Annotated in this window: 63 protein-coding genes and 4 tRNA genes (2 of these 67 cut by a window edge); 39 read left to right on the top strand and 28 right to left on the bottom strand. The window is 67.8% G+C overall.

What is annotated here, in order from left to right:
• Window positions 1–273, top strand: the 3' portion of a protein-coding gene (locus ACW172_RS19775; RefSeq protein ID WP_492033091.1) for a hypothetical protein. Its footprint begins 132 nt before the window's first position; only the last 273 of its 405 coding nucleotides appear in the window; its start codon lies beyond the left edge, outside the window; the stop codon is at window positions 271–273.
• Between the two features lie 166 nt (window positions 274–439).
• A complete protein-coding gene (locus ACW172_RS19770) occupies window positions 440–916 on the top strand; it encodes a DUF6789 family protein (protein ID WP_492033090.1) in 477 nt (158 codons plus the stop codon).
• 62 nt (window positions 917–978) lie between these two features.
• Here the strand turns inward: ACW172_RS19770 and ACW172_RS19765 are convergent, their stop codons facing one another.
• The 5 genes from ACW172_RS19765 to ACW172_RS19745 form a co-directional block, all read right to left on the bottom strand.
• The gene (locus ACW172_RS19765; protein ID WP_492033089.1) at window positions 979–1,494 is read right to left on the bottom strand and encodes a F0F1 ATP synthase subunit B; all 516 of its coding nucleotides are present in this window, start codon (window positions 1,492–1,494) and stop codon (window positions 979–981) included.
• A gap of 1 nt (window position 1,495) precedes the next feature.
• Window positions 1,496–2,095 carry a F0F1 ATP synthase subunit B family protein gene (locus ACW172_RS19760; protein WP_492033088.1) on the bottom strand — a complete coding sequence of 200 codons (600 nt, stop codon included), beginning with the start codon at window positions 2,093–2,095 and terminating at the stop codon, window positions 1,496–1,498.
• Between the two features lie 80 nt (window positions 2,096–2,175).
• On the bottom strand, window positions 2,176–2,400 hold the full coding sequence (locus tag ACW172_RS19755) for a F0F1 ATP synthase subunit C (protein WP_492033087.1): 225 nt from the start codon (window positions 2,398–2,400) through the stop codon (window positions 2,176–2,178).
• Between the two features lie 56 nt (window positions 2,401–2,456).
• A complete protein-coding gene (locus tag ACW172_RS19750) occupies window positions 2,457–3,230 on the bottom strand; it encodes a F0F1 ATP synthase subunit A (protein ID WP_492033086.1) in 774 nt (257 codons plus the stop codon).
• 7 nt (window positions 3,231–3,237) lie between these two features.
• A complete protein-coding gene (locus ACW172_RS19745) occupies window positions 3,238–3,597 on the bottom strand; it encodes an AtpZ/AtpI family protein (protein WP_492033085.1) in 360 nt (119 codons plus the stop codon).
• Window positions 3,598–3,844: 247 nt separating this feature from the next.
• Between ACW172_RS19745 and ACW172_RS19740 the strand changes: the two genes are divergently transcribed.
• Entirely contained in the window at window positions 3,845–5,746 is a 1,902-nt protein-coding gene (locus tag ACW172_RS19740; protein ID WP_492033084.1) for an ABCB family ABC transporter ATP-binding protein/permease, read from the top strand.
• Here ACW172_RS19740 and ACW172_RS19735 read toward each other — a convergent pair.
• The 4 genes from ACW172_RS19735 to ACW172_RS19720 form a co-directional block, all read right to left on the bottom strand.
• A complete protein-coding gene (locus ACW172_RS19735) occupies window positions 5,743–6,261 on the bottom strand; it encodes a chemotaxis protein CheE (protein ID WP_492033083.1) in 519 nt (172 codons plus the stop codon). The two genes, ACW172_RS19740 and ACW172_RS19735, sit on opposite strands and share 4 nt — an antisense overlap.
• A complete protein-coding gene (locus ACW172_RS19730; RefSeq protein ID WP_492033082.1) occupies window positions 6,261–6,848 on the bottom strand; it encodes a response regulator in 588 nt (195 codons plus the stop codon). The genes ACW172_RS19735 and ACW172_RS19730 overlap by 1 nt, the downstream gene beginning before the upstream one ends.
• 93 nt (window positions 6,849–6,941) lie before the next feature.
• Complete coding sequence (locus tag ACW172_RS19725; RefSeq protein ID WP_492033081.1) at window positions 6,942–7,895, bottom strand: acetyl-CoA carboxylase carboxyltransferase subunit alpha; 954 nt, start codon at window positions 7,893–7,895, stop codon at window positions 6,942–6,944.
• 133 nt (window positions 7,896–8,028) lie between these two features.
• Entirely contained in the window at window positions 8,029–8,943 is a 915-nt protein-coding gene (locus ACW172_RS19720) for a site-specific tyrosine recombinase XerD (RefSeq protein ID WP_492033080.1), read from the bottom strand.
• A 71-nt stretch (window positions 8,944–9,014) separates the two neighbouring features.
• Here ACW172_RS19720 and ACW172_RS19715 point away from each other — a divergent pair, with 71 nt between their 5' ends.
• From ACW172_RS19715 to ACW172_RS19705, 3 genes are read left to right on the top strand one after another with little or no spacing between them, the layout of a single operon-like run.
• A complete protein-coding gene (locus tag ACW172_RS19715) occupies window positions 9,015–9,602 on the top strand; it encodes a shikimate kinase (RefSeq protein ID WP_492033079.1) in 588 nt (195 codons plus the stop codon).
• A complete protein-coding gene (aroB, locus tag ACW172_RS19710) occupies window positions 9,599–10,717 on the top strand; it encodes a 3-dehydroquinate synthase (RefSeq protein ID WP_492033078.1) in 1,119 nt (372 codons plus the stop codon). Before ACW172_RS19715 ends, aroB begins: the two co-directional genes overlap by 4 nt.
• Window positions 10,714–11,301: a GNAT family N-acetyltransferase gene (locus tag ACW172_RS19705; RefSeq protein WP_492033077.1), complete on the top strand. Its 588-nt coding sequence runs from the start codon at window positions 10,714–10,716 to the stop codon at window positions 11,299–11,301. The genes aroB and ACW172_RS19705 overlap by 4 nt, the downstream gene beginning before the upstream one ends.
• Here the strand turns inward: ACW172_RS19705 and ACW172_RS19700 are convergent.
• Together ACW172_RS19700 and tadA are read right to left on the bottom strand one after the other, a co-directional pair.
• The gene (locus ACW172_RS19700) at window positions 11,298–11,723 is read right to left on the bottom strand and encodes an MliC family protein (protein WP_492033076.1); all 426 of its coding nucleotides are present in this window, start codon (window positions 11,721–11,723) and stop codon (window positions 11,298–11,300) included. The two genes, ACW172_RS19705 and ACW172_RS19700, sit on opposite strands and share 4 nt — an antisense overlap.
• Before the next feature lie 44 nt (window positions 11,724–11,767).
• A complete protein-coding gene (gene tadA / locus ACW172_RS19695) occupies window positions 11,768–12,217 on the bottom strand; it encodes a tRNA adenosine(34) deaminase TadA (protein ID WP_492033075.1) in 450 nt (149 codons plus the stop codon).
• A 12-nt stretch (window positions 12,218–12,229) separates the two neighbouring features.
• Here tadA and ACW172_RS19690 point away from each other — a divergent pair, with 12 nt between their 5' ends.
• The 9 genes from ACW172_RS19690 to msrB all read left to right on the top strand — a co-directional run bounded on the left by ACW172_RS19690 (window position 12,230) and on the right by msrB (window position 19,552).
• Window positions 12,230–13,807: a pseudouridine synthase gene (locus tag ACW172_RS19690; protein WP_492033074.1), complete on the top strand. Its 1,578-nt coding sequence runs from the start codon at window positions 12,230–12,232 to the stop codon at window positions 13,805–13,807.
• Between the two features lie 67 nt (window positions 13,808–13,874).
• Window positions 13,875–14,510, top strand: a complete 636-nt coding sequence (locus tag ACW172_RS19685; protein ID WP_492033073.1) for a TMEM175 family protein — start codon at window positions 13,875–13,877, stop codon at window positions 14,508–14,510.
• Between the two features lie 10 nt (window positions 14,511–14,520).
• A complete protein-coding gene (rsmD, locus tag ACW172_RS19680) occupies window positions 14,521–15,087 on the top strand; it encodes a 16S rRNA (guanine(966)-N(2))-methyltransferase RsmD (protein WP_492033072.1) in 567 nt (188 codons plus the stop codon).
• Between the two features lie 47 nt (window positions 15,088–15,134).
• On the top strand, window positions 15,135–15,929 hold the full coding sequence (locus tag ACW172_RS19675) for a MerR family transcriptional regulator (RefSeq protein ID WP_492033071.1): 795 nt from the start codon (window positions 15,135–15,137) through the stop codon (window positions 15,927–15,929).
• 243 nt (window positions 15,930–16,172) lie between these two features.
• Window positions 16,173–16,649, top strand: a complete 477-nt coding sequence (gene rplM / locus ACW172_RS19670; protein WP_492033070.1) for a 50S ribosomal protein L13 — start codon at window positions 16,173–16,175, stop codon at window positions 16,647–16,649.
• Window positions 16,650–16,651: 2 nt separating this feature from the next.
• On the top strand, window positions 16,652–17,140 hold the full coding sequence (rpsI, locus tag ACW172_RS19665) for a 30S ribosomal protein S9 (protein WP_492033069.1): 489 nt from the start codon (window positions 16,652–16,654) through the stop codon (window positions 17,138–17,140).
• A gap of 73 nt (window positions 17,141–17,213) precedes the next feature.
• A complete protein-coding gene (locus tag ACW172_RS19660; RefSeq protein WP_492033068.1) occupies window positions 17,214–18,038 on the top strand; it encodes a hypothetical protein in 825 nt (274 codons plus the stop codon).
• Window positions 18,035–18,976 carry an N-acetyl-gamma-glutamyl-phosphate reductase gene (gene argC, locus ACW172_RS19655; protein ID WP_492033067.1) on the top strand — a complete coding sequence of 314 codons (942 nt, stop codon included), beginning with the start codon at window positions 18,035–18,037 and terminating at the stop codon, window positions 18,974–18,976. Before ACW172_RS19660 ends, argC begins: the two co-directional genes overlap by 4 nt.
• 72 nt (window positions 18,977–19,048) lie before the next feature.
• Window positions 19,049–19,552 carry a peptide-methionine (R)-S-oxide reductase MsrB gene (msrB, locus tag ACW172_RS19650; RefSeq protein ID WP_492033066.1) on the top strand — a complete coding sequence of 168 codons (504 nt, stop codon included), beginning with the start codon at window positions 19,049–19,051 and terminating at the stop codon, window positions 19,550–19,552.
• A 30-nt stretch (window positions 19,553–19,582) separates the two neighbouring features.
• Here the strand turns inward: msrB and ACW172_RS19645 are convergent, their stop codons facing one another.
• A complete protein-coding gene (locus tag ACW172_RS19645) occupies window positions 19,583–19,966 on the bottom strand; it encodes a hypothetical protein (RefSeq protein WP_492033065.1) in 384 nt (127 codons plus the stop codon).
• The gene (phaC, locus tag ACW172_RS19640) at window positions 19,963–21,969 is read right to left on the bottom strand and encodes a class I poly(R)-hydroxyalkanoic acid synthase (RefSeq protein ID WP_492033064.1); all 2,007 of its coding nucleotides are present in this window, start codon (window positions 21,967–21,969) and stop codon (window positions 19,963–19,965) included. Before phaC ends, ACW172_RS19645 begins: the two co-directional genes overlap by 4 nt.
• Before the next feature lie 121 nt (window positions 21,970–22,090).
• Between phaC and ACW172_RS19635 the strand changes: the two genes are divergently transcribed.
• The 8 genes from ACW172_RS19635 (at window position 22,091) to ACW172_RS19600 (ending at window position 27,124) form a co-directional block, all read left to right on the top strand.
• A complete protein-coding gene (locus tag ACW172_RS19635) occupies window positions 22,091–22,540 on the top strand; it encodes a hypothetical protein (protein ID WP_492033063.1) in 450 nt (149 codons plus the stop codon).
• A gap of 72 nt (window positions 22,541–22,612) precedes the next feature.
• Window positions 22,613–23,620, top strand: coding sequence for a class II fructose-bisphosphatase (gene glpX, locus ACW172_RS19630; protein WP_492033062.1), 1,008 nt, complete (start codon window positions 22,613–22,615; stop codon window positions 23,618–23,620).
• Window positions 23,620–25,437 carry a single-stranded-DNA-specific exonuclease RecJ gene (gene recJ, locus ACW172_RS19625; RefSeq protein WP_492033061.1) on the top strand — a complete coding sequence of 606 codons (1,818 nt, stop codon included), beginning with the start codon at window positions 23,620–23,622 and terminating at the stop codon, window positions 25,435–25,437. The genes glpX and recJ overlap by 1 nt, the downstream gene beginning before the upstream one ends.
• A 78-nt stretch (window positions 25,438–25,515) precedes the next feature.
• Window positions 25,516–25,590: transfer RNA gene (locus tag ACW172_RS19620), tRNA-Glu, on the top strand.
• A 48-nt stretch (window positions 25,591–25,638) separates the two neighbouring features.
• Window positions 25,639–25,713, top strand: a tRNA-Glu gene (locus ACW172_RS19615).
• Window positions 25,714–25,905: 192 nt separating this feature from the next.
• The gene (locus ACW172_RS19610; protein WP_492033060.1) at window positions 25,906–26,478 is read left to right on the top strand and encodes a cold-shock protein; all 573 of its coding nucleotides are present in this window, start codon (window positions 25,906–25,908) and stop codon (window positions 26,476–26,478) included.
• A 26-nt stretch (window positions 26,479–26,504) separates the two neighbouring features.
• Entirely contained in the window at window positions 26,505–26,978 is a 474-nt protein-coding gene (locus ACW172_RS19605) for a DUF192 domain-containing protein (RefSeq protein ID WP_492033059.1), read from the top strand.
• A gap of 69 nt (window positions 26,979–27,047) precedes the next feature.
• Window positions 27,048–27,124 (top strand) — tRNA-Pro (locus tag ACW172_RS19600).
• Window positions 27,125–27,299: 175 nt separating this feature from the next.
• On the opposite strand, the gene ACW172_RS19595 is transcribed toward ACW172_RS19600, so the two are convergent.
• Genes ACW172_RS19595 through ACW172_RS19585 form a run of 3 tightly spaced genes read right to left on the bottom strand, consistent with a single transcriptional unit; the run spans window position 27,300 to window position 28,473 of the window.
• On the bottom strand, window positions 27,300–27,815 hold the full coding sequence (locus ACW172_RS19595) for a hypothetical protein (RefSeq protein WP_492033058.1): 516 nt from the start codon (window positions 27,813–27,815) through the stop codon (window positions 27,300–27,302).
• Window positions 27,816–27,850: 35 nt separating this feature from the next.
• Window positions 27,851–28,213 carry a hypothetical protein gene (locus tag ACW172_RS19590; RefSeq protein ID WP_492033057.1) on the bottom strand — a complete coding sequence of 121 codons (363 nt, stop codon included), beginning with the start codon at window positions 28,211–28,213 and terminating at the stop codon, window positions 27,851–27,853.
• A gap of 29 nt (window positions 28,214–28,242) precedes the next feature.
• The gene (locus tag ACW172_RS19585; RefSeq protein WP_492033056.1) at window positions 28,243–28,473 is read right to left on the bottom strand and encodes a hypothetical protein; all 231 of its coding nucleotides are present in this window, start codon (window positions 28,471–28,473) and stop codon (window positions 28,243–28,245) included.
• 232 nt (window positions 28,474–28,705) lie between these two features.
• Between ACW172_RS19585 and ACW172_RS19580 the strand changes: the two genes are divergently transcribed.
• From ACW172_RS19580 to ACW172_RS19565, 4 genes are all read left to right on the top strand, one after another.
• On the top strand, window positions 28,706–28,927 hold the full coding sequence (locus ACW172_RS19580; protein ID WP_492033055.1) for a hypothetical protein: 222 nt from the start codon (window positions 28,706–28,708) through the stop codon (window positions 28,925–28,927).
• 135 nt (window positions 28,928–29,062) lie between these two features.
• Window positions 29,063–29,368, top strand: coding sequence for an ETC complex I subunit (locus tag ACW172_RS19575; protein WP_492033054.1), 306 nt, complete (start codon window positions 29,063–29,065; stop codon window positions 29,366–29,368).
• A gap of 12 nt (window positions 29,369–29,380) precedes the next feature.
• Window positions 29,381–29,457, top strand: a tRNA-Arg gene (locus tag ACW172_RS19570).
• Between the two features lie 42 nt (window positions 29,458–29,499).
• Window positions 29,500–29,763 carry a hypothetical protein gene (locus ACW172_RS19565; RefSeq protein ID WP_492033053.1) on the top strand — a complete coding sequence of 88 codons (264 nt, stop codon included), beginning with the start codon at window positions 29,500–29,502 and terminating at the stop codon, window positions 29,761–29,763.
• Here the strand turns inward: ACW172_RS19565 and metC are convergent.
• Entirely contained in the window at window positions 29,760–30,935 is a 1,176-nt protein-coding gene (metC, locus tag ACW172_RS19560) for a cystathionine beta-lyase (protein ID WP_492033052.1), read from the bottom strand. The genes ACW172_RS19565 and metC overlap by 4 nt on opposite strands.
• A gap of 80 nt (window positions 30,936–31,015) precedes the next feature.
• On the opposite strand from metC, the gene ACW172_RS19555 reads away from it, so the two are divergent.
• Together ACW172_RS19555 and ACW172_RS19550 are read left to right on the top strand one after the other, a co-directional pair.
• A complete protein-coding gene (locus ACW172_RS19555; protein WP_492033051.1) occupies window positions 31,016–32,140 on the top strand; it encodes an amino acid ABC transporter substrate-binding protein in 1,125 nt (374 codons plus the stop codon).
• 51 nt (window positions 32,141–32,191) lie between these two features.
• Window positions 32,192–33,511, top strand: coding sequence for a dicarboxylate/amino acid:cation symporter (locus ACW172_RS19550; RefSeq protein WP_492033050.1), 1,320 nt, complete (start codon window positions 32,192–32,194; stop codon window positions 33,509–33,511).
• On the opposite strand, the gene ACW172_RS19545 is transcribed toward ACW172_RS19550, so the two are convergent.
• The gene (locus tag ACW172_RS19545; protein ID WP_492033049.1) at window positions 33,508–34,089 is read right to left on the bottom strand and encodes a YcxB family protein; all 582 of its coding nucleotides are present in this window, start codon (window positions 34,087–34,089) and stop codon (window positions 33,508–33,510) included. The two genes, ACW172_RS19550 and ACW172_RS19545, sit on opposite strands and share 4 nt — an antisense overlap.
• Window positions 34,090–34,113: 24 nt before the next feature.
• Window positions 34,114–34,950, bottom strand: coding sequence for a 3-mercaptopyruvate sulfurtransferase (gene sseA, locus ACW172_RS19540; protein ID WP_492033048.1), 837 nt, complete (start codon window positions 34,948–34,950; stop codon window positions 34,114–34,116).
• 89 nt (window positions 34,951–35,039) lie between these two features.
• Between sseA and ACW172_RS19535 the strand changes: the two genes are divergently transcribed.
• Window positions 35,040–35,609, top strand: coding sequence for a LemA family protein (locus ACW172_RS19535; RefSeq protein WP_492033047.1), 570 nt, complete (start codon window positions 35,040–35,042; stop codon window positions 35,607–35,609).
• An 11-nt stretch (window positions 35,610–35,620) separates the two neighbouring features.
• Window positions 35,621–36,676, top strand: coding sequence for a M48 family metallopeptidase (locus tag ACW172_RS19530; RefSeq protein WP_492033046.1), 1,056 nt, complete (start codon window positions 35,621–35,623; stop codon window positions 36,674–36,676).
• A gap of 9 nt (window positions 36,677–36,685) precedes the next feature.
• On the opposite strand, the gene ACW172_RS19525 is transcribed toward ACW172_RS19530, so the two are convergent.
• From ACW172_RS19525 to ACW172_RS19515, 3 genes are all read right to left on the bottom strand, one after another.
• Entirely contained in the window at window positions 36,686–36,925 is a 240-nt protein-coding gene (locus ACW172_RS19525) for a hypothetical protein (protein WP_492033045.1), read from the bottom strand.
• Window positions 36,926–36,935: 10 nt separating this feature from the next.
• The gene (locus ACW172_RS19520; protein ID WP_492033044.1) at window positions 36,936–37,673 is read right to left on the bottom strand and encodes an arginyltransferase; all 738 of its coding nucleotides are present in this window, start codon (window positions 37,671–37,673) and stop codon (window positions 36,936–36,938) included.
• 132 nt (window positions 37,674–37,805) lie between these two features.
• Complete coding sequence (locus ACW172_RS19515) at window positions 37,806–38,708, bottom strand: flagellar motor protein MotB (protein WP_492033043.1); 903 nt, start codon at window positions 38,706–38,708, stop codon at window positions 37,806–37,808.
• Window positions 38,709–38,864: 156 nt separating this feature from the next.
• Here ACW172_RS19515 and ACW172_RS19510 point away from each other — a divergent pair, with 156 nt between their 5' ends.
• The 5 genes from ACW172_RS19510 to ACW172_RS19490 all read left to right on the top strand — a co-directional run bounded on the left by ACW172_RS19510 (window position 38,865) and on the right by ACW172_RS19490 (window position 44,333).
• Window positions 38,865–39,518, top strand: a complete 654-nt coding sequence (locus tag ACW172_RS19510; protein WP_492033042.1) for a DUF922 domain-containing protein — start codon at window positions 38,865–38,867, stop codon at window positions 39,516–39,518.
• 41 nt (window positions 39,519–39,559) lie between these two features.
• On the top strand, window positions 39,560–40,069 hold the full coding sequence (locus tag ACW172_RS19505) for a flavin reductase family protein (RefSeq protein WP_492033041.1): 510 nt from the start codon (window positions 39,560–39,562) through the stop codon (window positions 40,067–40,069).
• Window positions 40,066–40,920: an NAD(P)-dependent oxidoreductase gene (locus ACW172_RS19500; RefSeq protein ID WP_492033040.1), complete on the top strand. Its 855-nt coding sequence runs from the start codon at window positions 40,066–40,068 to the stop codon at window positions 40,918–40,920. The genes ACW172_RS19505 and ACW172_RS19500 overlap by 4 nt, the downstream gene beginning before the upstream one ends.
• A 438-nt stretch (window positions 40,921–41,358) precedes the next feature.
• Window positions 41,359–42,858, top strand: coding sequence for an arylsulfatase (locus ACW172_RS19495; protein WP_492033039.1), 1,500 nt, complete (start codon window positions 41,359–41,361; stop codon window positions 42,856–42,858).
• Window positions 42,859–43,253: 395 nt separating this feature from the next.
• Window positions 43,254–44,333, top strand: a complete 1,080-nt coding sequence (locus ACW172_RS19490) for an alpha/beta fold hydrolase (protein ID WP_492033038.1) — start codon at window positions 43,254–43,256, stop codon at window positions 44,331–44,333.
• An 8-nt stretch (window positions 44,334–44,341) separates the two neighbouring features.
• On the opposite strand, the gene ACW172_RS19485 is transcribed toward ACW172_RS19490, so the two are convergent.
• The 3 genes from ACW172_RS19485 to hemB form a co-directional block, all read right to left on the bottom strand.
• Window positions 44,342–45,559 (bottom strand): hypothetical protein, encoded by a 1,218-nt coding sequence (locus ACW172_RS19485; protein WP_492033037.1) that lies wholly within the window; start codon window positions 45,557–45,559, stop codon window positions 44,342–44,344.
• 76 nt (window positions 45,560–45,635) lie between these two features.
• A complete protein-coding gene (locus ACW172_RS19480) occupies window positions 45,636–46,403 on the bottom strand; it encodes a carbonic anhydrase (RefSeq protein ID WP_492033036.1) in 768 nt (255 codons plus the stop codon).
• 71 nt (window positions 46,404–46,474) lie between these two features.
• A complete protein-coding gene (gene hemB / locus ACW172_RS19475; protein ID WP_492033035.1) occupies window positions 46,475–47,479 on the bottom strand; it encodes a porphobilinogen synthase in 1,005 nt (334 codons plus the stop codon).
• Window positions 47,480–47,600: 121 nt separating this feature from the next.
• Here hemB and ACW172_RS19470 point away from each other — a divergent pair, with 121 nt between their 5' ends.
• Both ACW172_RS19470 and ACW172_RS19465 read left to right on the top strand, forming a co-directional pair.
• Window positions 47,601–48,647, top strand: a complete 1,047-nt coding sequence (locus tag ACW172_RS19470; protein ID WP_492033034.1) for an enoyl-CoA hydratase/isomerase family protein — start codon at window positions 47,601–47,603, stop codon at window positions 48,645–48,647.
• 150 nt (window positions 48,648–48,797) lie between these two features.
• Window positions 48,798–49,025 (top strand): hypothetical protein, encoded by a 228-nt coding sequence (locus ACW172_RS19465; RefSeq protein ID WP_492033033.1) that lies wholly within the window; start codon window positions 48,798–48,800, stop codon window positions 49,023–49,025.
• Between the two features lie 10 nt (window positions 49,026–49,035).
• On the opposite strand, the gene ACW172_RS19460 is transcribed toward ACW172_RS19465, so the two are convergent.
• The 3 genes from ACW172_RS19460 to ACW172_RS19450 all read right to left on the bottom strand — a co-directional run bounded on the left by ACW172_RS19460 (window position 49,036) and on the right by ACW172_RS19450 (window position 50,956).
• Window positions 49,036–49,839, bottom strand: a complete 804-nt coding sequence (locus ACW172_RS19460; protein WP_492033032.1) for a transglutaminase-like cysteine peptidase — start codon at window positions 49,837–49,839, stop codon at window positions 49,036–49,038.
• Between the two features lie 175 nt (window positions 49,840–50,014).
• Entirely contained in the window at window positions 50,015–50,428 is a 414-nt protein-coding gene (locus ACW172_RS19455) for a hypothetical protein (RefSeq protein ID WP_492033031.1), read from the bottom strand.
• Window positions 50,429–50,437: 9 nt separating this feature from the next.
• Window positions 50,438–50,956 carry an FKBP-type peptidyl-prolyl cis-trans isomerase gene (locus ACW172_RS19450; RefSeq protein WP_492033030.1) on the bottom strand — a complete coding sequence of 173 codons (519 nt, stop codon included), beginning with the start codon at window positions 50,954–50,956 and terminating at the stop codon, window positions 50,438–50,440.
• A gap of 406 nt (window positions 50,957–51,362) precedes the next feature.
• Here ACW172_RS19450 and rpoB point away from each other — a divergent pair, with 406 nt between their 5' ends.
• Window positions 51,363–53,008 carry the 5' portion of a DNA-directed RNA polymerase subunit beta gene (rpoB, locus tag ACW172_RS19445; RefSeq protein ID WP_492033029.1) on the top strand. The gene runs 2,473 nt beyond the window's last position, so the window shows 1,646 of its 4,119 coding nt (coding positions 1–1,646); it begins with the start codon at window positions 51,363–51,365; the stop codon falls past the right edge of the window.

Here is a 53,008-nt window from a genome sequence, read left to right as displayed (position 1 = left end):
GGTCCCGGCGGCATCCCGGTGGTCACCCTGGGTCTGGTCCTGATCCTGCGTGGGTCGTGGAAGGCCAAGCGGCTGTTCATCCGCGCCCAGTACGCCCGGCCCAAGTGGGTCTATCCCTTCCGCCGCCTGATGCGGAAGCGTCCGGAGTTCGCTCCGGTCTTCTGGCAGCAGGCGCTGCGGGCCGAGAAGCTGGTGCTGCGCCGCAGCAACCGGCCGCTGAAAGGCTGGCGCAAGCGCCTGCGCCGCACCCCGCGCAAGCCCGCGTTCGCCTGATCTGAACGCCTGAAACGGTCTGTTTTCGCGCTTGCGTTGTCGCAGACGCGAAGCACGCGTTTGTGAATGTGCCCGAAGTGTGGCGCATGGCGTCCTGACGAGACAGGCGTAGACTCCTCCCTGCGTTATCGGAACGGAAAAGGCGTTGGGAGGCGCTATCGTTATGATGTCACGCGTTAAAAAGGGACTGGTCGCGGGCTTCGCGGCCACATTGGTGGTCTTCGCTCTCGAAGGTATCAATCAGGTGGCGGGACCGTGGTTCACCCCGTCGTTTCCATCCATCGTCGCCAGCATGATCGGTATGGACGGCAATGTCGCCGTCGGCTGGATCGCCCACTTCCTCATGGGCACGGTGGTTCTCGGGCCGCTGTTCGGCATTCTTTGCCCCCGGCTGCCCACCGACACCCAGGCCACCAAGGGCATCGCCTTCTCGGTGGGGGCCTTCGTCATCATGATGACGGGGGTCTTCCTGTTCGGCGGGCCGCGTACCTTCGCGGGCGACGCCGGCTTCGGCGTGGTCGCCTGGCTGCTGATCACCAATGTGGTGTTCGGGATTGTGCTGGGTCTGGTCTACGGCGATCTGGTCACCCGCGAGAAGCGGGCCGCCAAGCTGATGTCCGCCGGCGGTATCCCCGCCCACTGAGTACGAAAAAGGCCCCGCCGTCGCCGGCGGGGCCTGATGTCGTCTGCCGAAGCGGCCGCTGACTAGTTCAGGCGGCCGCTGATCTGGGCGATGGCGGCGTCGAGCAGGGGATCGCTCTTCTGACCCGAAACGCGGGCGGTCAGGATCTGCTCGGCGGCGCGCGACGCCAGGTCGGCGGCGGCGGCCTTCACCTCGGCCGACGCCTGGGCCTCGGCCTGGGCGATGCGGCGTTCGGCCAGAGCCTGACGGCGGGCCAGGGTTTCTTCCAGCTTGGCCTTGGCCTCGGTCTCCATGACGCGGGCGTCAGCCTCGGCGGCGCGGAGCATTTCGGCGGCCTGGGCTTCAGCCTCGGCCTTTTCGGCGCGGATCTGGGCCAGCAGGGCCTCGGCTTCCGAACGCAGGCGGGCGGCCTCGTCCAGTTCCGACTGGATCTTGGCGGCCTTGGCGTCCAGCTGGGCGGCGACCATCTTCGGCACGCCGACGAAGATCACGATGCCGATGAAGATCAGCAGGCCGATGGCGACCCACAGTTCGGGCTCGGCGATGTTGTAGAAGTGGGGTTCGAGGAAGGCGGGCATATCAGGCGGCTCCCTTGACCGCGGCGGCGGCTTCAGCGGCCGTGGGGGCCTTGCCGGTCAGGTGCTCGACGATGGCCGAGGCGGTGTCGGTCGCGATCGAGGCGACATTGGTCATGGCGGCGTCGCGGGTCTTGCCGATGGCGGTTTCGGCCTCGGCGATGCGGGCGCTGACCACGGCTTCTTCTTCGGCGGCGCGCTTGTTGGCTTCGTCGGTGACGCGGGCCTTGGCGGCAGCGGCCGTGGCGCGGGACTGGGCGCGGGCTTCGGCGACTTCAGCCTTGGCCTGCTCGGCCTGGCCGGCGGCCTCGGCCTGGACCTGACGCGCGGTGGCGACGGCGGTGGAAATGGTGTCGGCGCGCTCATCCAGGACCTTGCGCATACGCGGCGCGAAGACCTTGGCGATCAGCCAGTAGAGAATGGCGAACAGGAAGACCAGATAGACGATCTGGCCGAACCAGTGCTGGAACTCGAATTGGGGCAGGCCGCCGCCTTCGCCATGCGCGGCCTCGGTCGAGGCGTGCGTGGTGTTCACCGTGCCGACCTGGGCCGAATGAGCGGCGTCGGGAGCGGTGGGAACGAGGTCGGGTGTATGTGTGGCCATGCTTCGTCTGTCTTGCAAATCAATCGAAAAGGCGCGGCGACCGGGATCGCCCGGACGCCGCGCCTGTTCGGGAGCAGCCCTTAGGCCGAGAAGATGATGATGCCCAGAACGAAGGCCAGAATGCCCAGGGCTTCAGCCAGGGCGGCGCCGACGAACAGGTTGCCGATTTGCGAGCCGGCGGCCGACGGGTTGCGCAGGGCGCCCGTCAGGAACGAGCCGAAGATGTTGCCGACGCCGATACCGGCGCCGATCATGCCGAGGGTAGCGAGGCCTGCACCGATGAGCTTGGCGGCTTCTGCGTCCATAATCTTGATCCTAGTCTTTAGAGGTTTGGTGGGTGGAAACGAACTGGGTGTGGGCTTTAGTGCCCGTGACCCAGGTTGACCACATCGTTGAGGTAGATGCAGGTCAGAACGGCGAAAACGAAGGCCTGGAGGAAGGCCACCAGGAACTCGAGGGCGGTCAGGCCGACGGTCATGCCCATCGACAGCATGGCGATCGGGATGCCGAACCAGCCCAAGGCGCCCGTCACACCGATGACGACGAAGCCGGCGAAGACCTTCAGGGCGACGTGGCCGCCCATCATGTTGCCGAACAGACGAAGCGTCAGGGTGATGGGGCGCAGCAGGAAGGATATGAACTCGATCGGGACGATGAAGAACAGCATCACGAACGGCACGCCCGACGGCACGAACAGCTTGAAGAAGCCCAGGCCGTGCTTGGCGAAACCGATGGCCAGCACAAGCAGGATGGTCATGACGCCGAAGGTGGCGGTCACGGCGATCTGCGAGGTGGCGGTGAAGGTCAGGAACAGGCCGATGAAGTTCATGGCCAGGATGAAGGTGAAGACCGTGAACACGAACGGGAAGAGCTTGCGGCCCTCGTGACCGATGATGGAATCGACGATGCCGTCGATCATGCCGAACATCGTCTCGCCGACCGCCTGCATCCGGCCCGGAACGACCGTGGCCTTGGCGGTGAACAGCTGAAGCATCAGCACCACCAGACCGAAGGCGATGGTCATCGCCAGGTGCGAGTTGGTGAAGGCGATATGCTGCGTGCCCACGACAGGCAGGGTCACATCCCCGAAGTCGATCAGGGGTTCGATCTTAAACTGGTGAAGCGGATCAGCCATGGGCCCCTTAGTCTTCTTCGTCTTCGTCGAAGGGAACCGACTTCGGCTCCACTCCACTTGCCTTGGCCTGGGCCATCAGGCGTTGCGCCGTCTGCCAGGCCATCCATACCGATACGGCGAAGCCCAGAAGGACGCCGCCGATCAAACCCCAGGGTCCGGTGTGCGCGAACCGGTCCACGATGAACCCGAGCGCCAGCCCCACGAACACCCCGCCGAACAGGTCGGCGATGATCCGCCACGCCTGTCCCGCCGCCGCCTGTCCCGCCGCTTCATGCGACACGGGAGGAGCCGTCCGCGCCTCCAGTGAGGAAGCGCTGTCATTGAGGCGTTTGATCGCCTCTTCGCGCGATTCCGTCGGTTGGGACATGGGTTGTATCGGCTCGACGTCCCGGCAAGCCCGGACGGGGTCTGAATTCGGCGCGGAACCTATAGGCGAGGGGCTCTTTGGTCAAGGCGTGTTACAGCTGCTCTAACTTGCTGATTGGGCTGGGGATTTTTTATCCCCATGGCGGTGTGACGAAGCGTCGCCGCGGGGGGAGGGGTTCGTCGCCGGGGACGGTTCGCCTCGCGCCCTTTCCTCCGGGGGCGGCGCCATCCATATGCAGGCGATGACGATGAGAGGCAGTGAGCGCGGGACGGGTCGGGGACGCAGCAAGGGGCCGGAGGCCCGGGCGGGGGCTCCGACCGACAAGGCCGAGGATCCCAATACCTTCGCGGCCCTGGCCGATCTGACGCGGCTGGTCGGGCGGTCGGGCGCGCCGCAGCTGCGCCTCAGGCTGATCGCCGCGATTCTCCTGACCCTGGCGGGCAAGGGGCTGGGCGTGCTGGCGCCGCTGGTGCTGGGCGCGGCGGTCAATCATCTGTCGCGCGGGCAGGGGGCGGGCGTTTCCGTCGGCCTGGGCTTCGCGGCCTTCGCCGTGGGCTGGGCCTTGGTGCGCCTGCTGTCGGCGGCCACGCCCCAGATTTCCGACGTCGTCTTCGCGCCCGTCCGCGCGGCGGCCCAGCGGCGCACGGCGGCCGAGACCTTCGCCCATGCCCTGAACCTGTCGCTGGACTTCCACCAGACCAAACGGTCGGGCTCGCTGTCGCGCACGGTGGACCGGGGCTCGCGGGCGGTGGACTTCCTGCTGCGTATCCTGGCCTTCAACCTGGTTCCGACCGTGGTCGAGCTGGCGCTGGCGGCCAGTGTGCTGGGCGGCAAGTACGACTGGCGATTCGCCGTCGTCGCCGTCGTGGTGGTGGTGGTCTACACCGGCCTGACCTTCGGCGTGTCCAACTGGCGGATCGAGCACCGGCGGGTGATGAACGCCGCCGATTCGGAAGCGGCGGGTTTGGCCGTCGACGCCCTTCTCAACTACGAGACGGTCAAGTCGTTCGGTGCCGAGGCGCGCGCCGCCGAGGGCTACGATCGGGCGCTCGGCGCCTATAATGTCGCGGCGCTGAAGGCGAACACCTCTCTCGCCCTGCTGAACGGGGTCCAGGCCCTGATCATGAACGTCGGGCTCGGCGTCATGGCGGTCATGGCCGGGTTCGAGGCCGCCGCCGGCCGGATGGGGCCCGGCGACGTCACCGCCGCCGTCCTGATCATGATCTCGCTGTACGCCCCGCTGAACATCCTCGGCTTCGCCTATCGGGAAATCCGGCAGTCCTTCATCGACATGGAGGAGATGCTGAAGATCACGCGCCAGACGCCTCAGGTCGCCGATGCGCCGGGGGCGCCGGACCTGCCAAAACCTGAGGACGCGCGGGGCGGCTCGATCGCCTTCGAGAGCGTGTCCTTCCGCCACGACGCCCGCGCCAACGGGCTGGAGGACGTCGATTTCTTCGCCCCGCCAGGCACGACGACGGCGCTTGTCGGCCCCTCGGGGTCGGGCAAGTCGACCATCGTCAAACTGGCGCTAAGGCTGCTGGACCCGCAGTCCGGCCGGGTGCTGATTGACGGTCGCGACCTGCGCGACGTGACCCAGTCCTCCTTGCGTCAGGCGGTGGCCCTGGTGCCGCAGGACGTGGCCCTGTTCAACGACAGTCTGAGGGTCAACATCGCCTTCGCCCGCCCCGATGCGGACGAGGCGGCGATCTGGGCGGCGGCGGAGGCGGCGGAGCTGGCGGACTTCATCCGCAATCTGCCGGACGGCATGGACACCAAGGTCGGTGAGCGCGGTCTGAAGCTCTCGGGCGGCGAGCGTCAGCGGGTCGGCATCGCCCGCGCCCTGTTGGCCGATCCCTCGATCCTGATTCTGGACGAGGCGACCAGCGCGCTCGACAGCCGCACCGAGGCCGCGATCCAGAAGACGCTTCGGAAGGCCCAGGCCGGCCGCACGACCCTGGTGGTCGCCCACCGGCTGTCGACCATCGCCGACGCCGACCAGATCCTGGTGCTCAAGGCCGGGCGGATCGTCGAGCGCGGCGCCCACCACGAACTGGTGGCCCGGGTCGGCGGGGAATATGCGGCGCTGTGGAAAAAACAGACGCGCGGCGCGCGGGCGGCGCGGGCCGAGGTCCTGCCGGTCGACTAGACGGGATCGGCTTCGGGCGTTTCGCCGTCGGTTTCGCCTTCGGCGCCCGGGATCTTCTTGGCGATGACCTGTTTGAGGCTGTCCAGCACCTGAGCGCGTTCCGCGACGGCCTCGGGCGCCAGGCTCATGATCAGCTGCATCGACTGGGCGTGGACGGTGACGATTCGCCAGTCGAACCGTTCGGGATCCTGGGCGGCGTCGATCAGGTCGCACAGGCCGGCGGCGACGGTGCACAGGTCGAACAGTTCGAAGGGCCCGGCCGCGTCGATGACGGCGCTGGCGATCTCATAGGCGTTTTCCATCCCGGCGCGGACGGCGTTGGCGACCGCGCGATCCGGTTCGGGCAGGGCGGCCAGCGCGGCGACGCGTTCGGCGACGATGGTCTGGCTCTGCGCCTGAAGGGTCTCGAGGTTGGCGCGCGCCTGGGCCAGGGCCACGCCGACGCTGATCCCGCCAGCCTGGTCGATCATCGCCGAGAGGCGCGACTTCCGCTCTTTTCTGAGGACGACGACCATCAGATGGGCTCCGCGGTTTCGATGGCCTCGGCGAGGGAACGGGCCTTCTTGTTGTTGAGCGCGATCATGTCGGAGCGTCGTTCGTTTCGGTCGCGCGGGCGGCCTTCGCGGGTGCGGCGATCAGGACCCTTGTAGTCTCCGACTTCAAGGAAGGGACGGGTGTCGCGAGCGACCCAGATGAGCCGTTCCAGCAGGCTGGAGGGGCTGAAGGGTTTGGTGACCAGATAGTTGGCCCCGCAGTCGCGCACGTCGCCGACCTTGGACTTGCGCACGTGGGCGGCGGTCATGATGATCGGGATATAGGCGTTGGGCTCCAGGCCCGAGTTGCGCACCCAGCGGACCAGCTCGTGGCCGTCCATGCCGGGCATTTCGCAGTCCACCAGCATGAGATCGACCTGGTGATCCCCGAGGACCTTGATCGCGTCGGCGGCGCTGAAGCAGGAATAGCGGACCTGAATACCGAAACCCCGCAGCGCGAGGGTCGTCAAATCCAGCCCGAAGGGCGAATCGTCGACCACCATGGTCACGGCATTGCTGAGATTGAACACAGCGCTTTCGCGCAGGTTCTCATTGAAGCTGCTGCTCATGGCCGGGGGGCTGCCTGTTTCACTACCGCAAGGTGTCAGGCGGCGGTGGACAAGCGGTTAACGGAAGGTGTCGCGAACCCCGTAAGCTTGGCTTTAGACGCCGGCGCGGCCGATGGCGTAGAAGCGGTCGGCGCGTTGCTTGCGCAGTTGGTCGGGAGACAGACCTTCGAGGGTTTTGAGCTCGTCCGCCAAGGCCGCGCCGACGGCCTTGATGGCCGCTTCCCGGTCCGCGTGTGCGCCGCCCAGGGGTTCGTCGATCAGGCGGTCGACGATCTTCAGCGTGATCAGGTCGGGGCCAGTGATCTTCATGGCCATGGCCGCGTCCTTGGCCCGGGCGCCGTCGCGCCAAAGGATGCCGGCCGCGCCCTCGGGCGAGATCACCGAATAGATGGAGTGCTCCAGCATCAGCACCCGGTTGGCGGCGGCGAGGGCGATGGCGCCGCCCGATCCGCCTTCGCCCGTCACCGTGGTGATGAAGGGCACGCCCAGGATCAGGCCGCGCTCGGTCGAGCGGGCGATGGCCTCGGCCTGACCGCGTTCCTCGGCGCCCAGGCCTGGATAGGCGCCGGCGGTGTCGACGAACGACAAGACGGGCAGACCGAAGCGGTCGGCCAGATCCATCAGGCGCACGGCCTTGCGATAGCCCTCGGGCCGCGCCATGCCGAAATTGTGGGTCAGGCGAGTGGCGGTGTCGTGGCCCTTCTCATGGCCCATGACCACCACGGCCTGGCCGTTGAAGCGGGCGAGGCCGCCGAGGATGGCCTGGTCGTCGCCGAACTGGCGGTCGCCGCGGAGCTCGACATAGTCGGTGAACAAGCCGTCCAGATAGTCGACGAAGTGGGGACGCTCGGGGTGGCGGGCCACCTGGGTCTTCATCCACGGGTCGAGACCGGCATAGGTCTTCTTGCGCAGCTGCTCGGCCTTCTTGCGCAGGCCGGCGATCTCGGTGTCGAACGAGCCGGAGGTGGAGGCCAGCAGCCCCAGTTCCTCGATCTTCTCCTCGAGTTCGGCGATGGGCTTTTCGAAATCGAGGTAATGCGTGGCCATGTGGCGTCCGGATGGGCGAGCGGGGAGAGGCCGCCCTTGAGAAGCGGCGGAACCTAGAGCCGGTAACGCTTCGCGGCAAGCGGGGTTCAGTCAGGTTTGTTGACCCGGCGGCAGGATCAACTTCGGCGGGTTCTCAGTCGTCCTGTGCAAGCGGATGGTGCCGGTTGACCACCTGGGTCAGGCGGTCCGTGGCGACGTGGGTGTAGATCTGGGTGGTGGCGATGTCGGCGTGGCCCAGCAAGGTCTGGACGACGCGCAGGTCGGCGCCGCCTTCCAGCAGATGGGTGGCGAAGGCGTGGCGCAGGACGTGGGGGCTGACCCGGGCCGGGTCGATGCCGGCGTCGATCGCCGCCTGATCCAGCTGCTGGGCGAAGCGGCGGGGCGTCAGATGACCCTCGGCGCCGGTCGAGGGGAAGAGCCAGGAACTGTCCGGACCCTTCTTGGGCTTCCTGGCGTCACGAACCTCCAGCCAGGCTTTCACCGCCTCGCGCGCGGCGCTGTTCAGCGGGGCCAGTCGTTCCTTGCCGCCCTTGCCGCGAACGATCAACCAGGCCGGGTCGCGCCGCACCGCCTCGACCTTGAGCGCCAGTAGCTCCGAGACCCGCAGGCCCGATGCATAGGCCAGCTCCACCAACGCCAGCATCCGCGTGGCGCCCGCACTGTCGTCCTTGCCCGCCGCGGCCAGCAGGGCCTCGATCTCATCCCGGGACAGGGTCTTCGGCAGGGGGCGGCCCTGTTTGGGCGCATCCAGACGGCGCGAGGGATCGTCCGCCCGCCAGCCTTCGCCCAGCGCAAATCGATAGAACTGCCGCACCGCCGAACGTCGCCGCGCCGCCGTCGCCGCCGACAGGCCGCGCAGGGACAGGGAGGCATACCAGTCCTCGATCGCCGCCTCATCGGCCGCGATCAGCCCGCCTTTCCCGACCCCCGCCTCGGCGTCGGCCAGGTCGCGCGCATAGGCCGACAGGGTGTGGGGCGAGGCGTCGCGCTCGACCGCCATCATCTCCAGAAAGGCCTCGATCTGCGGCGAGGCGGGGATGTCGCTCATGCTTTTGCGCTCAAGCTTTGGCCATCAAGGTCTGGCGACACCGGTCGCATCGTGTAGAGGATCGACGGGTTATGCCTTCGCCGTCCGTCTCTCCGAATCCCGATGCTCTGAAGCGTCATGACCGCACCATAGCCCTGGTGGGGCTGATGGGCGTGGGAAAATCCACGGTCGGGCGGCGGCTGGGCCAGAGGCTGGGCCTGCCCTTCGCCGACGGCGACGACGAGATCGAGGCGGCCGCGGGCATGACGGTCTCGGACATCTTCGCCCGGCTGGGCGAGGCCGAGTTCCGCGACGGCGAGGCCCGGGTCATGAAGCGGCTGCTGGAAGGCCCGCCCATGGTGCTGGCGACCGGCGGCGGGGCGATCCTAAACGCCGACACCCGCGCCCTGCTCAAACAGCACGCCATCACCGTCTGGCTGAGGGCCGACATCAAGATCATCGCCGCCCGGGTCGCCCGGCGTGACACGCGGCCGTTGTTGCGCGGCAAGGATCCGGCCGAGGCCCTGACCGCCATGGCCGAGGTTCGTTATCCGGTCTACGGCCAGGCCGATGTGACCGTCGACGTCGGCGGCGGCGCCCATGCCGAGGCCGTCGAGGCCATCGTCCGGGCGCTGGATGCTTATCGCGCCGACACCAGCGTCGGGCAGGGCGGACAATGACCGATTTCCCCGTGACCGTGGTTCCCGTCGGCGGCGGCGCCTTCGCCCCCTATGACGTGGTGGTCGGACGCGGCCTGCTGGCCTCGGCGGGCCAGCGGATCGCCCCCCTGACGCGCGGCCGAACGGTCATCATCAGCGACGAGACGGTGGCCGCCCTGCATGGCCCGGCCCTGTCAGCTTCCCTGTCGGCGGCGGGCGTGCGCAATGAGATTATCGCGGTGCCGGCGGGGGAGGGCTCCAAATCCTTCTCCGAGCTGGAACGGCTGATGGACCGGCTGCTGGAGACCGGGCTGGACCGCAAGGATGTGGTCGTGGCGCTCGGCGGCGGCGTGGTCGGCGATCTCGCCGGTCTGGCGGCGGCCCTTTATATGCGCGGCATCGACTTCGTTCAGGTCCCGACGACGCTTCTGGCCCAGGTCGACAGCTCGGTCGGCGGCAAGACGGCCATCGACACGCCGCGCGGCAAGAATCTGGTCGGCGCCTTCCACCAGCCGCGTCTGGTCCTGGCCGACATCGATGTCCTGGCCACCCTGCCGCCGGTGCAACTGCGTTCGGGCTGGGCCGAGGTGCTCAAGCACGGCCTGATCTGCGATGCGGCCTTCTTCGACTGGCTGGCAGGTGAGGGGGCAGCGGGCGCGACCGGCGATCCGGCCGCCCTCGAACGCGCCGTGGTCCGTTCGGTCGAGATCAAGAGCGGTATCGTCGGAGAGGACGAGAAGGAGGCGGGGCGTCGCGCCCTGCTCAACCTCGGCCACACCTTCGGCCATGCGGTCGAGGCCGAGCTCGGCTTCGAGGAGGCGGCCCTGGCCCATGGCGAGGCCGTGGCGCTCGGCTGCGTCCTGGCCTTCCAGTATTCGGCCCGGCTGGGCCTTTGCGACCCGGAGGAGGTCGCGACGGTCGATGCGGCCATCGCCGCCGCCGGCCTGCCGACGCGTCTGAAACAGGCGGGCGACTTCACCGCCGACGCCCTGATCGCCCGCATGGCCGGGGACAAGAAGGCCGAGGGCGGACGGCTGACGCTGGTTCTGGCCCGCGCCATCGGCGACGCCTTCGTCGAGAAGACCGTCGATGCGGCCGACCTGAAGGCCTTCCTGCAGGAAGAGGGCGCGTCGTGAAGATCGAGGCCGTGGTTCTGGAGGACGGCTTCGTCCGGCTGGAGCCCTTGATCCCCTCTCTGAAGGACGAGATGCGCGCGGCGCTGGATTGCGACGCCCCGTCCTGGGATATCATGGTCGGCGCCGGATACGGCGCGCATTTCGACGGCTGGTGGACCTCGGCGATGGGCGCGATGGCCGCAGGAAACCGCGTCGCCTGGGCCGTGCGCCGCAAATCGGACGGCGTTCTCGTCGGTACGACCAGTCTGTATGAGATCAAGCCCGAGCACCGCCGCTGCGAGATCGGCTCGACCTTCTACCGGCCTGAAGCGCGGGGAGGGGCGATCAATCCGGCCTGCAAGCGGCTGCTGCTGGATCACGCCTTCTCGGCGGGCGCCGTTCGGGTCGAGATCATCACCGACGCCGTCAACGCCGCCAGCCAGGCCGCCATCCGCAAGCTCGGCGCCCGCGACGAGGGCATCCTGCGCAAGCACAAGATCACCTTCACCGGCCGCATCCGCGACACGGCCCAGTTCGCCATCCTCGACGAGGACTGGCCCGCGGTGCGTGAGGGTCTGGACGCGCGGCTGGCGGCCTTCGCCTAGTCCACCGCGCGGCAGTCGGTGGGCTGAAGCCCGTCGGCGGTCCAGGTGGCCATGACGCCCTTGCCGCGCAGTTCATAGGCGCTGGCCCGGTACCAGAGGCCGTCGGCGGCGCGTTCCTGGAACAGGTCCACGGCCTCGCCATTGTTGTTGCGCACCGTGGCCATCTGGCGGGGGTTGTCGAAGTCGACGGTCAGCCGCTCGCCGTTGTTGCACAGGTAGACGGTGCGGACGACGCGGTTCAGGGCCCGGTCCTGGACCTCGGCGCCGGTGCGCTGGCGGGCGGTCTGGGCCTCGATGGCGCGTTGTTTGACCTCATCGCCGCTGGTCGGGGCCGCCCGGGGCTCCTTGCCGCAGGCGGCCAGGACGGCGAGGGCCGCCAGACCGCAAAAGATGATCGACTGCGGCAGATCCGGTCTGGTCAAGAAATCAGCCCTCCAAGGCAACGCTTGGACGGCTAACGCCGGTTCTACCCTCGCGTTCCCGCGCGGCGCTTTCGGAAGAAGTCGCGGAGCATCTCCCCGGCCTCGGCGGCGTCGGGGCCGGCCTCGGCGACGGGGCGCCAGTGGCAGGTCGGCTGGTCGAAGATTTTCGGCCCGTGGATGACCCCGCCGCCCTTGGGATCGTCCGCCGCCCAGACCACCCGGCCGATTCGGGCATGGCTGATGGCTCCCGCGCACATGGCGCAGGGTTCCAGCGTCACATAGAGGGTCAGGCCGGTGAGGCGATAATTTTGCAGTGCGGCGCCCGCCCGCCTCAGCGCAACGATTTCGGCGTGTGCGGTGGGGTCATGGGCCGCTACGGGGCCGTTTTCGCCCGTAGAGACCACTTCGCCGGTCGATTCGTCGACGATGACGGCGCCCACGGGAACCTCGCCCGCGTCCGCCGCCGCTTGCGCAAGGTCCAATGCCATGCGCATGAACCGCTGATCATGGCCCGCCATACCGACGACAACGACAAGAAGCCCCGCCCCAGTCAAGAGTTGAGGGCGCACAAACCCGGCGACCGGCCGAAGAGCGGCGCCGCGCGCCCCGGCTCGGCCAGCGCCAAAGCCTTCACGACCGAGAAGAAGGAGCCCGGCTCCGGTGGCAAGTCCTTCGGTGGCCGGGCCTATGCGGCGGACAAGGGCGCGCGCCCTGAAAAGCCGATCAAGGGCAAACGTTATTCCGCCGACGACAAGGGCGCGGCAGGGAAGGGCTTCGGCAAGGGCCCCGGCAAGGGCCCCGGCAAGGGCAAGGACGCCAGGGCCGAGCCTGAAGCGCCCCTGCGCAGCGAACGGATCGCCAAGGCCATGGCCCGCGCCGGCATCGCCTCGCGCCGCGAGGTCGAGCGGCTGATCGGTCTGGGCAAGGTGGCGGTCAACGGCCGCATCCTCGACACGCCCGCGACCCTGGTGACCCGCGACGACGTCATCACCGTGGACGGCAAGCCGATCGCGGCGGTGCAGGCGACCCGCGTCTGGCGCTACAACAAGCCCGTCGGCCTGCTGACGTCGCACGCCGACCCCAGCGGCCGTCCGACCGTGTTCGACAGCCTGCCCGCCGGCCTGCCGCGCGTGATCTCCGTCGGCCGTCTGGACATCAATACCGAAGGCCTGCTGCTGCTGACCAACGACGGCGAGCTGAGCCGGGCGCTGGAGCTGCCGAACACCGCCCTGGTGCGCCAGTACCGGGCCCGCGCCCGTGGCCGCATCACCCAGGCCACGCTCGACACCCTGAAGGACGGCGTCACCGTCGACGGCGTCCGCTACGGCCCGGTCGAGGCGACCATCGACAAGGCCAAGACCAATGAGGACGGCGGCCAGTCCGCCAATCTGTGGATCAGCGTACAGATCACCGAGGGCAAGAACCGCGAGGTCCGCAAGGTGCTGGAGTCGGTCGGCCTGACCGTCAACCGCCTGATCCGTCTGGCCTATGGCCCGTTCCAGCTCGGCACCCTGCCGACGGGCGCGGTCGAGGAGGTCGGTCCGCGGGTCATCCGCGAACTGCTGGGCGAACATATCCGTCCCGAGAACCTGCCCCAGGGCAACACCGTCCAGACCCCGGTCCCCGTGCCCGGCCGTCGCGGCGGCATGCCGCTGGTCACCGGCAAGTCGGGCTCGGCCATCTCCGATCCGTCGCGCAAGCCCAGCCGCGTCCGCGCCGCCGAGACTGCCGCCGCCGAGGGCGCTGAGCGCGCCGACCGTCCGGCCAAGAAGGCCGGCTGGGCCAAAGCCGCGCCGAAGTTCGAGCATCCGAAGAAGAACTTCACCCCGCGCGCCCGTCCTGAAGGCGAGGCCGCGGCGACCGGCGAGCGCCCCAAGCGTCCCTTCAAGCCGCGCGAGGACAAGATCATCGGTCCCAAGTCCTCGACCTGGGCCCGCGATGCGGGGCGTGACGGCGACAAGCCGAAACGCGACTTCAAGCCGCGTGGCGAGGGCCGGCCTTCGGGCGGGGCTCGTCCGTCCGGAACCAGCGGCCGTCCCGCGGGCGCCGGCAAGCCGTCGGGACCGCGCAAGCCGCGAGGCTGACGCCTTCTTTAATTGACGATGGGGCGGCGGCGCCGGAACTTCGTGTTTCCAGCCGTCGGGGGACGCCATGACCGATCACACGCACGAACTCGTTCACAAGGGCGATCCCGGCCTCGACCGGCTGCTGTTCTTCTCGGACGGCGTCTTCGCCATCGCCATCACCCTGCTGGCCATCGAGCTGCACGTGCCGCACGGCTGGGATGGTCACGCCGCGACCCTGTTCCGCGAAAGCTGGCAGATGCTGGCCGCCTTCGCCCTCAGCTTCGCGGTGGTCGGTATCTTCTGGAACTCGCACCGCCGGCTGTTCCTGGGCATGCAGCGGTTCACCGTCGGTGTGTTCGTGCTGAACCTGATCCTGCTGGCCGGCATCGCCCTGATGCCGTTCGCCTCGGTCCTGCTCTACTCCCCGCCGGTGACCATCGAGACCTTCGGCCTCTATCTGGGGCTGGTGTCGGCCATCGGTCTCGCGAACGGTCTGGCCCAGGGCTATGCCTATTTCATCGCCGACGTCGTGCGGCCGAAGCGTCCCTTCGCCTTGCGGCTGGCGGCGACCCTGATGCAGACCTTCATGCCCGCCGCCTGCTGCGGTCTGGCCCTGGCCCTTTCCGTCGGGGCGCCACTCTGGATCGTCGGCCCGCTGGCGGCGGTGGTGGCCGGTCTGGTCGGCTTCCTGATCTGGGCCCAGCGTCGCGCCGCCGCATGAGCCCCGCCGAATGAGAATCGTCGCCGGATCGCTGAAGGGCAGGGCCATCGTCGCGCCCGAGGGCAGGAACACTCGCCCGACCTCCGACCGCGCGCGGCAGGCCGTGTTCAATGTGCTGGAGCACGCCTCGTGGGCCGAGAGCCTGCAGGGGATCCGGGTCATCGACGTCTTCGCCGGCTCGGGCGCCCTCGGCTTCGAGGCCGTGTCGCGCGGCGCGAAATTCTGCCTGTTCGTCGAGACGGACGAGGCCGCGCGCGGCGCCATCCGCGACAATGTCGAGGCCTGGCACCTGTTCGGTTCCACCCGTGTGCACCGGCGCAGCGCCACGGAGATGGGGCCGCGCCCCGGTCCGATCGCCGAGGCCTTCGACCTGGCCTTCCTCGATCCGCCCTACGGCAAGGGGTTGGGGGAGCAGGCCCTGGCCTGTCTGGCCGACGGGACCTGGCTGAAGCCGGGCGCACTGGTCGTCTATGAACGCGGCTCCGACGAGCCCGAGATCGAGACGCCCGGCTATGAGCGTCTGGACGCACGCGACTATGGCGCCGCCCGTGTGCTGTTCCTGCGCCGCGAGAGCTGAAAAAGCCGCTTGACCCTCACGCCGCGTGAGGCCCGATAGAGGCGTCCATGCGGAACGACGCGCGCAACAGAACCTATACCGTCAGCCAGCTGGCGCGGCTGTCCGGAACCTCGGTCCGGACGCTGCATCACTATGACGAGATCGGCCTGCTGAAGCCCGCGTCGGTCGGCGAGAACGGCTATCGCTACTACGGACGCGAGGAACTGCTGCGGCTGCAGTCGATCCTGGTCCATCGGGAGTTCGGCATCGCCCTGGGCGATATCGGTGTCCTGCTGGACAGCGCCGGCTTCGACCGTCTGGAGGCGCTGCGTGCGCAACGGGAACGGATCGAGGCGGAAGCGGAGCGCTATCGCCGGCTGGCCCGGACGATCGACCGCACGATCGCCGAACTGGAAGGACGAGACACCGTCATGGACAAGCAACTCTACGAGGGCTTCAGCCCGGAAAAGCAGGCCGAGTACGAGGCCTGGATCATCGACAAATACGGCGAACAGGCCAAGGCCCGGATCGAGGCCGGGCGTGAGGCCATGAAAGCCATGTCGCCCGGCCAGCAGCAGGACTGGATGGCCGAGGTCGCCGAACTCGAGGGCGATCTGGCGCGGGCGATGGGGCAGGGGATGGCGGCGGACAGCGCAGGCCTCGACCCGATCCTGTCGCGCCACCACGCCTGGGTCGGCCGGACGTGGAAGACCCCGCCGACGGCTACGGCCTACGCCGGGCTGGCCGATCTCTATTCGACCAATCCGGAGTTCCGCGCCCGCTACGAAGGGATCGCACCCGGGCTGGCCGACTGGATGGCTGCGGCAATGAAGGCCTACGCGGGTCGGGCGTTGGCGGACTGAACAGTCGCCGTTCGGGGTTGTCGGAGCTCATCTGGCGGCCCCGAAGGGCATTTCGGGCGTCAAAGCGTGCGGTATTTTAATACCGTATATAGAAAATCGAATAAAATCAGACATATAAGGCGTATTCGCGCATTCAATGCGCATTGACGCCCGTCATCCCTTCCTCTATCAGCGCGCCTTCCGTTCGTTCCGGCATCTGCAGGAGCGGGCCAACCCGTTTCGTCTATCCCAGGAACCTCGAAAATGCTGAAGAGCACTACGGCTGCCTTGAAGCCGTCCGAGGTCGAGAGGAAGTGGATCCATATCGACGCTGAAGGCGTCGTCGTGGGCCGCCTCGCGACCTTCATCGCCATGCGCCTGCGTGGCAAGCACCTGCCGACCTACACCCCGCACGTGGACTCGGGCGACTACATCGTCGTCACCAACGTCGACAAGGTCGTGTTCACCGGCAAGAAGAACACCGACAAGATCTACTACCGCCACACCGGTCACCCGGGCGGCGTGAAGTCGACCACCCCGGCCAAGGTGCTGGGCGGCCGCTTCCCGGAACGCGTTCTGGAGAAGGCTGTCGAGCGCATGATGCCGAAGGAAAGCCCGCTGGCCCGTTCGCAAATGACGCACCTGCGCCTGTTCGCCGGCGCGACGCACGACCACGACGCCCAGCAGCCCGAAACCATCGACTTCGCCGGCCGCTCGGCCAAGAACACCCGGAGCATCTGAGCATGACCGACGTCACTCAAGACACCGCCACCGGTTTCGACGCCCTGAAGGGTCTGTCCGCCACGGCCGAGGCCGCTCCGGAACACGTCCAGAAGCTGGACGCCCAGGGCCGCGCCTATTCGACCGGCAAGCGCAAGAACGCGATCGCTCGCGTCTGGGTCAAGCCGGGCACCGGCAAGATCACCGTCAACGGCAAGGACGTCGCGGTCTACTTCGCCCGTGAAATCCTGCAGATGATGGTCGCCCAGCCGCTGACCGTCACCGACCGCGTCACCCAGTTCGACGTCGTCTGCACCGTCGAAGGTTCGGGCCTGTCGGGCCAGGCCGGCGCCATCCGCCACGGCCTGTCGCACGCCCTGACGCACTACGAACCGGCCCTGCGCCCGGTCCTGAAGCCGCACGGCTTCCTGACCCGCGACAGCCGCGTCGTCGAGCGCAAGAAGTACGGCCGCGCCAAGGCCCGCCGTTCCTTCCAGTTCTCGAAGCGTTAAGCCGTTTCGCGAAAGCGATTACGAAACGGGGCGCTTCGGGAAACCGGAGCGCCCTTTTTCTTTGGAGGCGAAGATGTCGGACGAGGAAAAGATCGTACAATCCGCCACGTCGTTTGACGATGAAGCTCAAAAAAGAATCGTCAATCAGGCTTTCGAATTGTGGATCAATCCAGAGATTGAACGCAGGGCAAACGCGGGGCTGTTACAGGTTCCTGTAGAGTTATACATGGCCCAAGTCGTGTGGCCTGACGATAAATCTATCTCCGTACGTCTCAATGAAGAAGTTAAGGGTGTTGCGTGGACAAGAATGGGTCGCCCAATTGAAAAGGGAGATCCTGTTCTAGTTTCCGATCTATCTGGATTTGCTGGATTCGAACTTGAGGATGATGAGCTCGATTTTGCTCATATGACGCTCATGTTTAATGGTCATGGCTGGGCGGTTAGTTTTAATTTTTTGAGAAAAAGAGCCAGAGCCCAGGCTCTTCTGGAGAAGGCTGATCAATTTCTAGTTGCTGCAAAGGATGCTTTTGGTCGTAATCATTCGGCCGTAGTCGTTGAGAATTTGTACGGCGCCTGTGAGTTGTCATCGAAGGCAGATCTACTTACCAGTATGATGGTAGATGATGATACAAACCACAGGGCTATACATTCGGCGATAAATCAGCAGGGCAAGCTAGGAAATGTTGATGGAGCTTTTGTAAGTCTGTTCAATCGACTGAGCAGGCTTCGGCCATTTTTCCGCTACGCTTCCGCAACTTCAGAGGACTTGCCTGTCAGCCAAGACGATTTGGATCTGGCGCATGCCTTCATTGATGGGACGCGGTCAAAGGTTCGGCGCCTCCAGAAGGACGATCTCGAGGGCGATCCGCTTGTGAACGTGATCAGGATTTCTCAATGACCCACACCATCTTCATCGACGGCGAGGCCGGCACCACGGGGCTGGAGATCCGGCAGCGTCTGGAAGGACGCACGGATCTGGAGTTCATCTCCCTGACCGGCGACCGGCGCAAGGATCCGGCGGCGCGGCGCGAGGCGCTGAACGCTGCTGACGCAGTGATCCTGTGCCTGCCCGACGAGGCGGCGAAGGAAGCCGTCGCCATGATCGACAATGCGACGACCCGGGTCATCGACGCCTCCACGGCTTACCGGGTCGCCGAGGGCTGGACCTATGGCTTCGCGGAGATGGACGCGGGTCAACGCGCCGCCATTGCCGCCTCGACGCGGGTCAGCAATCCCGGCTGCTATCCGACCGGCTTCATCGGCCTGATGCGGCCGCTGGTGAAGGCGGGTATCGTCCCGGCCTCGGCCTTCGTCACCGTCAACGCCGTCTCGGGCTATTCCGGCGGCGGCAAGTCGATGATCGCCGAGTTCGAGGGCCCCGAGAAGAACAAGGCGCCCGCCTTCCGCGCCTATGGCCTCAGCCTGCATCACAAGCACGTCCCCGAGATGACGAAGCACACGGGCCTGGCCAACGACGTCCTGTTCGCTCCGGCCGTCGGGACCTATCGCCAGGGCATGCTGGTCGAGATCCCGCTGCAGCTGTCGGCCCTGCCGGCGACCTCGGTCGAGGTCATCCACGGCGCCCTGGTCGAGGCCTACGCCGGCCAGCGCTTCGTCGAGGTCGCGGACCTGGAGACGACCGAGGCCATGACCGGCATCGACCCCGAAGGCCTGAACGGCACCAACCGCATGCGCCTGCACGTCTTCGGCGACCGCAACGGCCATCAGGCCCGACTGGTCGCCCTGCTGGACAACCTCGGCAAGGGCGCCTCCGGGGCGGCGGTGCAGAACCTGAATATCATGCTGGGTCTGCCGGAAGAGACCGGGCTGAGCTGACATCGCGTCTCCTCCCCCTGCGTGGGGAGGAGACCTTGAAACCTTTCGCCGATCGGCGGCGTACTTCGGATCATGACCCAATCGATCCGGATCCCGCGCCGTTCGCTGCTGACAGGCCTCGGCGCCCTGTCGCTCGGAGCCGCCCTGGCCGGAAAGGCAAGCGCGGCCGCCGATCCGTTCGCGTCGTCGCCTTTCCGCCAGACGACCGATGCCCAGTGGCGAACCCGCCTGCCGGGGCTCAGCTATGACGTTCTGCGTCATGAGGCGACCGAGCGGCCGTACTCCAGCCCGCTGAATGACGAGCACCGCGCCGGGACCTTCGTCTGCAAGGCCTGCGACCTGCCGCTGTTCCTGTCGGCCTGGAAGTTCGACTCAGGTACCGGCTGGCCCAGCTTCTTCCGCGCCAACCCGGCCAATATCGCCACGAAAAGCGACTTCGCCATCGGTATTCCGCGTACGGAGTATCACTGCGCCCGCTGCCTCGGGCACCAGGGCCACGTCTTTGATGACGGTCCTGCCCCGACCGGCAAACGTTACTGCAACAACGGCGTCGCGCTGACCTTCAAGCCGGGCTGACTTCGGGAGTCTGGCAAGCCGGGTTGACGGCTACTGCCAGCTGCGGGCCTTGATCGCGGATTCGATCGTCGCGCCGGTCATGACCGAGGCGATGATGACGAACAGGCCGTAGTCGTGGCCGACCCAGAACACCGGCACGGCGGCCAGCAGCATGACGATCAGGGGAAAGACCCCGGCCATGGCCGCCGTCGAGGGCTTGTCCGGGTGGATCATCGGCGGGGTCATCCGCTTCAGCTGACGCTGCATCAGCGCGTTGCCGACGACGTAGCCGACGATGCAGATCGCGGCCATCAGCGGATATTTGACCTCTCCGCCCGCGCCGGCCTCGCCATAGACGACCGTGGTGAGCAGCAGCAGGAGCAGGGAGATGGACGTGCTGATCGCCAGCAGGATGTTCGGTTCGATACGCTTCAAGACTGCACTTTCACATAGGCGCCGGGCGCCGGCTCGATGGGCTTGAGCGGCCCCTTCGCGGGATCGCGCGCCGGAATCTGTTCGCCCGACCGCTCCTTAAGCCACGACGCCCAGTGGTTCCACCAGCTGCCGGGATGTTCTTCGGCGCCCGCCCGCCATTCGGCCAGGGTCGCGGGCAGGGCGGCGTTGGTCCAGTGCTGATACTTCTTCGCCGTCGGCGGGTTGATGATCCCGGCGATATGGCCAGAACCGGCCAGGGTCAGGGTCACGTCGGCGTTCCGGAACGCCCGCGCCGAGCGATAGACCGAGTTCATCGGCGCGATGTGGTCCTCGCGGCTGGCGACGAAATAGAGGGGCAGGGTCACATCGGCCAGGTCGACCTTGATCCCGCCGATCTCGAACTCCCCCTTCGACAGCCGGTTCTGGCCGTACATGGAGCGCAGATAGTCCATGTGCAGGGCCTTGGGCATCCGCGTCTGGTCAGCGTTCCAGAACAGCAGGTCGAAGGCGGCCGGCGACTTGCCCATCAGATAGTTGGACACGAAGAACGACCAGATCAGGTCGTTGGCGCGCAGGGCGTTGAAGGTCTCGGCCATGGCCGCGCCGGGCAGGACCCCGCCGGCCTCGTCCATCTGGGCTTCTATGCTGGTCAGCCAGTGTTCGTCGGTGAACAGCAGCAGGTCGCCGGCCTCCTCGAAATCATGCTGGGCGGCGAAGAAGGTAGTAGCGGCGACACGGGTGTCCTTCTTCGCGGCCATATGAGCCAGGGCCGCCCCCATCAGGGTGCCGCCGATGCAGTAGCCGACGGTGTTCAGCGTCCTGGAGCCAGTCTGCTCCAGCACCTTCTCGACCGCGCGATAGATGCCTTTCTCAAGGTATTCGTCGAAGCCGAAGCCGGCCTTGTCCTGATCCGGATTGACCCACGAACAGACGAAGACAGTGAAGCCCTGCGCCGACAGCCAGCGGATCAGCGAGTTCGCCGGCTGCAGGTCCATGATGTAGAATTTGTTGATCCACGGCGGGAAGATCAGCAGGGGCACGGCGTACTGCCGGTCCGTGGCGGCGTCGAACTGGAGCAGTTCGAACAACTCGTCGCGCCAGACGACCTGGCCAGGGGCGGTGGCGACGTTCTCGCCGACGACGAACTTGCCGTAGTCGGCCTGGCTGATGGCCAGCTTGCCCGCGCCGCGCTCCAGATCGGCGGCGAAGTTCTGCATCCCCTTCACCAGGGATTCGCCATTGGTCTCGGCCATGGCCTTCAGTGCCACCGGGTTGGAGGCGAGGAAGTTCGACGGCGAGAAGGCGTCGGTCAGCAGCTTGGTGAAGAATTCGGCCCGGCGGCGCGTCATCGGGTCGACGTCCTCCACCGAGGCGATCAGGCCGTTCATCCAGTCGGAGGTGACCAGGTACGACTGACGCATCATGTCGAACATCGGGTTCTCGGACCATGCCGGGTCCTTGAACCGCTTGTCGGGGCGATCGCTCGCCGAGGGGGCGACCGTCTCGCCCGCCGCGCGGCGGCTGGTCGTGGCCCACAGGTCCATATAGCGGCTGAACAGATCGGCCTGGGCGCTGAACAGCTTGTCCGGGCGGGCGGCCAGACTGGTCATGACGCTGGTCATGGCCGGGCCGACGTTGAAGGGGTCGGGCGACAGGGCGGCGGGGCGGTCGGCCTGGCTCAGGGCGGCCTCGGCGATGGCCGACTGGGCGGTCATGGCGGCCTTGGCGATGTTCATCGACAGGGTTTCCAGCGCCTGCATCTGATCCGCGCCGGGCATGACGAAGGGATTGGCGGCCTCGGGGTCGGGACGGGCTTCCGGCTTCGCCTCGGGCTTCGCTTCGGGCGGGGGAGGGGCGGCGGCCTCCACGACCGGCTCCATGATCGCCTCGGCGGCCTTCTTCGCCCGGGGGCGCGGCGGCTTGGCCGAGGTGGGGCGACCGGCCTTGCGAGGCGCCTTTTCGGGCGCGGGAGCCGTCTCAGCCTTGGTCGGTCGCTTGGCCATCGGGGGTCCTTCGGCGTTTCCCGGCGCGGGGGACTACACGCCGCCCTTCCGCCGAATGCGATCATGGCATATGACCGGCTCTGAAATGAACGCTCGCGTTGTGAAAAAGATGATGCGGCCGATGCTTATGGCCTCAGCCGCTCTCGGACTGGCGTCAGGCCTGTCCGCCTGTGTCGCCTCCTTCGATCCGGAGACGGACGCCAGCTCGCCGCTGGCCCCGCGCGTCCAGGCCCTGGTCGACGCCAACCGCACCTATCCGCGCTGGGAGGACTTCCCGCGCTCGTCCGAGCCCGTGCCTCCGCCCGCCCAGGTGGCCCAGCAGGTCAATACCTTGCGCGCGACTGGCGGGGCCCTGGCCAATGAGGTTTCGACCCTGCAGTGGACCAACGGCGACCCGGCCGCGCTGGAGCGCGACGTCGCCGCTCGCATCGCCGCCACCCCGGTCTCGCCCGACGCCGCCCGCACCGCCGCCGAGCTGGACGCCTATGCCCAGGCCCTGCGCGACCGCGCCAAGGCCCCTCCGCCGATCGGCCGCACGCCGGCTCCGCCGCCGCAGCAGGCGCCCCAATAGCCGTCACGGACGGAAGTTAGTCTCGCCCGGACCCTAGATCCGGGGATCATGCTCCTCAAGGAGACTGAAGCCATGGCCGACACGGCCCCCTTCGACACCCGGCCGCTGGATCAGCGCCGCATAGTGACGACCACCGAAATCCCGTTTTCCAGCCTCGCCGCCGACGCCGTGCGGGTGACCGAGGCCGCCGCCGTCGCCGCCTTCGCCCAGATCGGCCGTGGCGACGAGATGCAGGCCGACCAGTTGGCCGTCGACGCCATGCGCACCCAGCTGAACCGGCTGGAGATCGACGGCCTGATCGTCATCGGCGAGGGCGAGCGCGACGAGGCGCCCATGCTCTATATCGGCGAGGCCGTGGGCACGGGGCGCGGCCCCGCCATCGATATCGCCCTCGATCCGCTGGAAGGCACCACCCTGACGGCCAAGGCCATGCCGGGCGCCCTGTGCGTCCTGTCGATGTCGGCCGGCGGCGGCATGCTGCACGCCCCCGACACCTATATGGACAAGATCGCCATCGGCCCCGGCTATGCGCCCGGCACGGTCGATCTGGACATGAGCCCGGCCGAGAACGTGCGGTCGCTGGCCTCGGCCAAGGGCGTCGATCCGCGCGACATCACCGTCTGCGTGATGGACCGGCCGCGCCACTCCGAGCTGATCGCCGCCCTGCGCGAGGTCGGGGCCAAGGTCATGCTGATCGGCGACGGCGACGTGGCGGGGGTGATCCATACGACGGATCCGGAGACCGGCATCGACCTCTATCTGGGTTCGGGCGGGGGGCCGGAAGGGGTGCTGGCCGCCTCGGCGCTGAAGTGTGTCGGCGGCCATTTCCAGGGGCGGCTGCTGTTCCGCAACGACGACGAGCGGGCCCGCGCCCACCGGATCGGGATCACCGATCTGAACCGGAAGTACGACCTGCATGAGATCGTCTCGACCGACGCCGTTTTCGCCGCCACCGGCGTGACCGGCGGGGCCCTGCTGGACGGCGTCCGTATCGAGCGCGGTCTGGTCAGCACCCATACGGTGGTGATGGACTCCTCGACCCACACCGTGCGGCGCATCCGCACGACCCGGCCGCTGTAGTGGCCGACGGGGGAATCCCTTCGGGCGGCATCAGCCAGTTCCTTGATGTCTCGCGCTCGCTCTCGGGCCGGGCCTGGCGGCAGCGCCCGGCCGAGCCCTCGGTCACCCGCGCCCACATGCAGGCCCTGGGTCTCGACGAGCCCCTGGCCCGGGCCCTGGCCTCGCGCGGGGTGCGGGCCGATCAGGGCGCCGACTTCCTGACCCCGACGCTCAAGGCCCTGTTCCCCGACCCGTCCAGCTTCATGGACATGGACGCGGCCGCCTCGGCCATCCTCGACGCCCTGACGGCGGGATCAAGCATCCACGTCTTCGCCGACTATGACGTCGATGGCGCCTCCAGCGCGGCCTTGCTGGTGCGCTGGTTCCGGGCCATGGGCTCCGACCTGCCCATCTATGTCCCCGACCGCATCACCGAGGGCTATGGCCCCAGCGCGAAGGCCTTCGACACTCTGAAGGCCTCGGGCGCCGATCTGGTCATCACCGTCGACTGCGGCGCGGCGGCCAACGAGGCCGTGGCCCACGCCAGCGCTATCGGTCTGAACGTCGTGGTCATCGACCACCATATGATGCGCGAGGAGCCGCCGCTGTGTCTGGCGGTCGTCAATCCGAACCGGCCGGGCGATAACTCGGGCCAGGGCAACCTGGCCGCCGCCGGCGTGGTCTTCGTGCTTCTGGCCGCCCTGAACCGCGAGGCGCGGGCGAGGGGACTCTTCGCGGACCGCGAGCAGCCCGACATCCGCCAGTGGCTGGATCTGGCCGCCATGGGCGCCGTCTGCGACGTCACCGGCCTGACCGGCTTCAATCGCGCGCTGACGGGTCTGGGCCTGCGCGTCATGTCGGACTGGAAGAACCCCGGCCTCAAGGCCTTGCTGGCCGCCGCCAAGGCGGAGGAAGGGCCGGCCAAGACCAATCACGCCGGCTTCATCCTGGGACCGCGCATCAATGCGGGCGGCCGGATCGGCAAGTCGGACCTCGGCGCGCGTCTGCTCTCCACCGACGATCCGGAAGAGGCGAGGGCGATCGCGGAGGAGTTGGACGCCCTGAACATCGGCCGCCGCGAGATCGAGCGTCAGGTGACGGAAGAGGCCATCCGCCGCGTCGAACAGACCGGCGCCCATGACGACGGCTCGGCCGTGGTCGTGGTCGCGGGCGACGACTGGCACCCGGGCGTGGTCGGGATCGTGGCCGGACGTCTGCGCGAGCGTTGGCGCAAGCCCGTCATCGTCATCGGCGTCGACGCCGTGAACGGCATCGGCAAGGGCTCGGGCCGGTCCCAGCCCGGAATGAACCTGGGCCGCGCCATCCAGGCCGCTTGGAATGAGGGCCTGTTGATCGCGGGCGGCGGCCACGCCATGGCGGCCGGGCTGACCGTGAAGACCGACGGCATCGACACCCTGCGGAACTTCCTCAACGACCGGCTGTCCGGCGAACAGGTCGAGGCCGAGGTGCTGGACCGGGTCGAGATCGACGCCCTGATCGAGCCCGGCGGCGCGACCCGGACCCTGTTCGAGACCTTCGAGCAACTGGCCCCCTTCGGCCCCGCCAACCCCGAGCCCCTGTTCGCACTGGCCGGCGTGCAGGCGCGCGAGCCGGTGGCCATGAACGGCGGCCATGTGCGCTGTCGTCTGGTCGGGGCGGACGGCGCCTCGGTGCGCGCCATCGCCTGGCGTTGCGCCGATCTGCCGCTCGGCAAGGCGCTTCTGGCGGGGCAGGGAGGCTTGAGCGTTGCCGGTCGTCTGAAGGCCGACGACTGGAACGGCCGCCGCGGCGTCCAGTTCGAGATCGAGGACGTCGCCGACCCCCGGATGGCCTCCTGAAACAATCCCCTGGCGGAGCGACAGATTAGCTGTTGCGCGCTCCGAAATCGGCGGCTATATCGCCCGCTCTCGCGCAGCGGTCCCTTCGTCTATCGGTTAGGACGTCAGGTTTTCAACCTGAAAAGAGGGGTTCGACTCCCCTAGGGACTGCCACGCGGACCTCCGGAAATCGGCGGCTTACATCGACTGCTCTCGCACAGCGGTCCCTTCGTCTATCGGTTAGGACGTCAGGTTTTCAACCTGAAAAGAGGGGTTCGACTCCCCTAGGGACTGCCAGCGAACCTCCCAGACATTGCCTGACGAGACCTGACCGTTTTTGCGCGGAAGCGGGAAAGTCGTGTCTTTTCAGCAAAGGTCTTGCCTCGAATTCCCCTCACGCGCGCGAAACGTGCGTTTTTGTCTTTTCTCTCGTTCACAGAACCGTGGTAAACATACGGCGTTCCGCAGGAGGTGCGGACTGGGGGATGAGTGACTGTGTCTGACTACGAGGGGCTGGAGGCGCCGGACGTCGTCCGGATCACCGGCCGGGTGAAATGGTTCGATCCGGGCAAGGGCTACGGCTTCATCGTGCCGGACGAGCCCGACAGGACCGATTCCAGGGATGTCCTGCTGCATGTGAGCTGCCTGCGCGACTGCGGGCACGAGACGGCGGGCGAAGGCGCGCCGATCACCTTCGACTGCGCGCGCCGCGCCAAGGGCTGGCAGGTCGTTCACGTCCATGAACTCGGCGCCGGCGAGGTCACGGCGGCGCCCGCTCGTCGCACCGGTTATGACGGGCTGAAGGCCGACAGCCGGGGCGTGCAGCCGCGCGCCGAGGCTCCCGGCGGCGGCGAGATGGAATCCGCCACGGTCAAATGGTTCAATCGCACCAAGGGCTACGGTTTCGTGGTGCGCGCCAGCGATCCCGGCGATATCTTCGTCCATATCGAGACTCTGCGGCGTTTCGGCCTGGACGATCTGGTCCCGGGCGAGACGGTCAGGGTGGTCTTCGCCGAAGGACCCAAGGGTCTGGTGGTGGCCGAGATCAGACCGGGCGGCTAAGCTTCGCCCTTCACGAGGGCGTACTCATGACTTCCACGCGTCGGCTTTTCGTTTCGGGCCTGTTCCTGCTGCTGGCGGCCTGCGCCCAGGGCTCGAAAGGCCCCGTTGATTCGGCCGGGCGCCCGCTGGAGCCCCTGAGCGTGGTCACCGCGACGGGCGAGCATCGCTTCCTGGTCGAGATCGCCGACGACGAGGCCGAGCGCCAGCGCGGCCTGATGTTCCGCCAGCCGCTCGAGGCCGACCGCGGCATGCTGTTCGAGTTCGAGGTGGCGACAGAGCAGGGCTTCTGGATGAAGAACACCCCCAGCTCGCTGGACATCGTCTACATCTCCGAAGACGGCCACATCGTCTCCATCGCCTCCCACGCCACCCCCTTCTCGGAACAGGTGCTCAGCTCGAACGGCGCGGCCAAGGGCGTGCTCGAGGTCCGCGCGGGCCGGATGGAGGAGATCGGCGCCAAGCCCGGCGACGTCGTCCGCCACCCCTTCTTCCACAACTGACGCGAATTCGTTGGCCGCGAGGGCTGTTCGCGTTTGCGGTGCAGCGCCGAGTGTGCCAAATCCCGCCGCCGGAGTGTAGCGCAGCCTGGTAGCGCATCTGGTTTGGGACCAGAGGGTCGGAGGTTCGAATCCTCTCACTCCGACCATCGACTTAGCGCCTTACGAAGTGACCGGTTTTACCGGTGGCGTTCCCGCGTATACGCGCGTCCAGTTCAACGAAGATGGGTGCTCACTCCCGGTCGCCGCCGGCGCCTGGGTTATCTATCGCTGGCTTTCGGGAAACGGCGGGCTTTGGGCATCGGGGAGCGCCACTCGCGTCCTCTAGCGTTCAGAAACGGGCGCCGCCCGCCAGCAAGGCTCCAGCAAGCGATCCGCGAACTGACCCCAGCCCGCGATGAGGCCGGATATCGATGAGACCCTGAGATCCGCGAAGTTCCCGTCCGGCTGTCGGCCCAGCGCGAATATGGTGTACGCGGGCGCATCGGTAGGGATGCTGGTCGGGCCGGGAAAAACGGGCACCGGCGCGGGCTGGCGGGCGAGATTGGGCACATTGACTGTCGGCATCACCAGGCCGTCGAGAGCCTCCAGCGTGGGCGCGAGGCCGGGGCAGGTGGTTTCGTCGATCCACCTTACCTGTTCCTGACCGTTCACAGCGTCCAGCGCCCTCCGGGCGGACAGGCGAAATTCAGGGGCGGGGCCACGGTGGAACTCGGTGATCCAACGACCCGCGAGAAGGCCGCTGCTGGCGGAGCGCGCGTACCCGGCGATGAAACTGCCGTGCGCCGGGGCGTGCTGCTGGCCTATGTCGGGGGTCTGTCCGGAGGCCGGAAAGGCCATGGCGAATGCTGCTCCGACAGGAAGAGCAAGTGCAGCTAGACGGGAGGACATGCTTCACCATCAGGGTCAGCTTCAGGGCCTTCGGCGGTCATATCATGGATCGCTCGCTCAGCATTCGCATGATTGTAGATAGCGATCTTGTAGCGCTCAGGTTCGCCGGCGCCTCCGAGCTGGTTCGCGGCGACGTAGAGGCGGGCCAGGTTCGGGTCCTTGCCGATAGACGACAGGTATCCGCGGGTGCTTTCGAGAACACCCTGATCCCCGCTCAAGCTGTTGTCGGCTTCGCGTCGGCCAGAAAGGACTGTGCTTCCCGGATTGTGCGTATGAACACTCCCGATATAGATCGCCTCGGGGTATGGCGGGGTATTGTCCAACACGACGAACGCCTTGCCGCTCATATGGACCGCGCCGCCGATCAGGCACCCGATCAGCTACAATCCCCGTCCCGCGGGCCGTCCTGCTTGCGGCGGCCCATGGTCCAGTTGGACTGGACGCGGACCCGGGCGTTGGGGGCGCACCAGATCTCGCCGGTGTCGTCGATGGCGGTGACCCAGATCAGCGAATGCTCCTGACCATAGTCGATAACGGCGAAGGCATAGCCCTTGCCCTTTCCCTCGACGGTGACCGGCAGACTGGGTTCCAGTTGGGTGAATGACATCTCGGCCCTCTCTCAGCGGCCGACAGAACGCCAGACAATGTAAAGGGTTCGTCTGTCCGGAGGGGGACAGATCGGGGTTTTCCCGATTGGTGGCCGCCTGATCGTCAAGGTTGTGGGCCATGGCGCCTAAAGTTGCAGGTACGAAAGACCGGATGGCCGGAGGGCGCCCTTTGCTTCTGCATGGCCCGGCGGTTCGATTTCGGCCGCCTTTCACCCTTCCGGAGGATATGACATGCGTGCACTACGTAAGACCTCTCTCAAGGTCACCGTCGCCGGCGCCCTTCTGGCCGCTTCGGCCCTTCTGTCGGTCGGTACGGCCCAAGCCGCGCCCGGCGACTACTGCAACTACGTCGATGGCACGGTCTACTGCGGCGTCGAGGAGAATATCGTCGAGGGCGATCCCGGCCTGAACGCCTGCATCCGGCGCTGGGAGCTGGCGTCCATGAACTGCTAGTCGGCCCGGACGGCGACGGCCAACGGCGGTCCGCAAGGGCCGCCGTTTGTCGTTAGCCTGGCGCCTCCCATGGACGCCTTGGTGCGACGCGGTATAAGACGCGTTCAAACCGCTTCCTGCCGAGAGTCTCCGCCCATGCTGGCCCGCATCTACCGCCCCGCCAAGACCGCGATGCAGTCGGGCAAGGCCAAGTCCAAGGACTGGCGGCTGGAGTTCGAACCGGCCTCGGCGCGGACCACCGACCCGCTGATGGGCTGGATCGGCTCGGACGACATGAACGGTCAGGTGCGCCTGACCTTCGAGACCAAGGAAGAGGCCGTGGCCTATGCCGATCGCTACGGCATCCCGTTCCGCCTGCACGAGCCGCAGGAGCCGCCGATGATCCTCAAGGCCTACGCCGACAACTTCGCCACCAACCGCAAACAGTCCTGGACGCACTAGGGCGGTTTCCTTGCGCCCATAGCTCAACCGGATAGAGCACCCGCCTTCTAAGCGGGATGTTGCAGGTTCGAGTCCTGCTGGGCGCGCCAGTTTTCAACGCGGCCGCCGCGCCGCCCGTTCAGGAGGCCGCCATGGCCGAGACCAGCAACCAGACGCTGAAGGGCCTCATCCGCCTGGACGGCAACACCTTCCGCGACTGCGAGTTCGTCGACGCCCGGATGATCTATGAGGGCGGCACGCCGCCGAACTTCATCAACTGCCGCTTCACCAACTCCAACTTCACCTTCCAGGAAGCCGCCGGGAACACCGTCAACTTCCTGCGCGCCATGGCGCCGCGCGCCTCGAACATGCGTGAAGTGGTCTTCGGCCTGATGCCGGAGCTGAAGGACAACTAGGCCTTCAAAACGGCGCGCCAGGCGGCGAGGCCGACCTCCAGATCCGCGATCAGGTCGGCCGGGTCCTCCAGGCCGATGTGGAATCGTAGCAGCTCCCCGGCCATGGGCGCGGGCGACTGGCGGTAGGCCATCTGGTGGGTCTCGTGGGTGGCCAGGCTTTCGTAGCCGCCCCAGGAATAGCCGAGGCCGAACAGGCTGAGCGCGTCGAGGAAAGCGCGGCCGGCCTCGACCGTCCCGCCCTTCATCTCCAGCCCGAACAGCGAGGCCGCGCCCGTATAGTCGCGGGCCCACAGGGCGTGGCCGGGATCGGAGGGCAGGGGCGGGTAGAGGATGCGCGCCACCTCCGGCCGCTGCTCCAGCCAGCGCGTAATCTGCAGCGCCGACCGGGCCTGTTCCGTCATCCGCAACGGCAGGGTGCGCAGGCCCCGCAGGGCCAGCCAGGCGTCGTCGGGCGAGACGTGCCAGCCCATGTCCTCGATCGTACCGTCGATGGCCCGGCCCAGGACGGCGTCGTTGGTCGAGATCGCCCCCATCAGCAGGTCGGAATGGCCGGCGGCGTATTTGGTCACGGCCTGGACGCTGATGTCGATCCCGTGGCTCAGCGGCTTGAAGGCCAGCCCGGCGCCCCAGGTATTGTCCATGATGCTGATCACACCCTTCGCTCGCGCGGCGGCGGCCAGGGCCGGAGCGTCCAGCATCTCCATGGTCAGGGAGGCAGGCGATTCGATCAGGACGGCGCGGGTCGCCGGCCCGATCATCGCGGCGACCACATCGGCGCTCGCCCCGGCAGCGTGGAAGCGGACCGTGACGCCACGGGCCGTCATCCAGCGCGCCAGGAATCGGCGGCTGGGGCCGTAGACGGCGTCGGAGGCGAGGATCTCGTCGCCCGGCCGAGCCACGGCCAGAAGCGGCACGGTGACGGCGGCGAGGCCCGAGGGCGTGATCCAGCTCTCGGCGGCGCCTTCCAGTCCTGCGAGCGCCGCGCGGAGTTCGCGCGCGGCTGTGGTTCCCGCCAGCCCGTAGACCGGACCGAGGTCTTCATCGCGCATCTGGTCGGCGCGGTCGCTGAGCATGGTGGAGGCCCGCTCCACCGGCGGATTGACCGGGCGGCGCCCGCGTCCCCTCTGCGTGGCGCCGGCGATCAGTCGGGTGCGGTCGGAAGGCGTCTTCATCCGCTTTCGATGGCCTTCGACGGGTTGCGGATCAAGGCCTGAAGGCCTCTAAAAGGATAAGTGAGGGCAAGAGGCCGGATATGCTGAAGACCGCGAGCACGGGACGACGTCTGGCCATCCTCGGCCTCGCGCTTCTGACGCTGGCGGGCTCTCTGGCGGGCTGCGGCGAGAAGCGGACCGATGCGGGCCCCGCCGATGCGTCCGATACCGGCACACTGCCCAAGGCCGGGGCGGTCAAGACCGAAAGCCCGACCCTGAAGGCGGTGCAGAGGCGCGGATACCTGAATTGCGGCGTGCATCAGGGCCTTGTGGGCTTCGCCTATACCGACAACCGCGGCGACTGGCGCGGCTTCGACGTCGACTTCTGTCGGGTGATGGCGGCGTCCATCTTCGGCGATCCGGACAAGGTGCGCTTCGTGCCCCTGACCGCTGACAACCGCTTCGACGCCCTGGCGGCCGGGCGGATCGACGTCCTGTGGCGCAACACCTCCTGGACCATGGACCGCGACGTCGGCGGCCGATTCACCTTCGCCGGGATCAACTACTACGACGGCCAGGGCTTCATGGTGCGACGCTCGCTGGACCTGAACAGCGCCACCGAGCTGAACGGCGCCCGGGTCTGTGTCGCGGCCGGCTCGACCAGCGCGCTCAACGCCCAGGACTATTTCCGCTCGCGCGGCATCGAATACACCCCCGTCGTGGCCCCGACCGAGGAGGCGGCGCGTCAGGCCTATGGTCGCGAGGACTGCGACGCCTTCACCGCCGACATCTCGGCCCTGGCGGCGGCGCGGACGACCATGGCCGACCCGCAGCAGCATGCGATCCTGGCCGACATCGTCTCCAAGGAGCCGTTGGGGCCGGTGGTCCGGCGTGGCGACGAGCAGTGGACGGCGCTGGTGCGATGGACCCTGAACGCCGTCATTCTGGCCGAGGAGATGGGCGTCACCCAGGCCAATGCGAAGCAACTGGCGAAGGACAGCACCGATCCGCGTATCCGCCGCCTGCTCGGCGTCGAAGGCGACTTCGGCGAGCGACTGGGCCTGTCGAAGGAGTGGGCTCTGGACGCCGTCGTCGGGGTGGGCAACTACGGCGAGATCTTCGAGCGGAACCTGGGTACGCAATCGGCCCTCGACCTGGCCCGTGGATTGAATGCACAATGGAACGCGCGGCCGGGCGGGCTGATCTACGGCCTGCCGATCCGCTGATGAGCTTGCGGCGCTGTTGCTGCGCCTGACACACCGACCTCGTGGGGACGAATGACTGAGACGAAACGCGGCGGGATCCCGCTTCACTGGCTGATGCTGATCGGGTTCGTGATCGGCCTGGGCGGAGGTCTGGCGGCCAATTTCTACGTCGATCCCGAGGCCTATTGGTTGACGACCCTGATCGCCGTCGCCGGCACCATCGGCCAGCTGTTCCTCAAGCTGCTGTTCATGATGGTCATTCCGCTGCTGTTCTCGGCCCTCGTGATCGGGGTCGCCGAGATGGGCGACCTGAAGTCGCTGGGCCGGGCGGGGATCAAGACCCTGCTGCTGACCATCGTGGTCTCGGGCATCGCCGTGGTCATCGGCCTGGGCATGGTCAACTTCTTCCGTCCGGGCGACGGGGTCGATCCGGCCATCGCCGCCAAGCTGCTGGCCCAGGGCGCCGAAGGCGCGGCGGCCATCGTCGACAAGGCCCCGGCCAGCGTCCAGTTCGACCAGTTCTTCCTCGATCTGGTGCCCTCGAACGTCTTCACGGCGGCGTCGGAGAACCAGATCCTGCCGGTGATGATCTTCGCCCTGTTCTTCGGCATCGGCCTGGTGATGGCCAAGTCCAAGGCCACCGACGACCTGCAGCGGACCATCGAGGGCCTGCTCGAGGTCACGATGAAGCTGATCAACCTCTTCATCAAACTGGCTCCGCTGGCCATCGCCTGCCTGATGTTCAAGCTGGCCGCCGTGTTCGGCTGGGATCTGCTGGTGCGTCTGGCGGCCTATGTGGCCGTCGCCGTGGGCGCGATGCTGATCCACATGTTCGTGGTCTATCCGCTGGTCGTCTGGATCGGCGGCGGCATGTCGCCCTTCAGGTTCTTCAAGGGCGTGCGCGAGCCCATGGTCGTGGCCTTCTCGACCGCCTCGTCCAACGCCGCCCTGCCGGTGTCGCTGAAGGCGGCCGAGACCGAGCTGGGCCTGCCGCGCAAGATCGCCCGCTTCGTCCTGACCGTCGGCGCCACGGCCAACCAGAACGGCACCGCCCTCTTTGAAGGGGTCACCGTCCTGTTCCTGGCCCAGTTCTTCCACATCGACCTGACCATCGGCCAGCAGGTGCTGGTCATGCTGGTCTGTATCCTGGGCGGCGTCGGCACGGCGGGCGTTCCCGCGGGCTCCCTGCCGGTGGTGGCGATGATCCTGGTCATGGTGGGCGTGCCCGCCGAGGGCATCGGCCTGATCCTGGGCGTCGACCGCTTCCTCGACATGTGCCGCACGACGCTGAACGTCACCGGCGACCTGGTGCTGGCTACGGTGGTCTCGCGCGGCGAGAGCGACGACGCCATCCCCGCCGACGCGGAAGAGCCGGAGCCGGTCGGGGCCTAGGCCCCGGCAACGCCGTCGACGAAGGCCACGGCCTTGCGGCTCCGCGACCGGGTCTCCGGCGAGACCCGGTTCAGGCAGTCCCGCAGGAAGGCGGCCTCCTCGGCGGGTGAGGCGAAGCATCGCTTCGGCAGGTAGAGCGGCGTGCCTTGGGCGAGGAAGACCCAGTACGGCCCGACCGGGTTCAGGTCTGTGATGATGCTCCAGGGCGCATTCCACTCGACCGCGCCCTGACGCACGATCAGGGCGTTGTCCCCGGCCTCATAGCCGACGGCGATGGGATTGGGGACGCCGCGCTGGCCGAGGGCGCGGGTCATCCGGCCGACCTGCCAATGCCGGCTGAGCCGGCTGAAGCCCACAATGACCGGCCATCCGATGAGGACGAGCGAGAGCCAGTAGACCCACTGCGGCGCATCCCATTCGGTGACGATCCACGTCGGGATCCCGACCACGAGCAGGACAATCACCGGTATGGCCGCGAAGATGGCGATCAGGTTGCGGGGATAGCCGGTCAGAGGCGCGCAGGCCTTCATGGCCCATCGCGCGGCCTCTCCGATGCGCATCTCCCCTTCGATCTTCATCGTCGTGTCCCCCCGAACCCGTCTCTAGCCCACCGCGACCGGCGTGTCTTGCCGCCCGCCCCATTCGGCCCAGGAGCCGTCGTAGAGGGCGCTGTTGCGGCCCAGTTCGGCGAGCGCCAGGGTCAGGACGGCGGCGGTGACGCCCGAGCCGCAGCTGGTGATGATGGGGCCGTCCAGATCGAGCCCGGCCTCGGCGAAGCGGGCCGACAGGGCCTCGCCGCGCAGCATGCGGCCGTCGTCGCCGATCAGGGTCTTGAAGGGCAGGTTGAGCGCGCCGGGCATGTGGCCCGAGCGCAGGCCGGCGCGCGGCTCGGCGGCCTCGCCGGTGAAGCGGGCGGCCGGACGGGCGTCGACGATCTGGGCGTCACCGGTGATGGCGGCCAGCACGCTCGGCAGATCGGCGACGTCTCCGGCGCGGGGCGCGGGCGTGAAGACGGCGGGCGTCGGCGCGGTCGCCGGACCGCTCTCGACGGCGCGCCCCTCGGCGGTCCAGCGCGGCAGTCCGCCGTCCAGCACCCGCACGTCCTTCGCCCCCATCAGCCGGAAGGTCCACCAGATGCGCGGCGCCGAGAACAGGCCCGCCGTGTCATAGACCACAACCGTATCGCCCTCCGACACGCCCAGAGCCCCCACAGCGGCGGCGAAGGCCTGAGGCGTCGGCAGCATGTGGGGCAGGTCGGTGGAATGGTCCGAGACCGCCTCCAGATCGAACCGGACGGCGCCGGGGATGCGGGCCTGCAGATGCTCGGCGGCCGCGTCGCGCCCGTCCAGATGCCAGCTGCCGTCGATGATCCGAAGCGACGGATCGCCGAGGCGGGCGGCGAGCTCTTCGGTGGAGATGAGGGGGGACGGTTGGGTCATGAGGCTGGATAGCACGCCGGTGACGCCGATTTCACTATCCGCCGACCGGGGCGCGGGCGATACTCCCCGGGCTTGCGAAGGAGAGCTCCATGATCGGTCTGGTCGTTGTCGTCGTCATCATCGCCGTGCTCGGCTTCATCGCCATCGGGTCCTACAACCGGCTGGTCGCGCTGAACCAGAAGGCGGACCAGTCGTTCGCCGACATCGACGTCCAGCTGAAGCAGCGCAACGACCTGATCCCCAACCTCGTCGAGACGGTGAAGGGCTATGCGGCGCATGAGAGCGGCACCCTGGAGGCGATCACCGCCGCCCGCGCCGCCGCCGCCGGGGCCACCACGGTCAATGAGAAGGTCGCCGCCGACAATATGATGACCGGGGCTCTGGGCCGGCTGTTCGCGGTCGCCGAGGCCTATCCGGACCTCAAGGCCAACACCAACTTCCTGGAGCTGCAGCGCGAGCTGTCGGACATCGAGAACAAGCTGGCCGCCGCCCGCCGCTTCTTCAACAACGCCGTCGCCGAGTTCAACGCGGTGCGGGCCCAGTTCCCGACCGTCCTGTTCGCCGGTCTGGTCGGCTTCGGCGCGGACAAGCCCTTCTTCGCCGTGGACGCGACCGAGCGCGCCACGATGAACGCCGCCCCGCCGACGGTGAAGTTCTGAGGCCCCTGTAGATGGGCGGCGCGGTCGGTCTGCAGACCCACATCTGGGCCAACAACACCCGGTCGGTCATCCTGCTGGCCATGTTCCCGGTCCTGCTGGTCGGGCTGATCTTCGGGGTCCAGCTGATCGCCATGGGGCTGGGTCTGCTGCCCAACTCCGGGCGCGGGCTGGGCGACGACCTGGCCTATGCGGCCTCCATGCTGGGGGCGACCATCCCGCTGGCGGTCGTCGCGGCGGGCGTCTGGTTCGTCATCGCCTGGTTCGGCAACCAGGCCATCATCGACGCCATGACCGGCGCGACCAGGGTCGAGCGCCGCGACATGCCCGAGCTCTATAACCTGCTGGAGAACCTGGCGATCTCGCGCGGTCTCAAGACCCCGACGCTGCGGATCATCGAGACCGATGCGATGAACGCCTATGCCTCGGGCCTGCGCGAGGGGCAGTACAGCGTGACCGTCACCCGGGGCCTGCTGAACGTGCTGGACCGCGACGAGGTCGAGGCCGTGCTGGCCCATGAGCTGACCCACGTGATCAACAAGGACGTGCGGACGATGGTCATCGCCTCGATCTTCGCCGGGATCATCAGTGTCGTGGCCCAACTCGTTCTGAGGTCGATGTTCTATGTGCGGGGCGGCGGACGGCGGGACAACAAGAACGCCGGGCCGCTGATCCTGATCGGGCTGGTCATCGCGGCGGTCGGCTATGGGCTGGCCCTCGTGATCCGGCTGATGCTGTCGCGGACGCGGGAGTATGTCGCCGACGCCGGCTCGGTCGATCTGACGAAGAACCCCGACGCCATGATCTCGGCGCTGAGGAAGATCGAGGGTCACTCCACGGTCAAGGCGCCGGATGAGGTCCAGGGCATGTTCCTGGACAACCAGCCGGACAGGGAAGGCATCGACAGCCTGTTCGCCACCCACCCCTCGATCGAGAAGCGGATCGCGGCGTTGATCAAGTACGCGGGCGGGCGGGATCTGCCGCCGCCGGACCGACTGGACGGGCCGGGCATGGGGTATGGGACGTCGGTTCCGGCGACGGGCTATTCGACGTCCGTGCCGCTGACCTGAGGCCAGCGGCTAGCGCGGCTTGTAGGGGCGATCCGAGGCCACGCAGACCGGGTAGGCGATGTCGTGGAGCCAGCCCTCGTCGCGGCATGGGTAGCACTGACCGCCCGGGCCACGCCGGACCTGCGCATCTCCGACGCGGCTTCGGTACCAACTCTCGCAGTCCCGTTCCCGTTGGATGAACCAGCCGCCAACGAGGGTGGCGCCGACCAGAAGGGCGGCGACAGGCAGGATCCACCGGTTTGTCTTCATCGCCGGGACCTCAGTCCTCCAGCCGCATCCAGCCCTGGTGGCGCAGGACCTCCATGGGGCGGAAGTTGGCCTTGTAGTCCATCTTGGTCGAGCCCTGGACCCAGTAGCCCAGGTAGACGAAGGGCAGGTTCACGGCCCGGGCCTGACGGACGTGGTCGAGGATGGCGAAGACGCCGAGCGAGCGGCGCTCAAGCTCCGGGTCGAAGAAGCTGTAGACCATGGACAGGCCGTCCGACAGCAGGTCGGCCAGGGTCACCGCGACCAGATCGCCGGGGCCGCCGTCGGGGGAGACCGTGCGGTACTCGATCAGATGGGTGCGGACCGCCGTGTCCTCGACCATGGCGACATAGTCGGCCCAGGTCATGTCGGTCATGCCGCCGCCGGGGTGGCGGTGGGCGAGGTAGCGCTTGAGCAGGTCGAACTGCTCGATCGTGGCCTCGGCCTCGACCAGGGCGCGCGACAGGTCGGCGTTGCGGTTGAGGGTCTTGCGCTGGGAGCGGCTGAACGTGAACTCGGGGACCGGCAGGCGGACCGAGACGCAGGCGTCGCAGCTCTCGCAGGCCGGGCGGTAGGCGATGTTCTGGCTGCGCCGGAAGCCCGCGTGGGTCAGTTCGTCATTGACGTGGGCGCCGTCCGAGAAGGGCAGGTTGGCGAACACCTTCCGCTCGGTCATGCCGGGCAGGTAGGGGCAGGGCGCGACCGCGGTCATGAAGAAGCGAAGCTGACGGGTCGGGATATGCTGGGTCACGGTCCTAGGTCCGCACCCGATCTTGCCAACAGTGTGACGATTGCCCGCGCATCCGAGGATTAGGCGCCGTTCGCGGCCGGCTCGCAAGGGCGTTCGCGCCACACATGTGCGGCCCAAATGCCCCGGCGCGGCTCACAGGCTGGTGTCCATGGGCAGGACCGGGGCCTCGCGCAGCAGGACGATGGCGATGCGGCGGTTGCCCGGCAGGGCCGGATCGTCGGGGTAGAGGGGGTCGGAACCGGCCTTGCCCGCGACGGAGTAGACGCGGTCGGGGTCGACGCCGGCCTGCTGCAGGATGGCGCGCGAGGCGTCGGCGCGGTTGGCCGACAGCGGCCAGTCGGCGGCGGTCGAGGCGCGGCCCGAGCCGGCAACCGAGGAGGTATGGCCGCTGATGGCGATACGGTTGGGCAGGCGGTTGATCACCTGGGCCACGGCGCGCAGCAGGACCTGGGCGCGGGCGTTGGGGCGGGCCGAGTTCTGGTCGAACATGGACCGGCCTTCCTGATCGACCAGCTGGATGCGCAGGCCTTCGGGCGTCTGGTCGATGATCAGCTGCTTGGACAGTTCGGCCAGTTCGGGCATGCGCTGCATGGCCTGACGCAGGCTCTCGGCGGCGCTCTGGAACTCGGCGGCCTCGCGTCGCGAGACCTCGGCGGCCAGGGCGGAGTCGCTGGCGGAGGCGACATTGGGGTTGGAGCCCGAGTCCGGCGGAGCGTCCGGCGGAGCCTGGGGCGCCAGTTGCTCGGTCACCGACATGGAGCCGGCGGCCTTGGAGCCGTCCTGACCCAGGGCCGTGCCGCCCAGCAGGCCGCCCGAGCCCGAGGTGCTGTCCGAGACGCTGGCCGGGGCGAAGTACTCGGCGATGCCGCGCTTCTGCTCAGGGTCCGTCGTGTTGATCAGCCACATCAGCAGGAAGAAGGCCATCATCGCGGTCACGAAGTCGGCGTAGGCGACCTTCCAGGCGCCGCCGTGGTGGCCGCCGCCGGACACCTTCTTGATCTTCTTGATCAGGATCGGACGATCGCTGGCGGACATGCAGAGGACCTTGGGGAGAACTGGCCCGCAGGGTGACGGTTCAGGGTTAACGCCGCGTTTCCCATTTCGCCGTTCAGGCTCGCGCTTCAGGCGGTGGACGCTTGCGTGCGCGGCGCGGGCCGGAGAAGGTCGACGGCCCGCGAAGGAGTCGCCTCCGTGATCCCCAGTCTGCTTGTCCTGACCGCCCTCGTCCTCCAGCAGGCCGCGCCCGCGACGGAGCCCGCGACCGGGCCCGCGCCGACGGCGGAGGCCTCGCCGCCCGCGACCGAGCGGCTGCGCGAGGCTGTGGCGGCTGTGGATGTGCAGCAGCTGCCGGGACTGACCCTGACCGGCTATGAGGTCCGGGGGCGGTCGGCGCGTGGCGTGCGCGAGTCGATGAACGACGAACGGCCGGCGGCGGAGGGCGACGACGCCCGCCACGACGCCCGCACGCGCTGGAGTTATCGCCCGCGCTGGAACCGCACGGCGGACGGCCAGTGCGACGCGGCCTCGGCGACCGTCACCCTGAGCCTGACCATCGTCCTGCCGGATCTGGCCACCCGTGAGGCCCTGTCGCGCGACGAGCGGGCGGGCTGGGACGCCTACTTCGCCGCCCTGGTGAAGCATGAGTGGAACCATGGCCGGATCGCCGAGAAGGGGCAGGAACTGATGGAGACGGCCCTGCGCGGCGCGCCGAACTGCGAGGCCATGACCGCCGTGGTCCGGACCTATGTCGCCGAGATCACCGCCGCCAGCCGCGAGTACGACGCCCAGACCGAGCACGGCCGCAAGGAGGGGGCGGTGTTCCCGCGCGGGGGCGCGTCTCGCTGAGGACGCTTGCTCCCGGGAGGCGGGTCGCCTAGGTCGGGGGCGTGACCCTGGAACCTCTGCCTGACGACCTCGCCCGCGACACCGCCGCCTATCGAAGGGCGCTGGGCGCCTTCGCGACCGGGGTGTGCGTCGTGACCGCCGACAGCCCGGCGGGGCCGCTGGGGATCACCGTCAACTCCTTCACCTCCGTCTCCCTGACGCCGCGACTGGTGCTGTGGTGCCTGGACGAGCGGTCCGATCGCTGGCCGGTCTTCGCCGCCGCCGAGCGGTTCGCCATCCATGTCCTGCCCTCGACCGACCGGCCGCTGGCCAGTCGCTTCGCCAAGGGGGTGTCGCTGCTGGGGGAGGGGGAGTTCGTCCGCCCGGCGGATCACAGCCCCCCGTGCCTGCCCGAGGCTCTCGTCCGGTTCGAGTGCGCGACCCACGACCGCATCCAGATGGGCGACCACCTGATCATCGTCGGCAGGGTCGAGACCTTCCACGACGCGGGCGGCGAGGCCCTGACCTTCTTCCGCGGCCGCTACGGCGCCGCATCGGAGCCGACAGAATGAAGATCGCCTTCGCCGGCCTGGGCGTCATGGGCGCCCCGATGGCGCGCCACCTCAAGACCGCCGGTCACGATGTCACCGCCTACAACCGCTCGCCCGCCAAGGCTGTCGCCTGGGCCGAGGCCAACGGTGGCAAGTCGGCGGCGACGGTCGCCGAGGCGGCGGCGGGCGTGGAGCTGTTCGTCCTCTGCGTCGGCAATGACGATGACGTCCGGGCGGTCGTGACCGAGGCCCTGCCGCATCTGGCCGAGGGGGCGGTGGTCGTGGACCACACCACGACCTCGGCCAGGGTGGCGCGCGAGATGGCCGAGCTGGCGGCTGAGAGCGGGCGCTTCTTCATCGACGCCCCGGTTTCGGGCGGTCAGGCGGGCGCCGAGAACGGCCAGCTCAGCGTCATGGCCGGCGGCGACGCCAGGGCCCTCGCACGGGTTGAGACGGCGGTCATGGCCTACTCCAAGGCGATCCAGCACATGGGCCCCTCCGGCGCCGGCCAGCTGACCAAGATGGTCAACCAGATCGCCATCGCCGGGGTCGTCCAGGGGCTGGCCGAGGCGATCCACTTCGCCAAGACGGCGGGTCTGGACACCGACGCCGTCTATCAGGCCGTGTCCAAGGGCGCGGCCCAGAGCTGGCAGATGGACAACCGCTGGAAGACCGCCGCCGAGGGGAAGTTCGACTTCGGCTTCGCCGTCGACTGGATGCGCAAGGACCTGGGTCTGGTGCTGGACGAGGCCCGGGCCAACGGGGCGACCGTGTCCCTGACCGCCCTGGTCGACCAGTACTATGCCGACGTCCAGAAGCTGGGCGGGCGCCGCTGGGACACCTCCAGCCTGAAGGCCCGGCTGACGCCCTGAAGGCCGGCTGGCGGGGCGTTTTGCACTCAAAAAAGGCGGGTGCAAAAGGTGCAATTCCGAAGGTGGAGCTTCAGGATATCTTTGTATCTTGTTGAATTTGCTTTGCACGCACGTCGACGCCGCTTTGCGCCCTGATTGCACGTTCGGCGTGGCTCCTGAAATCCCGAACGGGTTGGGGCGGAGCTTCGCGGGCGGAATGTCAAAGACCGTTCCGGCAGCCTAACACCTCCGTGAGGTCTGCTGGACCGATTGTCGCGGCGGAATGAAAGGCGTCGTGAATCCAAGGGGCTGGGTCTGCGGGATATGCTGACTCCAAGTTCCCTCCGGGAGATTTCCAGAGCCTGTTCGGGGTTTGACCCGACTTCGCCCTCGGGGCGGCCATGTCAGGTGTTCAGTGAAGCCGGGCCGCTCCGAGCCTGGCGATCAAGGAGCGACGTGATGGCGAAGAAACCAAATGTACTCGTGATGTGGGGGGATGACATCGGTCAGGCCAACCTCAGCTGTTACACCCGGGGCGTGATGGGGTATCGCACCCCCAACATCGACCGCATCGCCAGGGAAGGGATGATCTTCACCGACGCCTATGCCGAGCAGAGCTGCACGGCGGGTCGCGCGTCCTTCATCACCGGCCAGTGCGGCCTGCGCACCGGCATGACCAAGGTGGGTCTGCCCGGCGCGGAACTGGGTCTTCAGGCCGAGGATATCACCACCGCCGAGGCCCTGAAGCCGCTCGGCTATCGCACGGGTCAGTTCGGCAAGAACCACCTGGGCGACCGCGACGAACACCTGCCGACCATGCACGGGTTTGATGAGTTCTTCGGCAATCTTTATCACCTGAATGCCGAAGAAGAGCCTGAGCACCCGGACTATCCGAACGAGAAGGATTTCCCCGACTTCAAGAAGAAGTACGGCCCGCGCGGCGTGCTGCACTGCTGGTCGGACGGCAAGGGCGGTCAGAAGATCGAGAACACGGGGCCGCTGACCAAGAAGCGGATGGAGACCTGCGACGAGGAGTTCCTGGAGGCCGCCAAGAAATTCATCCAGGCCGCCCATGACGCGGATGAGCCGTTCTTCGTCTGGTTCAACACCACCCACATGCACGCCTTTACGCATGTGAAGCCGGAGCTGATCGGCCAGTCGGGCCGCTGGCAGTCCGAGTACCACGACGCGATGATCTATCATGACTGGTGCATCGGCCAGATGCTGGACTTCATCGACGAGCTGGGTATCGCCGACGACACCTTCGTCCAGTACTCGACCGACAACGGCCCGCACATGAACACCTGGCCGGACGGGGGCATGACCCCGTTCCGCAACGAGAAGAACTCGAGCTGGGAAGGCGCCTATCGCGTGCCCTGCATGGTGCGCTTCCCGGGCCGGATCGAGGCCGGGACGGAGTCCAACGCCATCGTCAGTCACCTCGACTGGTTCCCGACCATCCTGGCCATCGCTGGCGAACCCGACATCAAGGAAAAGCTGGTGAAGGGCCACAAGGTCGGGGACACGACCTTCAAGGTCCATCTCGACGGCTTCAACCTGCTGCCCTACCTGACCGGCGAGGTCGAGGAGAGCCCGCGCAAGGGCTTCATCTACTTCACTGACGACGGCGATGTGGCGGCGCTGCGCTACGACAACTGGAAGATGATGTTCCTGGAGCAGCGGGTGAAGGGCACGCTGAAGGTCTGGCAGGATCCGTTCGTCGAACTACGCGTGCCCTACATCTTCAACCTGCGGCTCGATCCCTATGAGCGGGCCGAGATCACCTCGAACACCTATTGGGACTGGCTGTTCCGCCGCATCTTCCTGCTGGTGCCAGCCCAGGCCGGTGTCGCGGAATTCATCGCCACGTTCAAGGAGTTCCCGCCCCGTCAGAAGGCCGCCAGCTTCAGCCTGGACCAGGTGCTGGCGAAGATGACGGAGACCGCCTCGGGAGCCTGATTCAGGACCGGGGCGGCTCAGGCGAAATCGGGGTGCGGCTGAGGGTTTGACCCGACTGTCGTACCGCCGGCGCCGTGAGACCGTTCCCTCGTCGCCGCGATCCTCGGGGGAGAACGGCGACGAGGTCCGCAAGGCCGGGGTCCTATCGAGGGAGGGATTCCGGGGCAGGCGGCGGGAGGCGCATGTATCCCGGCGTCTCCCGTCGATTGCGGATCGGAGTGCAGTTTTGCCGTGGCCAGAACGGACGCGGCAGGCCGGAGAACCCGGCGCGCCGGCGAACGGGAAGGGGACGCCGGTCAGGGCGTCCCCTTTTCGCTGTCTGGCGCCTGCGTGCCCGGTTGATCGGCGAGGGGCGGCGTGCAGGATGCGGTCTCCAGTCCCCCGGAGTTGAAGCCATGCGCGCCCTTCTGAGCCTGATCCTGCTGGCCCTCTGGGGCGGCGTCGCGAGCGCCCAAACCCCGGCGCCGCGTTACACCCCGGCCGAGGGCGACTATGTCGGCGGGCCGCTGGAGATCCGGTCGGGCGGGAGCCTGCCGGAGCTCAGGATGCACTACCGCACGCTGGGGACTCCGGTGCGCGATGCGGCGGGCCATGTGACCAATGCGGTGATGATCCTGCACGGCACGGGCGGGACGGGCGCGACCTTCCTGTCGCCCCAGTTCGCGGGCGAGCTGTTCGGGCCGGGCCAGCCGCTGGATATCACCCGCTACTACATCATCATGCCCGACAGTCTCGGCCATGGGCAGTCGACCAAGCCCAGCGACGGGCTGCGGGCGGCGTTTCCGGCCTATCAGTACGCCGACATGGTCGAGGCCCAGCGGCGGATGCTGGTCGAAGGGCTGCACGTCGATCACCTGCGGCTGATCCTGGGCACCTCGATGGGCTGTATGCACGCCTTCGTCTGGGGCGAGACCCGTCCCGACTTCGCCGACGCGCTGATGCCTCTCGCGTGTGAGCCGACCGCGCTGGTGGGCCGCAACCGGCTGTGGCGGACCATGCTGAAGGACGCCATCCGCAACGATCCGGCCTGGATGGGCGGGAACTATGTCGAGCAGCCGAAGATCGGCCTGCGCGAGGCCGTGGACCTGCTGGTGCTGGCCGGCGGGGCGACGATGCCGCTGCAGCACGATCTGGCGACGCCCGAAGCGGTGGATGCGTATGCGCGGACCCAGCAGACGCGGCGGTTGCCCGGGCTGGACGCCAACGACCTGTGGTACCAGGTCAACGCCTCGAGCGACTATGACCCCTCGGCCGATCTGGAGAAGATCACGGCGCCGGTGATGTGGATCAACTCGGCCGACGACTTCATCAATCCGCCGGAGTTGGGGCTGTCGGAGCAGTTCGCGCCGCGCATCCGCAACGGCCAGTACCGGCTGATCCCCAACAGCGTCGGCGGCAAGGGGCATGGGACCCATACCTGGGCGGTGTTCTGGAAGGACGACCTGATCGCCCTGCTGGCGCGCTCTGGAGGCTAGGCCGGCGTTCAGGCGGCGGTGGCGGCGGCCATGGCGGCGCCGGGGTGGAGCTGGAGCACCGGCAGGGCCTCGGCCTCCCACTGGCGGCCCCCGACCGGCTCGCTCTGGATGCGGCAGATGCCGGGGCCCGAGAGGAAGGGGATCTTGAGCGCGATGGCCAGCTCGCGCTCGGCCCGGAAGCGGATGTTGGTGATCCCCGCCACGATGCGGCGGCGGCGATAGTGCGAGGCGTGGCTGGCGAAGCGGCGGATGGCCGCCAGCCGCACGTCGGGCTTGGCGTCGGGCAGGGCCAGGGTGACGCTGGACACGGCGCGGGTCCCCAACTGCTGGATCTGGAAGTCCGGATCGTGGGTGCACAGGTCGATGGCGCCGAAATGCGGATCCAGCGCCTGCCGGATGGTCTTCAGGGCGAAGAAGGACGGGCCGCGCGGGGTGTCATAGACGCTGACCGACAGCTTGTGCCGATAGCCCTCGGGCAGGACCAGCAGCAGGTCGGAGTAGGCGGATCGCTGGCTGGGGCGGACCAGGGTCGAGAAGGAGACGGGCAGGATCAGGGGCTGGATGACCGGGAAGTCGACGAGGAAGCGCAGGGCCGTGGTCACGCAGGCGGCGTCGAAGGTCTCGGTGTCCTCGGGCTGGTGGTCCGGGCCGTCCAGCAGGCTGTAGTAGGTCGAGGCGGTGATGGGGGTGCAGCTGAGCACGTCGCCGACGAACGTCTGGCCGGCGCTGAACCAGACGCCCTGGCAGGTGTCGATGGTGGGGCCGAAGCGGAAGGCCTCGGCGGTCGCGGCATTCTCGGTGTGCTCGGGGACCTCGATCAGGGAGCCGTCGGGGGCGATTCGGCGCAGCTGGCCGCCGGGGGGCAGGCGGCTGGGGTCCTGCATGGCGTCGAGGACGGCTTCGGACGACCAGCTGGAGAAGCTCTCGATGGCCTCGTCATCGCCCTCGAACAGGACCAGTTTGACCGCGTCCTCGACCCCGGCGCCGAACAGCTTGGTCTGGAGGTCGTGCGACAGGTGGGCCAGTTCGACGGTGTCCAGCTCTTCCGCATCGGGGTCGCCCAGCAGATAGGCGTAGGGGCTGAGCTGGTCGTAGTGGCGCGGCAGTTTCCAGCGCACTTCCAGGAAGAGGTTGGAATATTTGGCGACAAGCGGGGCGAGCTGATCCGCCGGCACCTCGGTCCGGTTTCCGTCCAGCAACACTCGCAAACAGGCTACTGCCGCCACGATACCTCGCCCTTCCAAGCCTGTTGTGGCCGCAGGGAGTGAAGATTTGGCGAAAGCGGAGCCGGAAAATCCCGCTCTAGTGGTGAGCCGGCGCAGGCTCGTCGGGCAGGTCGAGGAAGTCGACGCGGCCGGTGACCATGTCCTTGACCGCGGCGACGATCTTGATCGTTCCGGCGTTGACCGCCTCGGCCAAGGCGGTGTCGGCGGTCAGGAGGCGGGCGACGACGCGGCGGGCATTTTCCTGCACGGCGAGGCGGGCCTGATCGGGGCCGCCGATCTTCCGCGCCGAGAGGACGGCGGGCAGGATGGGGACGATCATCTCCTCCAGCGAGGGATCGAGCTCGGCCTTGCCGTCGACCACGGCCTCGGCCGCCGCGACGGCGCCACAGCCGGTGTGGCCCATGACCACGACCAGCGGGCAGCTGAGGTGCTTCACCGCATAGACGATCGACGACAGGCCGCGCCGGTCCACGGTGTTGCCCGCCACCCGGATGATGAAGAGCTTTCCGAGGCCCTGGTTGAACAGGATGGTCGGGGGGGTGCGGCTGTCGGCGCAGCCGACGATGGTGGCGATGGGCTTCTGACCGCCCTGCAGGGCGTCGAGGTCGTGGGCGGTGACGTGGCCGAGGCTGGAAGCGCCGGACAGGAAGGCGGCGTTGCCGTCGCGCAGCATCTGCAGGGCCTCGTCCGGCGTCGGGCCATGATGCGGCGTCAGGGCGGCGGCAGCGGCCGCCACGGCCCCGGCGGCGACAACCTCGACGTCAGGGGAGGCGGCGAAGTCCAGCGACACCGGCGGCGTCCCCGCACGCGACGGCTTCTTCCGCCCAAACCACAGAAACCCCATGCCGATCCCCCACTTGCCAGCCGTTAAGCATTTGCGGAACGGGGGTCGGTGTGGTCAAGCGGAGATTGGCGTCAGGCCCCCAGCAGTCTTGCCGCCTGCGGTGCGAAGTAGGTCAGGACCCCCGCGCAGCCCGCGCGTTTGAAGCCGTGGAGGGTTTCGAGGATGGCGCGGTCCTGGTCCAGCCAGCCGTTGGCGATGGAGGCCTGCATCATCGAATACTCGCCCGACACCTGATAGGCGAAGGTCGGGATCCTGAAGGTCTCGTGCACGCGGCGGACGATGTCGAGATAGGGCATGCCGGGCTTGACCATGACGGCGTCGGCGCCCTCGGAGATGTCCATCGCGACCTCCTTCAGGGCCTCGTCGGAGTTGGCGTAGTCCATCTGATAGGTCTTCTTGTCGCCGGTCAGCATCTTCGCCGAGCCGACCGCGTCGCGGTACGGGCCGTAGAAGGCCGAGGCGAACTTGGCGGCGTAGGACAGGATCAGGGTGTCGTGGAAGCCGTTGGCCTCCAGGGCCTCGCGGATGGCCTGGACCCGGCCGTCCATCATGTCCGAGGGGGCGACGACGTCGGCGCCGGCGTGGGCCTGGATGAAGGCCTGTTCGGCCAGACGATCCAGCGAGGCGTCGTTGAGGATGCGGCCGTCCTCGACCACCCCGTCGTGGCCGTGGTCGGTGTAGCAGTCGAGCGCCACGTCGCACATGACGCCGATCCCGGGCGCGGCGTCCTTGATGGCCTTGATGCAGTCGGGGATCAGGCCGTCCGGGTCGGTGGCGCCGGTGCCGATGGCGTCCTTGGTCGCGGCGTCGACATTGGGAAAGAGGGCGACCATGGGGATGCCCAGATCGCGAGCCTCGACGGCGGCGGCGGCCGCGGCCTTCGGCGACAGGCGGAAGACGCCGGGCATGGAGGGGACCGGCACGCGGTCCTCGGCGCCGTCATGGACGATCAGCGGCCAGATCAGGTCGGCGGGCGTGAGCGTGGTCTCGGCCACCAGCCGGCGCACCCAGGGGCTGCTGCGCAGACGGCGGGGGCGGGCCATGGGGAAGGCGGCGGGCATGAAGGGCAGGGTCATGGGCGCGGCTTAGACCAACCGTCCGGCCCATGCAAAATCGCAGGGACGACCGGCAAGGCGGCGGGTCGACGCTGACGCGCGCGCGCCCTATCACCGGGGCCGAGATTCGATGGAGTCCCCGATGTCCGAAGCCGAAGTCCTGACCCGTATCGACGGCGCCGTGGGGCGGATCACCCTGAACCGGCCGAAGGCGTTGCACGCGCTGAACAAGGCGATGTGCGAGGCGATGATCGAGGCGCTGACGGAGTGGCGCGACGATCCGGAGGTGGTCGGGGTGCTGATCGACCATTCGGGCGAGCGCGGCTTCTGCGCCGGGGGCGATATCCGCATGATCGCCGAGAGCGGGGCAGGCGACGCCTCGGAGGCCGAGGCCTTCTTCAAGACCGAGTATCGGCTGAACCATCTGATGTTCGCCTATCCCAAGCCGATCACGGCGGTGGTGGACGGCATCGTCATGGGCGGGGGCGTGGGCATCTCCGAGCCGGCGTCGGTGCGGGTCGCGACCGAGCGGACGACCTATGCGATGCCCGAGACGGGGATCGGCCTGTTCCCCGACGTGGGCGGCGGCTGGTTCCTGTCGCGGCTGCCGGGCCAGACGGGGGTCTGGCTGGCCCTGACCGGGGCGCGGCTGAAGGCGGCGGATACGGTGGCGCTGGGCATCCACACCCATTTCGTGCCCTCGGCCAACATCATGGCGCTGAAGGCCGATCTGATGGGCGGGGTGGAGCCGGCGGAGGCGGCGGCGAAGCATCGCTCGGCCGATCCGGGACCGGCGACGATCGACCGGGAAGCCATCGACCGGCTGTTCGCCCATGACGCGGTGGAAGAGATCTTCGCGGCGCTGGAGGCGGACGGGTCGGACTGGGCGCTGGCCCAGCTGGCGACGCTGAAGACCAAGTCGCCGACCTCGATGAAGGTCTCGCTGAAGCAGGTGCGGACGGGGGCGACCCTGACCGACTTCGCCGACAACATGGCCATGGAATACCGGCTGGGCGGGCGGATCGTCCGCACCCACGACTTCCAGGAGGGCGTCCGCGCCGTGGTGGTCGACAAGGACAATGCGCCGCAATGGTCGCCGGCGACACTGGACGGGGTTTCGGACGCCGTGGTCGAGGCCCTGTTCGCGCCCCTGCCGGCCGATGAGGAATGGACGCCTTTGGCGGTCTGATACCGTACAGTTCGGCGGCCTCCCTTGTTTTCCGGGCCCGGCGGCCGCAAACTGCCGTTATCGCGGACCAGTTGATCGGGCGTCCGCGGCTGGAAGAGATCGGTAGCGCACGCCGCACACTCCCGCCTGTTTGGCCGTAGGGAGTGAACCGTGACCTTTTTCTGCTTTATCGAATCCGACAACTCCTCTGTGCCGCACATGGAGCCGCTCGTCTCGGCGACCCTGACGGACGCCCTGGAAGAGGCGCGCGACCTGATGCGGCTGCACAGTCGGGCCGTCGTCGCCCATGTCCATCGCGGCGACGAGCGGATGGAGACCATCTTGCCGCCGGGAACCTCGCAGACCCAGATCGACACGCGCCGCTTCTCCGTCGCCTGATCGGGAGACCTCAGGACGCCTCCACCGTGCGCCAGTCGAAGGGCTGGCCGGGAGTCTGGCGCTCGACCCAGCGATAGCCGGTCTGGTCCCAGTGGAGGATCCAGGCCGAGAGGTTGTCGAGAATCATGTCGCCCTGGTCGGTGGTCAGGATCAGCACCGCGTGCAGCTCGTTCCACGGCGTGCGGACGATGCCGAAGGACAGGACCTCGGGCGGGACGCCGGCGACGATCAGCTGACGCCGCTTGGTCAGGGCGTAGTCCTCGCAGTCGCCGTGCTCGTCGCGGCCCGACTGGACATTCCAGTAGTCGGCCTTGCCGTACCGGGCCTGATCGCTTTCCATCTGAATGGCGCGGTTCACCGACTGGTTGACGTGGTCGACCAGGGCCCAGCGTTCGGCGGTCATGACCAGGGCGCCGGTCGGGGTCAGGGGCGCGCCTCCGGCCGGGGAGGGCAGGTGGACCGGCGGGATCCCCGCAGAAGGGCCTCCCGTGGCGCCGGGCGGGAAGGCGGCCGAGGCCGGGCCACCGAAGGCGTCGCGCCACTCAATGGTTGATGCTTGCTTGCGGATGGCGTCGTCGTCGTGGCCGTCCGCCTCGCCGGATTCACGGCATTCGGCGGGATCGCGTTCGCAGAGGACGAGGAAACCTTCGGGCGGGGCGGCCGCCCGATCCTCGGGCGCATAGGGGGTAGGGGTGCGCTCGGGCCCGGCGTGTTGGAGGGGCGTCCGGGCATGGGTCAGGTCGCCGCCCACCAGGACCAGTGCGGTCGTCAGCAAAAGTCCCGGCTTGCCCATGGCGAAGGTCTCCTCGTCCATGAACAGGATCGGACGGGAGGTTGTCGGGCGGAATCGGAAACAATCTATGCGTCAATTACGCGGTAAATGGACTCTTATAGGTTGTATATCAGGCGGCGAGGCCAAGTATGCGGGATTTCGGTCGAGGGTGCGGGACCGGTGGCGCGCGTCGCGTCCGCCGCCATCGACTGTTCACTCAGGGGACCCGGAATGCCGTGGCCTGATCAAGCGGGATCTCGCTGAAGTCGGGAATGTCCTCGACGATGAAGCGGACACTCCGCGACTTGCCCGGATACTCAAGACGGCCGCGCATCCGGACACGAAAGGCAGGAGACCTTCCGGCTATCCGCGCCCGCCAATAGGCCTTGATGAGAGGATCGCTAATCTCTCCCTCGCCGCCGCCGAGGGACATGACGGGGACCAAGGCATCGCGGGGGCAGCGGCTGTCTGTCAGATACATGCCGTGCAGACCGTCCGTTACGAAGACAGTCTCGATCTCGATGCTGCCGGTCGCGGGCGCTTTTTCGGCGATCTGGCAGATGTCGAGAGGCGTTTCGGCTCTCGCCGGAGCGAGCGCTGCGATGGCGAGGAGCAATGTCGCCGGGCCCATACCTTGACCCTACGGATTGACCGCGAGCAGCTGGACCCGGAACAGCAGGGTCGACTCCGCCGGGATGTCGTCGCCCATGCGGCGCCCGGCGTAGGCCAGGTCGGCGGGGATGACGAAGTCGTAGGTCTCGCCGACGTGCATCAGGGCGACGCCCTCGGTCCAGCCCTTGATGACGCGGTTCAGGGGGAAGGAGGCCGGCTCGTTGCGCGAGTAGGAGCTGTCGAACTCGGTCCCGTTGATCAGGGTCCCGCGATAGTGGACGCGGACGGTATCGGTGGTCAGCGGCATGGCGGCCTTGGGATAGGCGCGGCCGACGCGGCGGTACTGCAGGCCCGAGGGGGTGACGTTCCAGCCGCGGTTGGTCAGGTTCCAGGCCAGATAGGCGCGCTGGGCCGGGACCCAGGACGTCGCATCGCTGGGCGCGGCGGCGAGGATGGTCGGCGGCACGGTGGCGGCGCAGGCCGACAGTCCGGCGGTCAGGCCGAGGGCGGCGGCGGAGATCAGGGCGAGGCGTGCGATGCGGGTCATACGGCGACGCTAGCAGGGTCCCGGCGCGCCGAAAAGTGGCGCTATGCCAGCCGCCTTCCTATGTTGGACGGGCGCGGCTGGCAGGCTTTCGGGCGGCTGAAAAGCGGGAATCCGCAGGACAGCATAATTCCTTGTGGACCGGCCTTTATTTCGTCGGAAAAGCGAGTATACCTCCGCCTTCCGCAACAGCTCAATTGAGTCTGCGCGAAAGCGCCGAGGCCCGGTCCGTCGCCCTCCGACCGAGCGAAGGTGCGGCTCCTGTCCCAGGGAGCCCATAGATTTCAGGCCTCCTGGTCCCGCAAGGGTCCGAGGGTGGAGGCCGAAACCGAAACGCGCGGCCGCTGAAAAGCGTGTCGTGCCACCGCATTTCTCCTGCAGGTCACGCTGCACGGATTGGGAAACACGAATGACAGACGTCCTCAACGGTCTCACCATCAACGGTCAGATCGCGTCGGCCACCACCTTCACCGGCAAGAAGCGCATCCGCAAATCCTTCGGGCGTATTCCCGAAGCGGTCGCGATGCCGAACCTGATCGAGGTCCAGCGCGCCTCCTACGAGCAGTTCCTGCAGCGCGAAGTCCGCGCCGGACAGCGCAAGGACCAGGGCATCGAGGCGGTCTTCAAGTCGGTGTTCCCGATCAAGGACTTCAACGAACGCGCCGTTCTGGAATACGTCTCCTACGAGTTCGAGGAGCCCAAGTACGACGTCGAGGAATGCATCCAGCGCGACATGACCTTCGCGGCTCCGCTGAAGGTCAAGCTGCGCCTGATCGTCTTTGAAGCGGACGAAGAGACCGGCGCCCGCTCGGTCAAGGACATCAAGGAACAGGACGTCTACATGGGGGACATCCCCCTGATGACGGACAAGGGCACGTTCATCGTCAACGGCACCGAGCGCGTGATCGTCTCGCAGATGCACCGTTCGCCGGGCGTGTTCTTCGACCACGACAAGGGCAAGACCCACTCGTCGGGCAAGCTGCTGTTCGCCGCCCGCGTGATCCCGTACCGCGGCTCGTGGCTCGACTTCGAGTTCGACGCCAAGGACGTGGTGTTCGTGCGTATCGACCGTCGCCGCAAGCTGCCGGCGACCACCTTCCTGCTGGCCCTCGGCATGGACGGCGAAGAAATCCTGCGCACCTTCTATGAGACCGTGCCTTACGAGAAGCGCGGCGAAGGCTGGGTCACCCCCTACAAGCCCGAGCGCTGGCGCGGCGTGAAGCCGGAGTTCGACCTGATCGACGCCGACACCGGCGAAGTGGTCGCGCAAGCCGGTCACAAGATCAGCGCCCGTGCGGCCAAGAAGCTGCAGGACGGCGGCCTGAAGTCGCTGTCGCTGGCCGCTGACGCCCTGGTCACCCGCTATCTGGCCGCCGACGCCGTCAACTACGAGACCGGCGAGATCTACGCCGAGGCCGGCGACGAGCTGGACGCCCCGACCATCGAACTGCTGGAAGGCAAGGGCTTCACCACCATCGACGTGCTGGACATCGACCACGTGACGGTCGGCGCCTACATGCGCAACACCCTGCGGGTCGACAAGAACACGGGCCGCGAGGACGCCCTGTTCGACGTCTACCGCGTGATGCGTCCGGGCGAGCCGCCGACCCCGGAAGCCGCCGAGGCCATGTTCCAGTCGCTGTTCTTCGACGCGGAACGCTATGACCTGTCGGCCGTGGGCCGGGTGAAGATGAACATGCGTCTGGAAACCCCCGAGGTTTCGGACGAGATCCGCGTGCTCCAGAAGGACGACGTCCTGAAGGTGCTGCAGATCCTGGTCGGGCTGAAGGACGGCCGCGGCGAGATCGACGACATCGACAACCTGGGCAACCGCCGGGTCCGTTCGGTGGGCGAGCTGCTGGAAAACCAGTACCGCGTCGGCCTGCTGCGTATGGAGCGCGCCATCAAGGAGCGCATGTCGTCGGTCGATATCGACACGGTGATGCCGCACGACCTGATCAACGCCAAGCCGGCCGCCGCCTCGGTGCGCGAGTTCTTCGGCTCGTCGCAGCTGTCGCAGTTCATGGACCAGACGAACCCGCTGTCGGAAATCAC

This window comes from Brevundimonas sp. ALps5 (assembly GCF_058681645.1).
This window is presented reverse-complemented; position numbering and strand designations above follow the sequence as displayed.

Excerpts from the sequence above, each read along its gene's own strand:
- hemB (WP_492033035.1), bottom strand. The coding sequence starts at position 47,479 with ATGACCCTGCCCTTCATGCCCGCCGCCTTCCCCATGGCCCGCCCCCGC.
- ACW172_RS19725 (WP_492033081.1), bottom strand. The coding sequence starts at position 7,895 with ATGGCCACGCATTACCTCGATTTCGAAAAGCCCATCGCCGAACTCGAG.
- ACW172_RS19690 (WP_492033074.1), top strand. The coding sequence starts at position 12,230 with ATGGCCCGCCATACCGACGACAACGACAAGAAGCCCCGCCCCAGTCAA.
- ACW172_RS19515 (WP_492033043.1), bottom strand. The coding sequence starts at position 38,708 with ATGTCCGCCAGCGATCGTCCGATCCTGATCAAGAAGATCAAGAAGGTG.
- ACW172_RS19750 (WP_492033086.1), bottom strand. The coding sequence starts at position 3,230 with ATGGCTGATCCGCTTCACCAGTTTAAGATCGAACCCCTGATCGACTTC.
- ACW172_RS19735 (WP_492033083.1), bottom strand. The coding sequence starts at position 6,261 with ATGGTCGTCGTCCTCAGAAAAGAGCGGAAGTCGCGCCTCTCGGCGATG.
- ACW172_RS19470 (WP_492033034.1), top strand. The coding sequence starts at position 47,601 with ATGTCCGAAGCCGAAGTCCTGACCCGTATCGACGGCGCCGTGGGGCGG.
- ACW172_RS19575 (WP_492033054.1), top strand. The coding sequence starts at position 29,063 with ATGCTGGCCCGCATCTACCGCCCCGCCAAGACCGCGATGCAGTCGGGC.
- tadA (WP_492033075.1), bottom strand. The coding sequence starts at position 12,217 with ATGCGCATGGCATTGGACCTTGCGCAAGCGGCGGCGGACGCGGGCGAG.
- ACW172_RS19535 (WP_492033047.1), top strand. The coding sequence starts at position 35,040 with ATGATCGGTCTGGTCGTTGTCGTCGTCATCATCGCCGTGCTCGGCTTC.
- argC (WP_492033067.1), top strand. The coding sequence starts at position 18,035 with ATGACCCACACCATCTTCATCGACGGCGAGGCCGGCACCACGGGGCTG.
- ACW172_RS19550 (WP_492033050.1), top strand. The coding sequence starts at position 32,192 with ATGACTGAGACGAAACGCGGCGGGATCCCGCTTCACTGGCTGATGCTG.
- ACW172_RS19675 (WP_492033071.1), top strand. The coding sequence starts at position 15,135 with ATGCGGAACGACGCGCGCAACAGAACCTATACCGTCAGCCAGCTGGCG.
- ACW172_RS19765 (WP_492033089.1), bottom strand. The coding sequence starts at position 1,494 with ATGCCCGCCTTCCTCGAACCCCACTTCTACAACATCGCCGAGCCCGAA.
- ACW172_RS19580 (WP_492033055.1), top strand. The coding sequence starts at position 28,706 with ATGCGTGCACTACGTAAGACCTCTCTCAAGGTCACCGTCGCCGGCGCC.
- rplM (WP_492033070.1), top strand. The coding sequence starts at position 16,173 with ATGCTGAAGAGCACTACGGCTGCCTTGAAGCCGTCCGAGGTCGAGAGG.
- ACW172_RS19555 (WP_492033051.1), top strand. The coding sequence starts at position 31,016 with ATGCTGAAGACCGCGAGCACGGGACGACGTCTGGCCATCCTCGGCCTC.
- ACW172_RS19455 (WP_492033031.1), bottom strand. The coding sequence starts at position 50,428 with ATGGGCCCGGCGACATTGCTCCTCGCCATCGCAGCGCTCGCTCCGGCG.
- metC (WP_492033052.1), bottom strand. The coding sequence starts at position 30,935 with ATGAAGACGCCTTCCGACCGCACCCGACTGATCGCCGGCGCCACGCAG.
- ACW172_RS19730 (WP_492033082.1), bottom strand. The coding sequence starts at position 6,848 with ATGAGCAGCAGCTTCAATGAGAACCTGCGCGAAAGCGCTGTGTTCAAT.
- phaC (WP_492033064.1), bottom strand. The coding sequence starts at position 21,969 with ATGGCCAAGCGACCGACCAAGGCTGAGACGGCTCCCGCGCCCGAAAAG.
- ACW172_RS19545 (WP_492033049.1), bottom strand. The coding sequence starts at position 34,089 with ATGAAGATCGAAGGGGAGATGCGCATCGGAGAGGCCGCGCGATGGGCC.
- ACW172_RS19530 (WP_492033046.1), top strand. The coding sequence starts at position 35,621 with ATGGGCGGCGCGGTCGGTCTGCAGACCCACATCTGGGCCAACAACACC.
- ACW172_RS19590 (WP_492033057.1), bottom strand. The coding sequence starts at position 28,213 with ATGAGCGGCAAGGCGTTCGTCGTGTTGGACAATACCCCGCCATACCCC.
- ACW172_RS19760 (WP_492033088.1), bottom strand. The coding sequence starts at position 2,095 with ATGGCCACACATACACCCGACCTCGTTCCCACCGCTCCCGACGCCGCT.
- ACW172_RS19770 (WP_492033090.1), top strand. The coding sequence starts at position 440 with ATGTCACGCGTTAAAAAGGGACTGGTCGCGGGCTTCGCGGCCACATTG.
- rpsI (WP_492033069.1), top strand. The coding sequence starts at position 16,652 with ATGACCGACGTCACTCAAGACACCGCCACCGGTTTCGACGCCCTGAAG.
- ACW172_RS19490 (WP_492033038.1), top strand. The coding sequence starts at position 43,254 with ATGCGCGCCCTTCTGAGCCTGATCCTGCTGGCCCTCTGGGGCGGCGTC.
- ACW172_RS19500 (WP_492033040.1), top strand. The coding sequence starts at position 40,066 with ATGAAGATCGCCTTCGCCGGCCTGGGCGTCATGGGCGCCCCGATGGCG.
- rsmD (WP_492033072.1), top strand. The coding sequence starts at position 14,521 with ATGAGAATCGTCGCCGGATCGCTGAAGGGCAGGGCCATCGTCGCGCCC.
- ACW172_RS19595 (WP_492033058.1), bottom strand. The coding sequence starts at position 27,815 with ATGGCCTTTCCGGCCTCCGGACAGACCCCCGACATAGGCCAGCAGCAC.
- msrB (WP_492033066.1), top strand. The coding sequence starts at position 19,049 with ATGACCCAATCGATCCGGATCCCGCGCCGTTCGCTGCTGACAGGCCTC.
- ACW172_RS19755 (WP_492033087.1), bottom strand. The coding sequence starts at position 2,400 with ATGGACGCAGAAGCCGCCAAGCTCATCGGTGCAGGCCTCGCTACCCTC.
- sseA (WP_492033048.1), bottom strand. The coding sequence starts at position 34,950 with ATGACCCAACCGTCCCCCCTCATCTCCACCGAAGAGCTCGCCGCCCGC.
- ACW172_RS19745 (WP_492033085.1), bottom strand. The coding sequence starts at position 3,597 with ATGTCCCAACCGACGGAATCGCGCGAAGAGGCGATCAAACGCCTCAAT.
- ACW172_RS19565 (WP_492033053.1), top strand. The coding sequence starts at position 29,500 with ATGGCCGAGACCAGCAACCAGACGCTGAAGGGCCTCATCCGCCTGGAC.
- ACW172_RS19635 (WP_492033063.1), top strand. The coding sequence starts at position 22,091 with ATGCTTATGGCCTCAGCCGCTCTCGGACTGGCGTCAGGCCTGTCCGCC.
- ACW172_RS19480 (WP_492033036.1), bottom strand. The coding sequence starts at position 46,403 with ATGGGGTTTCTGTGGTTTGGGCGGAAGAAGCCGTCGCGTGCGGGGACG.
- ACW172_RS19740 (WP_492033084.1), top strand. The coding sequence starts at position 3,845 with ATGAGAGGCAGTGAGCGCGGGACGGGTCGGGGACGCAGCAAGGGGCCG.
- ACW172_RS19525 (WP_492033045.1), bottom strand. The coding sequence starts at position 36,925 with ATGAAGACAAACCGGTGGATCCTGCCTGTCGCCGCCCTTCTGGTCGGC.
- glpX (WP_492033062.1), top strand. The coding sequence starts at position 22,613 with ATGGCCGACACGGCCCCCTTCGACACCCGGCCGCTGGATCAGCGCCGC.
- ACW172_RS19450 (WP_492033030.1), bottom strand. The coding sequence starts at position 50,956 with ATGACCCGCATCGCACGCCTCGCCCTGATCTCCGCCGCCGCCCTCGGC.
- ACW172_RS19660 (WP_492033068.1), top strand. The coding sequence starts at position 17,214 with ATGTCGGACGAGGAAAAGATCGTACAATCCGCCACGTCGTTTGACGAT.
- ACW172_RS19605 (WP_492033059.1), top strand. The coding sequence starts at position 26,505 with ATGACTTCCACGCGTCGGCTTTTCGTTTCGGGCCTGTTCCTGCTGCTG.
- ACW172_RS19685 (WP_492033073.1), top strand. The coding sequence starts at position 13,875 with ATGACCGATCACACGCACGAACTCGTTCACAAGGGCGATCCCGGCCTC.
- ACW172_RS19715 (WP_492033079.1), top strand. The coding sequence starts at position 9,015 with ATGCCTTCGCCGTCCGTCTCTCCGAATCCCGATGCTCTGAAGCGTCAT.
- ACW172_RS19720 (WP_492033080.1), bottom strand. The coding sequence starts at position 8,943 with ATGAGCGACATCCCCGCCTCGCCGCAGATCGAGGCCTTTCTGGAGATG.
- ACW172_RS19495 (WP_492033039.1), top strand. The coding sequence starts at position 41,359 with ATGGCGAAGAAACCAAATGTACTCGTGATGTGGGGGGATGACATCGGT.
- ACW172_RS19585 (WP_492033056.1), bottom strand. The coding sequence starts at position 28,473 with ATGTCATTCACCCAACTGGAACCCAGTCTGCCGGTCACCGTCGAGGGA.
- ACW172_RS19460 (WP_492033032.1), bottom strand. The coding sequence starts at position 49,839 with ATGGACGAGGAGACCTTCGCCATGGGCAAGCCGGGACTTTTGCTGACG.
- aroB (WP_492033078.1), top strand. The coding sequence starts at position 9,599 with ATGACCGATTTCCCCGTGACCGTGGTTCCCGTCGGCGGCGGCGCCTTC.